Origin of the sequence: Trichocoleus desertorum AS-A10 (genome assembly GCF_039962155.1) — a bacterium.
In the GTDB taxonomy this organism is placed as follows: domain Bacteria; phylum Cyanobacteriota; class Cyanobacteriia; order FACHB-46; family FACHB-46; genus Trichocoleus.
Map to the genome: position 1 here is coordinate 115,343 of NZ_JAMPKN010000008.1, position 57,671 is coordinate 173,013.

Sequence of the window (57,671 nt, forward strand, 5' to 3'; positions counted from 1 at the left end):
GATTGCGATCGCGCGAGCATTGGCCTTGAACCCCAAGTTCATTATTTGCGATGAATCGGTTTCTGCGCTAGACGTATCGGTGCAAGCCCAAGTCCTAAACCTACTCAAAGAGCTGCAAGGTGAATTTGGCCTCACCTACATCTTTATCTCTCATGACTTGAGTGTGGTGAAGTTTATGAGCGATCGCATCATGGTGATGAATCGCGGCAAGATTGAAGAAATTGGCCCAGCGGAGGCGATCTACCGCGAACCGAAACAACCTTATACTCGTCAGTTGATTGCAGCGATTCCAGTCGGTAGCTTAGAACGCATTCGGGAACGTCAAGTCGAGCGAGGCATTGCAGTGGGTTAATCCCGTATGCAGCGTTTCTTGAAGCCAAATTGCTTTTCCAGCCAGCGAGACCCAGACCCAGCGAGACCCAGACCATGAGTGAGACTATATCTGAGCTGATTCAGAACCTCAGCGATCCAGCCGTTGAGGTTCGGGCTGGCGCTGCCAAAATGTTAGGTGAACATGGTGCAACCGCTAAAGCAGCGGTTCCCGCTTTACTCAAGGCTGTTAACGATCGCTCTGCGGCAGTCAGAGACAGTGCGATCGCCTCCCTCAGCAAAATCAACCTTGGCTCCACAGTTTCGGCTCTGATTCAGAATTTGGAGGATGAAGACGATCGGGTGCGAACTAGTGCCGCTAGAGGCATTTCTACGATGGTAGAGCGCTTCGAATTGCCAGCTTCGACCAAACAGCAGGTGTTTCAAGCTCTAGCCCAAGCCGTAAATAACCGTAGTTGGTTTGTTCGTTCTACGGTGATGGCAACGCTGGGTGAGTTAGCTCCGGTGGATGAAGTGCTGCCGATTTTGATCGCGGGCTTAGCCGACGTAGAAGCAGAAGTTCGTCAAGATGCCGCGATCGCGATTCAGTGCTTTGGGGATGAAGCCGAGGCAGCCGTACCTCACCTGATCGATGCCTTTTGGCATGACATTGAGGTTTACGCAGCTTCGGCGCTAGGCAGCATTGGCCCTGGAGCGCAAGCAGCCATCCCGCGTCTTTTAGAGGCGCTTGAGCGAGGGCATGAAGATCTGAGAGCGCGGGCGGCTGAAGCGATTGGAGAAATTGGTTCTGCTGCCGCCGTACCTGCATTAATCGAATTTTTGCAGCAGGAAGATGCAGGTCTCCGCCGAGCAGCGGCTGAAGCGCTTCAAGGTCTTGGACCTGTCGCCACCGCTGCTGTCCCCAACTTGATTGTGGCGTTGGAAGACAAATCGGATGAGGTCAAGGCAATGGCGGCGAAAGCCTTAGGAGAAATTGAATCGGAGAATACGGCGATCGCGGAGCTGCTCATGCCGTTGTTACAGGATGAAGCGGCATCAGTGCGAGCTAGTACAGCTTATGCCCTGCAACTCATGGGCAAGCATGCGGAAGTGGCTGTGCCTGCCTTGATCGAAGCCTTTAGGGATGAAGTGGAACGAGTTAGCCAAAGTGCTGCCAGAGCTTTAGCCGAAATTGCCACCCCCGAAGCTAAGGAAGCGATCGCTCGTTATCGTCAGTGGTCTTAAGTCCTGATTTGGCCTGTGCGTCCAGCGACGTTGACCACGGCTGCTACTAGCTCAGCGGGTTCAATGGGCTTAGGAATATGCATTTGGAACCCGGCTGAGAGTGCCTGGATGCGATCTTCCAACCTGGCATAGGCAGTCAGGGCGATCGCCGGGATAGTACCCCCTTGCTCCAACGCCAGTTCCCTAACTTTACGAATGAGGGCATAGCCATCTTCATGAGGCATGCCAATGTCACTCAGTAAGACATGCGGCTGGAGGCGCTCAATGGCCTCTAATGCTTCACTAGCAGAAGCGACAGACGTAACGCTAGCACCGCATTGCTCTAGCACAGCCGTCACTAATCTGCGTGCATCCACTTCATCATCCACCACTAGCACCTGCAAGCCACTTAGAACAGAAGTACCTGGAAACCCGACCTCATCGCCCGCAGTAGAGCGGAGCCTATCTAAATGCTTCAGTTCTCCGGGAATCATCATTAAAGGCAAGTTCACCTTAAAAGTAGATCCCTGACCGTCGCCTGTGCTTTCCGCATAGACGCTGCCCCCATGCAGCTCCACGAGGGTACGCACAATGGCTAAACCCAAACCCAGCCCGTTTTGCAGTCTCGTAGTAGAACTATCCGACTGACTAAAGCGGTCAAAAATATAAGGTAGAAAATCAGCAGTAATTCCTTGACCTGTATCGCTAACTGTAATTTCTACGTGGGAATTAATACGCTCTAGACAGACTTGAACTTGGCCTCCCCCCGGCGTAAACTTCACGGCGTTAGAGAGCAAATTCCACATCACCTGCTGGAGTCGATCGGAGTCTCCAGAAACCGAGCCTGCGGACGGATCAAGAATAGTCTGAATCCGAATCGCTTTGGCATCAGCAGCAGGACGGACGACATCGATCGCGGCCTCTACTACAGCAGCAAGTTCTACAGGACGAACGTTGAGGCGCAGCTTACCTTGAATGATGCGCGAAATGTCTAGGATATCGTCAATTAGTTGGGCCTGAAGCTTTGCGTTACGCTCAATCGTCTCGATCGCATGTTCTGCCTTAGCTTCGTTGAGCTGGCGCGATCGCAGTAGCCTAGCCCACCCCAGCATGGCATTCAACGGAGTCCGCAACTCATGAGAAAGAATAGAGAGAAACTCATCCTTGGCCCGATTTGCTGCCTCTAGTTGTTCAGTCCGTGCCGAAACCCGCTGCTCAAGTTCGGCATTCAGCGCTTGAATCTGTTTTTCAGCTTGCTCTCGCTCTAAAATTTGCTGTTGCAGAGCCTGGTTTGTTGCCTTGAGTTGGGCTGGGCTGGGCAATGCTAGAGCTTGAGGCACCAAAGGAATGAGTTCGATCGCTGTGTAAACCGACACCATCGCTGTGGCAGCCTTGAGCGTGCCTGAGAGCCAGTAGGTAGGGTGCCACAGCGTCCAAATCTCCATTAAATGCGTGGTACCGCAGGCAATGATAAACGAGCCGAACAGGAGAAAGACCCAGCTAAACGGCAGGTCATCTCGCTTGCGGACAAAGTAAAGCAACGTAATGGGAATTGAATAGTAGGCTAAAGCAATTAGAGCATCAGCTAATAAGTGAAGCCATACCAAACCTGGCTGCCATAAGTAACAATGTCCGTGGGGAATGAAGGGTCCTGAAGAAAATAGGTTATTCAGGAAGGCTGGCATACGATTTTCCTGGGTACCGAGGGCGATTTAAGCTAGTGGGCATGAATTAGGGTTACGCTTGCTAGCAAGTATCTCCTATCAGTATTCCCGATAGTACCCTTGCGCTTAATCGCTATTGGCTCTGCTAATGCAGCAGAATCTATTCCTGGTAAATTTTAATACCTAATGTTTCGCAGTAAGTCCTTCATAGCGGGACTATTGCGAGTTGCGGCTGCCTATGCCACACGCTTGGTTAACCCATTAAGATTTTACGGAGCTTAACCTGCCATTTTTGATTTGCACGACGGGGTGGTTAGACATTCTCACCAGTTGCTCATCGTGAGTGGTCACGATCACTGTAATGCCAATCCCATTGAGCTTCTTCAGGATCTTGATCACCTGCCAAGAATTCTCTGAATCCAAGTTACCTGTTGGCTCATCGGCCAGCAGTAACGGTGGTGTGCTGACAACGGCACGGGCAATGCTCACCCGCTGCTGCTCTCCCCCAGACAGTTCATCAGGGAAGCAGTCGGCTTTGTCTTGCAGACCCACCATCCGGAGCGTGGGCTGCAACCGTCGCTGGATTTCTTTACGGGTATAGCCTTGGGCTTGCAGGACAAAGGCCACATTTTCAGCCACTGTCCGACGAGGAATCAGCTTGTAATCTTGAAAGACAATGCCAATCCGCCGCCGCAGCAGCGACAAGCGATCGCCCCGCAGCTTGGATAAATTGTAGTCATCCACAACTACATCACCCTGGTTCGGACGTTCTGCACCGTAAAGCAGCTTCAAAAACGTAGTTTTGCCAGAACCAGACGGGCCAGTCACAAACAAAAAGCTGCCCCGCTTAACTTCTAAATTCACGCCTAACAAGCCACGACTGCCATTGGGATAAGTTTTCGTGACGCTTTGCAACTGAATGATCGGTTTGGTGGCAGCAGGCTGCGGTGTGGAGTTGCCTGGGGACTGAGTGTCACTGAGCGGTGCCTGGAGGTGGGCATAAACATCGCTGGCTGGGGAACCAGAACTATTAGCAGCAGCCTGGGGAGATTTGCCGTGCAAAACCTGGGGCATAGAGAAAAACAGTGCCTTTGAGCAGCGTGATTGTGACGTAGAGATTATGGTAGCTGTTGGCTGACGGGATGTCTCTGGGTTAAGCGATAAATTAGGGCTCGAATTGCAAATTTTGGTAACGCCAGCATCCGTCGCCACCGCCAAGGTTCTTTATATAGCCGATAAACCCACTCCAAATGGTTGTCTCGCAACCAAGCAGGGGCTCGCACTTTCTCCCCTGCCCAAATGTCGAAGCTACCACCTACCCCAATCCAAACGGCTTCTGGGCAGAGGTGACGATGCTCGGCAATCCACAACTCTTGGCGAGGCACGCCCAAGCCAACAAAGATTAAGCGAGGTTGTAAGGTTTGCAGCATTTGTCGAAACTCTGGCTGAGCTTCGGCGGGAAGAAAACCATTTTGCACTCCCGCGATCGCCAACCCTGGAACTTGCTCTTGCCACCGTTTCGCCGCAGTCTCCGCAACACCAGGAGCACCGCCGTAAAAGAATACAGACCAAGGCTCGGCTGCTTGCCCTGCCCGCTGTAAAAGGGCTTCTGCGAGTTCAATCCCTGGACACCGTTCTATCCGTCGCCCTTGCGATCGCAGGTACAACACTACCCCAGCCCCATCAGGAATCACTAGCTCGGCTTGACGAATGATGTTAGCTAAAGCAGGAGAATCTTCTGCCTGCATGGTCATTTCCGCATTGAGCGTGACGACATGCACTCCTCGTTTTTCTTGCAGCCGAGCGGCAAGCCAACCTGCATAGTCGTTCGATAGGTGAACTGGAAGGCCCAGTACAGGAAATGGTTTGAGTGCTTCAGACATGGACCGCACTTGCACTGCCTCACGCATCTAGTAATGGTTGTTGAGTAGCCCTCTCAGGCGCTAGATTTTACCGCACTCTAGCCCGGAGCGCTACTAAATTGCTGCTGGTTTCGCAGTTTTCGTTTCAACTACCCATTACAGGAGTGCTCGTATCAAATCCTGACAAATTCTTTATAGGGCAACTTTAGTACGGAAAAGCCGAATCAAGACACAGGAGCCTAAGACACTTCTAAGCGATTTACTAGTGCTTACTCTGCTTCATGTTTATGTGCCAGATGCCAATTTAGAAAATGATTAATATCTCCGATCGCATCTTTAATCCGCCAGCGCAACTCAGTTTGGCCACGGAGTTCACGGAGCAGAATGGGTTTGACAAGGTGTTTCTCTAAACGTTGCTTAGTGCATGCAACATATGCAAGTCCTAAACAAGCATTAGCACATACCTTACTATCTGGATGTTCAGCCAGACGTAGACATACATCTTGTGCATACTTCCAATCCGGAAAATTTTCGCCTACTGCTACTGGTAAGACTATAAGCTCTTCTACCGAGCCAAAACTTAGTATTTCCTCGATCTCCTCCCGATTACTAAATATAGGAAGAGGACGATAGGTGCGAGCGGTACATGGTAGCGAATCGGACTCTGGACTACTCGTTAATGCACAAGCGTTTCATGCTGTTTCTGATTCAGCATTGGGGTTATAAAGAACCAATTCGTAATGTTCGACTGTTGGGAAAGGTTGGTAGAAATGATGCAGTAGAGAACACCACTCTTGGTACTCCGGTGATTGTCGGAAACCAACTGTGTGATCTTCTAATGTTTGCCAATGTACAAGCAGAATATATCGATTTACATTTTCAACACAACGTTGCAATTCATGAGAAATATAGCCCGGTATAGAAGCAATGATGGCTGAGGCAGTTTTGAAAGCAATTTCAAACTCTTGACTCAAACCAGGTTTAATATCAAGAATAGCAACTTCTAATATCACAAACTGAGGTTTTTTGTGAGGTAGTAGGCTTTGAACCTGCTTAATTTGTTATATCACCTTTCAAATTATGTAAGCAGCTATCGCTCCACCAATGTGTATTTGGCAAATGATTCAAGCTTTAAAGTTCGCCAAATAAATTGATACAAAAACCAAGAAAAGCGATCGCTTGAATGAAACTTAAATTACAGAAAACAGTTCAAAAATACGATTTCATAGTTTTAGAACTCGCAGCGCTTTAGAGAGCCATCAGCATACATTTCCATTGGGACGAGTTCAAGCTTACCGTTTACTTTTACTTGGGAGTAAACAATTTTAAGAAAAGGAGATTTATTTTGATTGCAGCGACGGGACATACAAAGCACCTCGTAATAGGAGTAAGAAATGAGTAATTTGTCTGCTCCTAGCTTCAATGTATCCATTTGGCCGAGCAGACCACTTCTGCCAAATGATTTGTTTCGTCTCGTTCTTTTTCCCTAACTCTTGTTCTACCGGATTCCTCGTAAAGATACGGACATGACTTCAAATATTCCAATGAAGATATGGTGAAATTACTGGGATCGATCGCACCAGAGGCAGCGATCGCGCTTTTGGTATAAATCGTTCTTAAACCGGGGATAATAAAGGTACTCAGCCTGTAGCTCAGCAGGCTTTGGCAACGCCGCGATCGCATCACTCAAGCGTGGCCGAAAGACTAAAATTGACTTCTACAACTTTAGGCTCAGTTCTCCAAGTAACCGAAACATGGCAACCGCATCCCTTGATTTGCAAGCGCGATTAGATGACTACTACCGCCAAATCAACACCATCATCCTGACGCGCCAAAATCCCATTACAGGGTTGCTACCCGCCAGTACAGCGGTCAATGCTCATGGCGACTACACCGATGCCTGGGTGCGGGATAACGTCTATAGCATTCTGGCCGTGTGGGGGCTGGCACTGGCTTATCGCAAAGTAGACGAAGATCAAGGGCGTACTTACGAACTAGAGCACAGCGTCGTGAAGTTGATGCGCGGCTTGCTGTTTGCCATGATGCGGCAGACTCATAAAGTCGAGAAGTTTAAGGCGACACAATCAGCGCTAGATGCACTCCACGCCAAGTACGACACTCATACTGGCGATACGGTCGTAGGAGATGGGGAATGGGGCCACCTACAGCTCGATGCTACCTCCTTGTTTTTGTTGATCTTGGCCCAGATGACCGCTTCCGGACTGTCTATCGTCTACAGCATTGACGAAGTCAACTTTATCCAAAACTTGGTCTACTACATCGGGCGGGCTTACCGCACCCCAGACTACGGCATTTGGGAACGGGGCAACAAGACCAACCACGGCAATCCAGAGCTAAATGCTAGTTCCATCGGCATGGCGAAGGCAGCGCTGGAGGCGATCAATGGTCTAGATTTGTTTGGCGTGCGGGGTAGCCAAGCGTCAGTCATTCACGTGTTACCCGACGAGATTGCGCGGGCGCGAATTACCCTAGAATCCCTATTGCCACGGGAATCTGGTTCTAAAGAAATTGATGCGGCTTTGTTGAGTGTGATTGGTTTTCCTGCGTTCGCTGTGGAAGATCGCCCGTTGATGGAGCGCACTCGCAACGCCATCATTAAAAAGCTGCAAGGCAAGTACGGCTGTAAGCGTTTCTTGCGAGACGGCCATCAGACAGTTTTGGAAGACACCACCCGCTTGCACTACGAACCTTGGGAGTTGCAGCAATTCGAGCATGTGGAATGTGAGTGGCCGTTATTCTTCACCTATCTGCTGCTGGATGGCTTGTTCCAAGGCGATCGCACTCAAGTAGAAGACTACCAAGCCAAGCTGAAAACATTGCTCGTCGAGCAGGATGGTCTGCACCTGCTGCCAGAGCTGTACTACGTCCCCCAGGAAAGTATTGATGCCGAGCGCCAGAATCCCCAGAGCCAGAAGCGTTTACCCAATGAAAACATCCCTCTGGTTTGGGCACAGAGTCTCTATTTTCTCGGCTGTATGGTCAGCGATGGTTTAATTGCCTTGGGAGATATTGATCCCCTAGGACGGCATCTGTGCGTCGGGCGGCATCGCGAACCGCTGATTCAGATTGCGATGCTGGCTGAGGATGAAGCCATTCAGGAGAAACTCGCGGCCTATGGTATTGCCACCCAAACTCCGAAGCAGGTAGAACCGTTACAAGTTCGCCATGCCACTGAGTTATCGGCAGCGTACACCCAGATTGGTCGCAACGACAAACTTGCTCTGAGTGGTCGGCCTATACGACGGCTCCGCAGTCTCACCACTTGCCGCGTCTTCCGTATTTGTGGCGAAACGATTGCCTTTTTGCCTTCTTGCCTCGATCCGCAACAGTTTTATCTAACACTGGACTACCACTTTCTAGTCGCTCAGATCAAAAGTGAGTTGGCCTATATTCAATCCCATTGGTGTCAACTTGGTAGACCCACTCTCACATTGCTAATCACCAAAGCAATGCTAGAAACAGGTCGCGGAGCGCTTCTGGATTTGATACAAGAGTTGCAGAATGGCTACTGCAATGGCATTGCTGTTCGCTTGGGACGACTGAATCAACTGATCCTGACGGCAGGAGTTGAGCGGATTGATTTTCTGCATAATTTTGAGTTTTCTAGCACTTCAGTTCAAGATGCTTCGCCTGTTTGCTCGTACTTGGCGCTCAATCCAGAGAAGAGCGGCCCCTTGGGTTACACTCAGGAATTTGTCTTGGAATGTGAAACCAACATCGATTTGCTGCTGAGCAGGTTGCGAGAGACGGAAAACATCTACGAGCAAATTGAACTCTTACAAACCTTGGTAAGGTTGCGAGGGTTAGAGTTTGAGACGGGGTTTGAAGGCCCGCAACGCTCGGTGACAGTAGTTGATCTCCTCAATGAGGTCTACACCAAGGCTGGAACGTTGCAATTGTGGGCGGTAGTTCGCCGAGCAGCGGGTTTGCTCAATAAAGTAGATATTGGTTTATCGGATGCGGTGACTGATATTTTGGTGCGGCAAAAGCAAATTACGGTGGGCAAGTCCTACAGTGAGGCTTCTTTAATTACCCGTCCCATGTCTTACACCGAGGTGATTGACAAAATCAAGGAGTTCTGCGGTGAAGACATTCGCGATCGCGTGCTGACTCAAGAAATCTTGATCTACTGCGGGTTGCTGATCCAATCGGAACCACAACTTTTTGATGGTTTGCTGACGCTGCGAGTGGGCTATCTAATCTTATTAATTACCACTGCTTTGTCCCGTGAATTGCAAGTCACCCAAGACGAAGCTTACGAACACTTGATGGAACTCAGCCCCTTCGAGCTAAAAATGCGCCTCCGCCAAGTTTTAGCGGGATACGAAGGTTTGAATCAGACCTTGTTCCAGCAAGAATCGTTGCATGTCAAACAACAACAGGCGATCGAGTGGGTGGTGTTGCCAGAGCAATCCGAATCGGAGTCACCTACTGGTAGTTGGTTACAAAAACGTCAATTGGATGGAGCGCTCAATCGCGTGCCGGAAGACTTTTACTTCAAAGTTTGGCGAATGCTGAAGCACTGCAAAGGCTTGGTAATTGGCGACAAGCTAGAGCGTCGCAACCGCTTGGATAGTCATTTGATTTTGGCGGAGATGACACCTGGAGAACCCAACTTTGCTTTGCGCGTAGAGCACCTGCTAAACAAGATTCCAGCGCCAGAGTACCGCCAAGTGAATATCGAAACCTTAATGGAATTGGCCGCGATCGCAGAACGCAACCCCAACCTACAAATTGAAGAAGCGATCGCACTTGATGTGTTGATCGGTCACGCAGTGCGCCTCGCTTGGCTAGACAAATTTCCCGATCGCGCCGACCAATACCCACAATACAAAGCCTCAGCTTGGCGATCGTTCTATGACACCTCACCCTATCTCTGTGCCAGCTATGTAGTTAAGGCTCTCCAGTTCTTAGCTCAGTTAGGCCAAGCCAACCCGGTCTAGCAGCGTGAGGTGCATTTAAAGCAGTAGGAGTGTAGCAACGAATCACTACACTCCTATACTTCAACCGCTACACATAGAACCGGTTGTTTAACTAGCTGAATTAAACCGTCTCTTCCGTCTTCGAGCGATCGCCTTGCGCTTCTTCTTCTCGATCGGAGTCTCAAAGTGCCGTCGTCGTCTAATATCCGAAAAGATTCCTGCTTTCGAGACCTGACGCTTAAATCGGCGCAGCGCCGACTCAATTCCTTCGTTTTCGCCAACAGTCACCTGGGTCATGCGATTGCCTCCTGAGCTTGACTACTTGCTAGGTGGTTGTGAATCACCCCAGTGCATCTTCAGCAGAGTGAGACAAGGGCTGGCCTCTGCCTCACTCGCTCACAACTCTAAAGTTAAAAGCCTTGCTTTAAGACTGAGGTTTAGTAGCGGCGAGAGAATCCATCTCTGCTGCCACCACCACCGCCACCACCGCCACTTCTGCGGTTACCACCGCCACCGCCGCCGGGGCTTCTCTCTTCACGGGGTTTAGCTTTATTGACCTTAAGATCACGGCCCATCCATTCTGCTCCGTCCAGAGCTTCGATGGCTGCGGTTTCTTCAGCTTCGGTTGACATCTCAACGAAGCCAAAGCCACGCATGCGGCCTGTTTCGCGGTCTACGGGGAGTTGAACTCGCTTTACGGTACCGTATTCCGAGAAGATGTCACTCACATCCTCTTGGGTAACTTCATAAGATAGGTTGCCGATGTAGATTGACATGGAAAACTCCAGAATCAGAAAAAGTGTAGAGATTGAGATTCGGAGAGATGCCTGTCAATCTAAGAACAAACCCGTCAGCCGAAACTTAATGCTCACTAGACACGGTAGCACAGAATCTTTAGCCCTTCCAGGCCATCTCTTGTTCCGTTGACAAAAATGGCAAAGCTCGTTTTCGTTACTGAGTCTAGGTTTTGCTTCTTTAACATTAACTTGTATTAACTTACTTACGATGTTTCAAACTACTCGGCGGCGATTAGCTTTGTGGTACACCACAGTAACTGCTGTACTGCTGCTGCTATTTGCAAGTGGCTTCTATCTTTATGTTCGCAGTACCTTAATTGAGCGGATTGATGACACGCTCAACCATGTTGTAGAAGTGGTGCAGCGATCGCTAGTTCTAGAACCTGTGGACTTCCATAAAGAGGGTGGTCCTTTACGGATCAATATAGAAGCGAGTTTTCGCAACAATGCCGACACGGTCGAAGACGATCATATTGACTTAGAGTGGTTTAGCCCTGAGGGAGACCTGCTTTGGTCTACTCTTTCGGCACCGTTGAATGTAGCTCTGCATCCCAACAGTACTGGTGAAACGGTACATCTCCCATCGCAGCCTAGTGATGGGGTGCAGGAACCCGATCTGCTGCGGCAAGTGACGCAACGAGTCCAAGTAGGGCGGCAAGTGCTGGGGTATTTGCGGGTCAGTCATCCCTGGTTTGAAGTTACGAAACCAATTCGGCAACTAATTTTTGACCTGAGCTTGGGGACTGGCCTGATGGTTGTGGCAGTAGCAGCCATTGGCTGGTTACTGTCTGGGCTAGCAATGCAACCAGTGCAAGCTTCCTACCAACAACTAAAACAATTTACCGCCGACGCTTCCCACGAACTCAGAAACCCGATCGCCACGATTCAGACTAATGTGCAAGTAGCCCTCTCCGACCCCAATCCTGATCCGCAATGGCAGCAACAGCAGTTGAAAGTAGTGGAGCGTCTCACTCGCCGCTTGGGGCGCTTAGTCGACGATTTGCTATTTTTGGCGCGGCAAGACAGTGGCATAGTGCAGCCCCGTTGGACAACGGTAGCGTTGGATGCACTGTTGATTGACGTCGTGGAAGAACAACAAGCGATCGCCTTAGAAAAAGGAGTCAGTTTATCTCTAGATTTAGAGGAACCAGCAGAAAACCCACTAGAGCATCGTCCCCGCAATGGCAGTAAAGGCGAAATTCCTCCCGAACCTTTTACATTACAAGGCGATCGCGATCAGTTGGCCCGACTATTTACCAACTTGGTAAGCAATGCGGTGCAGTACACGCCCGTGGGTGGACAGGTAGAAGTGATGCTACAACAAGTGAAGCGCAATCATATCGTGCAGTTGCAAGTGCAGGTGCGGGATACAGGTATTGGCATTCCGTTGGAGGCGCTGCCGCATATCTTCGATCGCTTCTATCGAGTTGACCCTGCCCGCACCCACGAAAACGCTGAAACTAGCATTGCCAAACCTGCTACTACGGGTTCTGGTCTAGGACTCGCGATCGCGCAAGCTATTGTGGAAAATCATCAAGGCAATATTGTTGTTGAGAGTAAACCTGAGCAAGGAACCACGTTTATCGTCGCTTTGGCTGGTTATAACGCTTCGATCGCCAGAGTTTAAAGCCGTTCCTTGTTATCTAGTAGAGAAGACGAGATTAAAGCCCTAAAAAATAGAGGCTGCCCTTGTGGACAGCCGATTAACAGGAATGAGTCTATAAGACTACTGCTTAACTGCGTTTACTCGGCAATTTCTACCGAGCCATCTGCCAAGATTGTGAGGTTGTCGGGATCAACATAGTGGCACACAGCGTCATTCATGCAAATCAGCGCCCAGCCTGATTGGTCGATTCCAACTAATTTATAGTCTGTATCTTCAACAAAGAACCCCTTGTGGTTACGGGTTCCTGATTCAACTTGAACATTATACTTGTCTGTAATAGACATGGTTTTTCTCCCCGGCATTAAGCTTTTTTAAATTCACTATCGATGTGTTTGGTTCACATCTTCGCTTGATTCCTAAAAGCTTATCACTAGATAGAGAGAGTGATCATTAAGTTATTTAAGAATTTACTAAAAGATAAAGCAGCGTTTGTTACACAATTCAGGGATCATCAAGAATCGACGTTAACCTGTCAAGAACGAGCGATTTAACCAAGTGATTTGAGGGTTCTATGCTCTCTATCTTTAGGTAGAGGAGAAAGCCAAATCTCCTAGAGCTTAAAGGGTTTCAGTCAATTTAAAAGACTAAATTCAGCCAAAATTGCTACAGAAAGTAACGCAGTAATTTATTCAAGAGAGATACCGCTTACAAAACTCAACGTTACTGCTTGAATCAGCTAGGTATTTATTCTCAATTACAAAAGTTTATCTACTTAATTCTTGTTGTTTTAGACCACAAAAGCAGGCTTTCAAATAGCTTGAGGGACGCACTTCAGCCCAAGTAACTGTTGCTTTAGTGTCGCATTGCTGAGCATTGGATCAGTCCTCAAAGACCTGGCTTTGTAACGTAGACTTCATTAGTTTTTGGAGTTGGTTTATAGGCGATCGCTCTAAGTAGCCCACCTCTGAAGGGATGATGCTTAATAAAGTGCGAGTATGAGCAGGCAGAGAGAAAAAGCTTGTTATCTTGCTAGCTATCTCGAACTTGGACTGTGAGGGCAGTGAAGCATGGCATCTGGCTCTGATCGCTTGATTAGGATTGAACTCAGCGTCCAGGCGAACTCTGCCTTGCTGGAAGGATTGGAGGTATGGCAAGACTTAGGACTACTCTCAGAAGAGCAAGTTAAGCAGATCGGCGATCGCTATCTCACCTGTGCCTTACCGGAGCCCATTCCAGTTACCGATGCTTCAGTGAGGGATGCTGAACCTGACTCAGACTTTCTGATTGAACCAGTTGAGCGATCGTCGCGAAGACCCCGGATTAGAACAGGCGCTCGATCCTCTCCAGTTCGCTCTGACAGCGTTGCTAGCTCCACTAGCGTTGGTAGCACGACTATCAGACAAAGCAATTTCTTAGCCGAACGCCTGCAATCATTGATGGCTGAGATTAGTGTCATCTGGCTGCTATTCTTGGGCGTGTTTATGGTGGTGGTTTCGTCGGGAGTGCTAGCTGCGAGCCAGTGGCGCAACTTTCCTCCTACCGGGCAGTACTGCATTTTATTTGCTTATACTTTGGCCTTTTGGGTTGCAGGTTTATGGGCTACGAAACAACCCAACTTACAGCTCACAGCTCGGATGTTGCAGACGGCGACGTTGCTGATCATTCCGGTCAACTTCTGGATGATGGATGGGTTTAAGTTGTGGCAACAACCTGGAGGTGGAGCGATCGCGGTTATTGCAGCCTTTGGTCTGACGGCCTTGCTGCTGCAACTTTTGGGATTCAGACGCAACTCGGTCCACCCTGTAGCTACTTCACGTTGGCTCTTGCTAGATGCTGTGGCCTTGAGCTGGCTGCATTGGGGCTGGGGGTGGTCTGGATTTCCGCTAATCGCCACCTATCTGGGCACAGTCGGTACGGCGTTTGTATTGTTGCAGCAAGACCAAGCTTCGGCAGCTATCACGGCTCAGACAAGCTCAGAAGCGCGATCGCCTGACTCAGAAACCGTTTCCTCTTCAACAGCGGGGCAGACATGGCTAGCTCCTAGCATCATTGCGGTTGCAGCCTCAGCCTTGCTACTGATTGCCAGAGCTGTTTTGGTCGCCCAAGTTCCAATCCATCGACTAGGCTTGGCGGTGGGAATTTGTGGCTGGCTGTTGTGCTGGCTGGCGAGACAAAAACCAGGCAGAATTTTGTGGACTCAGGCAGGCGCAGCTTTATTGCTACTGGGATGGTTAGTCACAGTATCGGTACAACCGCCGTGGCAGGCGATCGCGATTAGTGGCTTGGCCTTGTGGCTGCTTAGCGATCGCTTACGGCGCTTGCCTCAAGTTGCCTTGCTCACCGCTGCTTTTCTAGTAGGGCTGCAAGGTTACTGGTTGCTGTGGTGGTTAATCCCGGTTGACGGGAGGCAAGCTTTTCTAAGTTGGAACGAGCAAATCGCAGGCAGTTCATTTACAGCAGCGAGTTTAGTTGGAGTTGGGTTCTTTCCCTACTTAGCGTTGACGCTAGTAGTAGCGCAGTATTGGCGACAACGGCAACAACCGCAAATAGCTGACTGGAGCGAAGCCTTAGCTTTAGGCTTGGGCATTGCGTTGACTTTGTTTAGTCTGACCAATCCCCTGCTGCGATCGCTCAATCTCGTGCTTTCAACTGTGGCGTTAGCGGTAGTGGTGCGGCAGCGACCTCAAGCTTCTTCTGGGCTAATTTACTTGACCCATGTCACGGGTTTAGCGGCGATCGCTTCTGCACTTGACCTCCGATTTCCCAATTTACCAACTCAGTTTTGGGCGGGAGTGTTGCTGGCGGGAGCGCTATTGGAGTGGAGTTTTACATTGGCTCCTCGTTGGCCTGTCTGGAAACGAAGTGCTTGGTATTTCGGCTTACTCTTAGCCGCGATCAGCTACACACTGTTCGGCAGCCTTTGGTTGAGTGAATCGAGTGCAGTAGGGCGTTTTTGGTTGCTGGCTCCTGCTGCCATGACTGGTTTGGCAACTCGCAGACAGTGGCCTCATATCCGCCAAGCAAGCTGGTTGAGTACGCTGGCGTTAGTGGTCGTGCAACCTTTGACGCTGGGCTTTGCGACTCCTCGCTTAATCGGCTTAGGTGTGGCGACTAGTTTAATGCTGGTAAACACTGATCGCTTGCAGCATTTGGGCGCAGCCATTCTCACCCTGGGTTTCAGTTTAGGTTTAGCTAGTGCGGTGATTTGGCAAGGTTTCTCGACTCAGCTTACATTGCCGATCGCGCTGAACTTGGTGGCGATCGCGACGCTAATCCTTTGGTTGGTCCACGATATTGGCCGTAGACAAACTCAGACTTTAGCCAAAATCTATGCTCAAGCCAGTCATGGTTGGGCGATCGCGCTCAGCATTATCAATCTGCTGATTTTGACTGGTTATGATTTAGCTCTTTACGGTAGGTTCGGCGATCGCTCTGTAGGTTACACCGTCGCGATCGCTTTGACGACGCTGGCGATTGGCTACCGCATTTGGCAGCAAGCGAGCAGTGTAGGGTTTTATGGCTTGGCTTGGGGCATCGAGCTACTCGTGGTTCGGCTGCTATGGTCGCCGGATGTCTCCTTAGTTCCTACCCTGCTGGAACGGTTGGCGATCGCAAATCTGGCTTTGGGATTGATCGCGCAACTAGCCAGTGATTGGTGGGTGAGGCGAACTCAGCAGCTTTATCTCATGAGTTGGCATGTGATTCCGGTAGTTTATGCGGCTTTGGCTCTGATGGGCGCTCACACTACCTTCACGGCTACTACGGGCTTATATAGCTTTGGTGCTGCTCTCATTGGCATTGGCGTGGGCCGACAACAACCTCGACTCGCATTAACCTACCTCTCAATTGTGGGTGTCTCGATCGCGGCCTATGAGTTGCTGATTTATCAACTGATGCAAGCGACAGGCGGCAATGCGGGCGATGGCATCTTATTGCTGGGGGCTTTGGCAGCTGTAATTGCGATCGGCGAGCGCCTGCTGTCCCGGTGGTTGGTACGCTACCTCCGCCTTGACGCGCCCCGAATTCACGCGATCGCTCACTTGCACTGGATTATCAGTAGCGGTCTCATGCTGCTAGCACTGTTCAATTCGCTCAGCTCCACCGGAGAACTGCTGTGGGTAGGGATTACGGCTGTGCTCGCCATCTATGCCCTCCGGGAAGGTCGAGACAGTGAGTCTTGGACTTACACCGGAATTGTCACCAGTTTGTTAGCGATTGGCTATCTGCTTAGTCTGTGGCTATCGGATGCCACTCTAATCGCTTGGGGAGCCGCGATCGCCAGTGCTATGGCTTATGGCATGTACGTTCTACCTTGGCAACGCGGCGGTTGGGCGTTGGAGCCTTGGCAGCAATCAGCCATTCTGCTACCTGGGGTGATCGCGGTTGCCAATGCGGGTGGGGTGAATTTGCAAAGTTTGCTGATTGTGGCAGCTTTTTATGCGTGGGTGGCCAAAACTCGCAATCAAGCACGGCTTAGTTATCTCAGTATCCTGCTGGCAGACTGGGCGATTCTGCGCTTTTTCAGCGATCGTGCCTTAGAGGAACCATTGTGGTATGCCGCCGTTTTGGGTGGGTCGCTGCTCTATGTAGCGCAAGTTGACCCAGCTTTGCGATCGCCCACGGAACGCGAGAAGCGCCATTGGCTGCGGAGTTTAGCCGTGGGTTTGATTTGTTTAACGGCGATCTATCAATCGGAAACTAGTTTAGCGATCGCCTTAGGAACGCTGGGCTTTAGTATTGGGCTGATTTTGGCTGGATTAACTCTGCAAGTCCGGGCCTTTCTCTACGTCGGTACGGCCAGCTTCATGATTCAAGTTTTGCGGCAAGTTTGGCTCCTAATTGACAACTACTCTTTGCTGCTGTGGGCGTTGCTGATTGTTTTGGGTTTAGCTTTAATTTGGATTGCGGCCACCTTTGAGGCGCGGCGCAGCCAAGTTTCGGCTTTGTTGCAGCATTGGGTGACAGCACTCAACGAATGGCAGTAACCCTGTAGCTGTGAGAAGCCAAGACCAAGCTAATCTAGAAGACTAGGATATTCAGTGGAACTGTAATGACTGCTGCAACAGATTCACCAGGCGAACTAGTCGTATACGATCGCCCGACGGTAGTAGAAACCAATAACCTTCGCAAAGTCTATCGCACTGGGTTCTGGTTCAATCAGCGCGTGGAATCCTTAAAAGGCTGCTCCCTTACCGTCTATCAGGGAGAAACCTTTGGCTTGTTGGGGCCAAATGGCGCAGGCAAAACCACTCTGCTTAAAACCTTGTTGGGCATTGTTCGCCCCACTTCTGGTAAGGCTTTTTTATTAGAGCGGCCCTTGGGCGATCGCTTGGTGAAGCAAAAAGTCGGTTACCTGCCAGAAAACGCCTACTACTACGACTACCTGACGGGCTGGGAGTTCTTGCAGTTTGTCGCGGGCCTCTTCCAAATTCCGCGCTCAGTGCAGCGGCAACGAATTCCGCAATTGCTCGAACTCGTCGGTTTGTCGCAAAAAACGACGCGCAAAAAACCACTACGGCAATATTCCAAGGGTATGTTGCAACGCATTGGTATGGCCCAAGCCTTGATTAACGACCCAGATGTAGTGTTTCTCGATGAACCGATGTCTGGGCTAGACCCGATGGGGCGTTACCAAATTCGAGAAATTATTCTGTCGCTGAAAGAGCAAGGCAAAACGATTTTTTTCAACAGTCACGTTTTGTCGGATGTGGAGCAAATTTGCGATCGCGTCGCCATCTTGGCTGAGGGCGAGTTAATCTGTGTCGGCTCCTTGAATGAGCTGTTGGGTACGGCTGACACTTACTACGTCAAGGGTAAAGGTGGCAGCTTGGATGTACTGAAGAAGCGCATGCTCAATCTAGAGTTTGAAGACGGATTTTGGGAAGGGAACCTGCGGGGCGATCCTTACGATTTCTTAGCCAGCCTCAGCCTCATGGGCGCGCAAATCATCACGGTCAGCTTAGCTCGGCCTACTTTAGAAGAGTTCTTTATGGAGCAGTTGCGCCAGCGCAATATTCAATCCACTCATTAAACCTAGCCGAGTCAGCCTGTAGCAAGATGCCGAGTCGGTTTCTGGCTTCTATCTCTTAACAAGAGACCTACTTTATCGAGAAGCTAAATAAGCAACTATGGCTGACCTCTTAGAAACTGCTACCCAGGCTGGATCGTTTACTCAACTCTTGAGTGCGCTCAAAGCGGCTAATTTAAACGACGTACTGAGAAACCCTGGCCCCATAACGGTTTTGGCACCCACCGATGAAGCCTTTGCCAAGCTACCGGAAGGCACCATCGATGGGTTATTGCAAGAACCGTTGAAGCTAAAGCGGCTCTTGACTTACCACGTAATCTCTGGCGATGTCCGCTCGGATGACTTGGCTCAGATCGATGAAGCTCCCACAATGGAAGGCTCGATTGTAGCGGTAGGGCAAGAGGGGGGCTTGAAGGTAAATGATGCCAATGTCCTGAAAACCGACATCTTGGCTGATAACGGCGTCATCCATGTGATTGATACGGTGCTGATGCCGACTTTGGCGATGGCGGAGTAGCCTTTCCAATAATGCTGTGGGTGTTTAGGTCACTGGCTCACTGAGTGCTCATCAGATTGCGACCTAACCCCCAGCCCCTTTCCTCAGAGGGAAGGGTAGCCATATTCAAAGTTCCTCTCTGACGCGGAGAGGGCTTTGGGGAAAGGTTTCGATTGCGTAAGATTTATGGTTTCAGGAAGTTTAAGGTTGAGTAGGCAGGTGAACGGTAAAAGTCGTCCAGCCATCTGCGCTCTCCACTTGCAAAACTCCCTGTAACTGCTCTACTAGCTTCTGCACTAGCGCTAGGCCTAAGCCTGTACCCCCCTGTTGCCAAGGATCGGCGTGAGGGACTCGGTAGAACTTCTCAAAAACTCGACCTAGTTGAGCGGCAGGAATGTTGGCTTGATTGCGAACCCTTAAAGCAATGACAGGCTGGGGAGTTGGGGCGATCGCTAAAGACTCAGATTCACACCAAGTACTCAGAATAATCTGATGACCTGCCGGGGTGTATTTGCAAGCGTTGTTGATTAACTCAGCTAAGACGCGCCCTAAGTTGGCATGGTCCGAAATCAGCGGTGGTAAATCGGCGGGCACATCCATGTGCAGGATTTGTTGGCGTTCTTGGATGCGGGAGCGAAACGGTTCAATCACGCTCGGTAACCAATCGGGTAGCAGAATCGTTTCTTCTAAGGCAATGCCATCAGCTTGTGACTCTAAGCGCTGGAGATCGAGCAGATCATTGATTAGCTCAATTTCCCGCGTACACTCCATTTGCAAAATTTCGAGATAGCGCTGCCGCCGCTCTATGCTCGGCGCAATCTTTAGCATTTGAATCGCCATCTTCATGTTGGAGACAGGGGTTCGCAATTCGTGGGAAACCGTGCTTAAAAAGTCATCCTTGAGTTGGTTCAGCCCTTCTAAAGCCTGGACTTGGGCTTGAGCAGCTTGATACAGCCGAGCTTGCCGCATAGCGATCGCACATTGGTTGGCAACCTGCTGCACAATCCGCACTTCTGACTCGTCAAAACAGGCTTGGGCAGATTTGCACAAATGCAGGCTCCCCAAAACCTCGTGATCATCGCTGATGGGGTAACTGAAAATTGCTTCCGGTTCCCCATTGGTTTGGGAGCGGGAATAGATGGGGCAAAATTGCACGCCTTGACCTTGTAGCAACTGCTCATATACATCGGGATACTCGGCGATCGGCACTACCTGACCTGAGTAAGTATGTGGGACTGCTGTAAATTCATAGGCGATCGCAGAAGTTTGTTGTGCTAAGTCATGCAGAGCGGTTTCACAGCGCTTCACTTGTAGTCCTAAACCGAGTTCCTGAACCGCAGTTTGCAAAATCTGCCCTTCATCCAGGCTGTCTCGCACTTTGTCTGTAATGCGCTTGAGTAACGACTCAAAACTCAAGGCTCGTTGCAGTTGTTGGGTGCGCTCTTGCACCTGTTGCTCTAGATTGGCATTCAGTTGCTGCACCTGTTGGTACAGTTCCGACTGCTGAATGGCTAAGGCGAGTTGATCGGCGATCGCACAACCTAAATCCACTTCCGAGTCTTGCCAGGTGTGAGGCGAGTCTCTTTGCGATAAAGTCAAGCTGCCCCAGAGACTACCTTGATACTGCAAAGGAATCAGCAACCAGGCACCTGGAAACTCTTCTGCTAGAGAGCTGTTGATCGGATCATTGAGCACCTGAGTATTGTCAATTCGTACCACTTCTAGTTGCTTCAGGCGAGCTGCCAAGGGGTTATCCGCATCCGGAATCTCCATTCCTACACCCGTAGGCACCAAACCAAGCTGCTGCTCGTACTCAGCGACATTCAGCCAAATTTGCCGCTGCGGTACATACTGCAAAATCGAAACATAATCAATTTGCAGCATCTGACCAATTTCTTGGGCTGCGGTCGCAAAGATACAATCGATGTCGAGAGAGTTACGAACTGCTTGAGTAAAACGATTTAAGGCTCGCTCCCGTTGCACCTGATACTGCGTTTGTTGGTAGAGCTGCTGAAGCTGCGTTTCTGCTTGTTTGCGCTCGGTAATGTCATTCAAGAAAGCAAGAGCACATCTTTCCCCGTCTATCTCCAAAACATCTACAGAGACTAAAGCATCTCGCATCTCACCCGACTTCTTGGCATATTTAGCTTCTAAGCTGCGGACCAAGCCTTGACGGTTTATCAATTCGATTAGCCTTTTTCTATCTTCCGCACTGGGCCAGATAGCCAGTTCTAAAACCGTATGATTAATCAGTTCTTCACGGCTATAGCCCACCAAGTCTACAAAGCTATTATTTACGTCAATAAAACGTCCCTCAGTGATGGTAGAAATGCTAATTGCGATAGGACTCGCTTGAAATATTTTTGAAAGCTTTTCCTCTGATTGACAAATTAGGAACTGCGCGTCTTGATTATTAGAACTTATGTCATTATTTGAAGGAGCCGGCAGCGCTTTTGTGAGGCTCGAAAGCTCATCCAGTGATGTTTTTAGAATGGCTGCTTGATCGGCAGAGAGTTGCTCAGCGAATTGAGCTAAGGAGGAAATTCGTTCCTGAATTGTCTCCATCCGTTGCTCAAAACTATGCAATTCCACACCGAACTCCTAGTACTTTTTAATCTTTAAGCTAACTTAATTCGTGCATCAATTGAGTGCAGATCATCTAATGCAACTTTTTCGTGAATAGCAAAATGAGGCAACCGGAACCCCAGCTGCCCCTCGCTTAACATTAGCTCTCAAACTGGCTTAAATATCATCCCTATAGGGAGATGATGTTCAATCAAGGAACGTTGGTTGAATGTCTTCTTGCCAGCAGTTGAACCAGAATTTCATCTGTTTGATCACGAAGCTACTTTATGACAAAGCTGCAGTCAGAATACAGCCTGTGCGAGCAGGAATGGTCAAGCTCAACTGGGAAGGATTCTCTTCACCCCACTCTAGTTGAGCGGAACCGTAGAGAATCTCACTGGGACGCGATCGCAATCCTGTCTCATCCCAACTAATATGGGCCTTCCCGGAAGCGGTTCCCACATTTACAGCGACAATCACCTCTTCGCCACCCAGAACTCTGGCAAAGACATAGACGGTGGTTTCCGCAAACAACACCTGATAGGCTCCCGTTCGTAAAGCTGCGTAGCGGTTCCGCAAATCAATCAGGTAGCGATGGTAGCTGAGAACATCTTGCTCCCACTTGTCTTCCATGGGGAAAGCTCGTCGTGAATCCGGATCAAGTGCTCCTGGCAGCCCCACTTCATCGCCGTAGTAGATACTAGGAGCGCCTGGATACGTCATCAGGAGAATCGTGGCTAGCTCTACACTGGAGCGATCGCCCCCCGCAATCGAGAGCAAACGAGCCGTATCGTGGCTGGCCAACAAATTCAACTGAGTCAACTGAATTTCCCAGGGATATAGCGCTAACACTTCCTGAATTTTCTCAGCGTATTCCTTGGCAAACAGCGGTGGATAAGGATGATATGAGCGGCCTTGCACCTGTTCCATCACCACGCGATCGCCCGCCGCAAATGCGATCGTAGGAGCAGCAAACAGATAATTCATCACGCCATCAAACTGGGTGCCATCTAGCCACTCGCGGGAATCTTCCCAGACTTCCCCCACAATGTAGGCTTCTGGATTAATTGCTTTGACGCGATCGCGAAACTCTTGCCAAAATCCGGGCGCTTTCACCTCAAAAGGCACATCCAAGCGCCAGCCATCAATGCCAAATTTGATCCAATATTCCGCCACCTCCATGATGTACTCGCGCACTTCTGGATTGTCGTGGTTGAACACGGGCAAAGCTCGGTTATTATCCCATCCTTCGTAATTCGCTGGGTACTCCCCGTTATAGGGGGACACAGGCCAATCGTGAATCTTGAACCAATCCACCCAAGGAGAATGCGGCCCGTTTTCTAGCACATCGTGAAAGAAGAAAAAGCCTCGACTCGCGTGGTTAAATACACCATCTAGCACCACGCGAATATCGCGCTGGTGAGCCGCTTCTAGCAGATCCCGAAAGGCTGCATTTCCCCCCAGCATCGGGTCCACTTGGTAGTAATCGTGGGTGTGATAGCGGTGATTACTCGCAGATTGAAAAATAGGGGTGAAGTAGATAGCATTAATCCCCAGATCTTTGAGATAGTCTAACTTCTCTATTACCCCCCACAAGTCACCACCTTTGTAGCCTTGCAGCGTTGGCATCTCGTCCCAGGCTTCCCAACTGGCATTTTTTAACAATTTTTTGTGTGGATGGTGGCTTTTGGCAAAGCGATCGGGGAAAATTTGGTAGAAAACTGCGTGCTTGACCCAGTCTGGCGTATAAATCTGCATAAGTAGCTCTCTAAGCCTCCACTGACAAGGTACAGGCACAAGCCATTTCGCAATTCTTTCCCCTGGTAGAAAGTCAGCGATTAATTGTGATTCGATGACGAAAACTTGACTCCTAGCCTTGTTGATATAACTCAGACCAATCTAGAGGTTCCTTATCCCCCGACTGGAACCAGATATCTTTAGGTGATTTGTTATGAAGCTCAAAATCCTGCAAAATACCGTTTTCAAATTACAAACTGCTCAGGCGTCCGATCTACCCGCTGACCAAAAAGAAGAAATCACCGCTGGACAATTACTCGATCTACACTCCTACAAAGTTGAAGGCAAGCTCATCAAAGTTTCCTTTAAAGATGTTGAGTTCAAAGGGCGCAATACTTGGTACGCCTTTGCCGATCATGTCCGCTTGGTGACTTCTCAAGAAGACGTGGTCGCCACACAACAACAGCTTTCACCCCCGACACCGGGCGAACTACCCCGCCAACACCGCATTAAAGACTTTCCTTATCTGGCCCAAACTGATAATCGCTACAATCCAGGCGGCTCCTGCAATGTCACCAGCGTAGCAATGTGTCTTTCTTTTTTTGGTGCTAAACCCACTAGGGAAGCCCAACTCGAAGATGAGTACTACGATTTCTTGATTGAGCAAGGTCGCTCCAGACACGATCCCTACGACTTGAAGTGGTTAGTGGAGCAAAAAGGCTATAAAGATGACTTCCGCGAAACTGCTTCGATTCAAGATGTGAAGAAGTGGATTGCTCAAGACAAACCCGTGATTGTGCACGGTTACTTCACTCGCTTTGGTCACATCATTGTTCTGGTGGGCTACAACGCTGAAGGTTTTATTGTTCACGATCCCTACGGTGAGTATTGGGATAGCGGTTATGAGATGAATACTGATTGGGATAAAACTAAAGGCAAAGGATTGGTTTATTCCTACAGCTTAATTGAGCGCACCTGCTCCCCCGAAGGCCCAGGCAATATGTGGTGCCACTTTATTTCTAAGTAGCTCTTGTTTGTGACGAAAGGCGATCGCTTTCCTAGGTTTGAAGAGGGAGGGCGATCGCCTAGTCAAGTTTACAAAGCCAACTTTTGGCAAGGCAATCAAGAAAATATTTTAGCAAGTCACAACCAATCATTTTTTATGGCGAAACGTTTGATTGAATTTCCCTTAGAAGGCGGCGGTTATGTTCTGGTTGAAGTTGCAGAATCAGAAGCATCCGACAGTGTAGGGCGAATTGGGCGAGAAGATGAGCTTTTGCAGAAGTCGCAACAAACCTTTGAGGCGGCTCTAGATGGAATTAAACCAATTGCTAGCACGCTAATCAATAAACTTCGGAGTCTCAATCAACCTGCAGATGAAGTTCAGGTCAAATTTGGATTAAAAATGAGTGCAGAAGCAGGCGCAGTGATTGCATCAGCCAGCATTGAGGGTAACTATGAAATTACATTGAAATGGAGTCAAAACCAGTAACCAATGGTTGCACCTCTTCAATATGCAATCGTCCGAATTCGCAAATCAAGTGGAGCGATCGTTGGAGCAGGGTTCCTGGTTCACGAAAAATATGTTTTGACTTGCGCTCACGTCATTGCACAAGCCCTAGGCATTGCGGAATCAACGCCTCAAAGCCCTTCAGAATCTGTTCACCTCGACTTTCCACTCATCGATCCTGCTGTGCAACTGACAGCACAGGTGGTTCTTTGGCGACCCGCTCCAGTTAAGGGCGCTTCCAACCAAGGCCACGAGGATATTGCTGCTCTAGAACTTAACAGCTTTCCACCTCCCGCCGCAAAACCTGCACGGCTATTGCTAGAAGATGATCTGTGGGATCATCCCTTCCAGGCATTTGGATTTCCCGCAGGTCATGATGATGGGTTGTGGTCCACAGGAGTTCTGAGGGCAAAGCAAGGTACCGGATGGGTACAAGTTGAGGATACAAAATCGCCAGGTGGACGGCTAGAGTCAGGCTATAGTGGAACACCTATATGGGATGAAAAACTTAACGGTGTTGTCGGAATGGCAGTTGCTGCTGACTTGAAGCGAACTGAGGCCAAAATCGGTTTCATCATTCCAACAAGATTGATGGCAACTACCTGGACAGCTTTAGCAGAATTGACAATTCCTCCGTTAATTTTGGCGAGCAAAAAACCCAACCGTTCTCTTCAATGGATACTCGCAAGTTTATTTGGTTTGGCTGCCTTAGGAGCAAGCACTCTATTAATTCCTCAAGTTCGTGATCGCTTGGGCTTAGGAGAAGCAGCCTGTTTTAGGGAAGCAGAGAGAAAAGGGGAAAAGGCGATCGCTGTTGTTGGTAAGTTCTACAACGAACCAGGAACACCTATTATGACACCCTTGCTTGAGGATCGAATTCTTTATCGGCTTAACAATAAGCCAGTACCTAGATCGAGAGTTTGTCCAATCACTAACAGAATTAGATCAAGAACCGAAGCCGAAGTATTAGGGACTCAACAGAGGGCAGCAATTGTTGTTTGGGGAACCCGTAGTGGAGCAACTTTAGAAGCTAGTGTGTCTTTAATAAAACCAAAATCTACCAGCAGACTACCATTATCTGCTGATACAGCTAAGGACTTTGACGATAGAACCAAAGATTGGCCAGATTTAATCTTAATTCTGACGATTTCTAAGTTGAGTCGCCTTGCCAAAGAAGAAGGACACATCAGTGAAGCTATTGACATGCTTTATCAGACTTTGATTGAGGCAGAAAATAGATTGCCTGACTCTCAAAACTTACTGACGATGAAAGTTTTCTCCAGTGCCTACTATCAACTAGGAGATTTGTATTCTCCAATCGAAAAGCTTAGTTGTCCTAGCAGCGAAGATAACTGTGAAAATGCTTTAGCAATGTACAAAGCATCTTTCCGCTGGAATCCAACAAAATATCAGGCACTAATGAGTCAAGGAGTTCTTTTAAATCAATTAGGTAGACTTACTGAGGCCGAGCAAGTGTATACGCAAGTAATCACTTCTATACCTGAACATCAAAACGAGCAAAAGATTATTGCTTACGCGAGCAGGGCAGAAGTATATCTTAGAGAAAGAAACTATATAAAAGCAATCACCGATTGGCAATCTACTCTTCAGCAGGAGCCTAGAAATACGTTTTTTTTACGTCGCTTAGGGCTAGCTCAATTACGGGCTGAAAAGATACAGGAGTCCAAAGAAACCTATGAGAAAATTAACCGCTACTTGAATGATAATAAAGCAAAAAAATCTGAAGTAATTGAAGAACTGAAAAGACTTGCAAAAGAACAACCTAAACTGGCTTCTAGCATCAATACTGTAGCTTCTATTATTCAGTAGGAATATTTGTCAAATCATCCGGATTGCATTCAACTTTCTTGCCGAGCCTAATATACCAACCTTTGTCTTCTCCATTTTCAATGAGTTTCAAGTAGTATTTGTTATTTCCGCCATCAACGCAAGGATATTGAACGCCAGTATCAGAACTTGTTCTAAAGCTAATCGTAGTTCCCGCCAATCTAGCTCCCTCTCTAGTTTCACTATTCAGTCTTTCAGATAGCTTATGAATATACTCCATCGGAAGAAGTGAAGGCTTATTGGCTGATTGCAACTTCTCCGATTCGGTTTTTTCTAGTTGATGCGGATTGTCCTCTTTCTGTTGATTTTTTTGGCCCCACTCAAGCACATAAGTCTCTCCTAATCCTTCGTCACTCTCTTCAAAACAATGAAATTCAAGGCGCAATCCAACAAGCTCATCTGCGAAATATCCACAAGCTACTAGTTCATTTTTTATTGCTACCTTGGCAATCTCTAGTAGTTGGTCAAGCCCAAGCCTTCCAACCTTACCTTCAGACAAATTCAACAATTCCTTAACTGACTCCTGTTCTGTTAGAGGCTGTTCTAGGTCAATTATCATTGACTGTTTTCTCAAGGGTTTCCCTCTAATTTCTATCACTGTGTTTGTTCAACATCATAATCTAATCACTTTGGTGTAGGAATGATTAGAGGCTTTAGTAATTTTTTACTTTTAGGTTATACAAATTAATGCTTTATTTCTTCTTAAAAGAAGTGATTATAGCGATCGCCTTCCTCACTCCATAAGATAAGTGCGATCGCCCTCCCTCACCCCTTAATCTCCCCTTAAGCTAAACCTCCTCTGCCTTTGGGCGGATCGACAAAACTCTCTGTTATCTTCCGATCCCCTCTTGCAAACTGCCACACTCAGACCGACACTTATCTTGGGAGTTGACTGGCAGTTTAGAGGTCTTTTGTGAAAAGAGTATTATCGATTATTCTCGGTGGGGGAGCCGGAACCCGCCTTTATCCATTGACCAAGCCTCGTGCGAAGCCTGCGGTGCCCCTCGCAGGCAAATACCGTTTAATTGACATTCCTGTTAGTAATTGCATTAATTCTGAAATATTCAAGATTTACGTTCTAACTCAGTTCAACTCAGCCTCCCTCAACCGCCACATTGCCCGCGCTTACAACTTTGCTGGCTTTACTGAAGGATTTGTTGAGGTACTTGCGGCGCAACAAACCCCCGAAAACCCCAACTGGTTCCAAGGTACGGCTGACGCAGTTCGTCAGTACATGTGGTTGTTCGAAGAGTGGGAGGTTGATGAGTACTTGATTCTCTCCGGAGATCACCTGTACCGCATGGACTACCGCCAGTTTGTGCAGCGCCACCGGGATACAGGAGCCGACATCACGATCTCAGTCGTGCCAATGGATGAGCGACGAGCGTCTGACTTTGGCTTGATGAAGATTGATGCTTCTGGGCGAGTTGTAGACTTTAGCGAGAAGCCTAAAGGTGAAGCGCTGAAACAGATGCAGGTAGATACCAGCATTCTAGGGTTGGATGCCAAGCAAGCTCAAGAACGGCCTTATATTGCCTCTATGGGCATTTATGTCTTTAAGCGCGATGTCTTGATGAACCTGCTGAAGCAGTCACCCGATCGCACTGACTTTGGTAAGGAGATCATTCCAGCTTCCGCCGCAGACCACAACGTCCAAGCTTATTTGTTCGATGACTATTGGGAAGACATCGGAACGATTGAAGCTTTCTACGAAGCTAATTTGTCGCTAACCCAACAACCGCAGCCACGCTTTAGCTTCTACGACGAGCAAGCACCGATCTACACTCGTGCCCGTTACTTGCCTCCTAGCAAGCTCCTAGATTGCCACGTCACCGAGTCAATCATTGGGGAAGGGTGCATTCTGAAAAACTGCCAGATCCAACACTCTGTCTTGGGTGTGCGATCGCGCGTAGAATCTGGATGCGTCATCGACAACGCCCTGTTAATGGGTGCTGACTTCTATCAACCCTTTGCTGAGCGCAATACCAACTGTGAAACTCGTACAGTACCAATGGGGATTGGAGCCAACACCACCATTCGACGGGCGATCATCGACAAAAATGCCCACATCGGTTGTGATGTGCAAATCATCAACAAAGATCGGATAGAAGAAGCTGAGCGCGAGGACCTAGGGTTCTATATCCGCAATGGCATCATCGTAGTGATGAAAAATGCCGTGATTCCGGATGGAACCATCATCTAGGCAAGAAGCTAGAGGTGTGGAGTTAGGAGATGATGACTCTTTAACTCCACATCCCACGCCAAATACTACTCGCCTAATTATCTTGATGGGGCTGCCAGGAAGCGGCAAAACAACCCTGGCTCAATATTTACTCACGGCTAGCCCGGAGCGTCGGTTAATTTCTACTGATGCAATCCGGGCTCAATTGTTTGGAGATGAAGCCGTGCAGGGACCGTGGTGGCAGATATGGCGCGAAGTTCAACATCAGCTACAGCAAGGCATTAAGGACATTTCCCAAGGCCAAATTCCTGATGCAATTTACGATGCTACGAATACGGCTCGCAAGCAACGGCGACGGGTGTTAACGTTGGCGCGATCGCTGAGCTTTCAGGAGATTGTCGGTTTTTGGCTAGATTTGCCTTTGGAAGTGTGCTTAGCCAGAAATCGTCAGCGCGATCGCGTGGTTCCAGAAGCTGTAATGTTGCGCATGCACCGACAACTTTTAGGCGCACCTCCAGCACTAGAGGAAGGATTCACGAGCTTGATTCGTCAGTCTTGGCATCAGTAAAACAGGCAATGGCGGAAATTGCGATCGCATCTCGCGCAAGAACCGAACTCTGCGCTAACGCCACCTCTGATACCTTAAATCTAGTTGAAAAGCCCACAGTAAGGGACTAGATATTGAGAGGTTTTGAGAGGTTAGAGTTATGGCACTCATTCGTTGGGAACCCTTCCGTGAAGTTGACACCCTACAGCGGGAAATGAATCGGTTATTCGATAGCCTCGCTCCCGAAGTCAACCAAACTGCCTTTGTTCCTGCCGCAGAAATGCAGGAAACCTCAGAAGCCATTCAGCTAAAAATTGAAGTACCTGGGATTGCAGCCAAAGACCTGGACGTGCAAGTAACCGCAGAAGCGATCTCAGTTAGTGGAGAGCGTAAAGCTACTGTCCCCAGCGAAGAGAGAGCCGTCTTTCGTTCCGAGTTTCGTTACGGGCGTTTCCAACGAGTCATTCCCCTCCCCACTCGGGTTCAGAATACCCAAGTGCAGGCTGAGTTCAAAAATGGCATTTTGCATCTCCACCTACCCAAGGCTGAAGAAGAACGCAACAAGGTCGTTAAGGTGAATCTAGCAGGGTAATTGGAGTGGCGATCGCTACTGCTTAGATGCCTGATCAAATCAGGTGCTTGGTAAGCTAATTGCTTAAATCTGCACTTAATTCGGTAATAGTTCAGGGGAGGGCGTGAGTCAGCATCGCTCTGCCCTGAATCTATGTATAAGCTATGGGAGTTTAGCTTTGCCCCTTACCGCATCCAGATTGCGGCGCGGCTAAAGCAGACGATCATAGATATAAAGACATAAACTGAAACTATTAGAGGAGGTAGGTGGATGGCTGCAACCGACTATAAAGATTACTACGCTGTCTTGGGAGTGAATAAAACCGCCACTGCCGACGACATCAAAAAAGCATTTCGTAAACTAGCCCGCAAGTACCATCCAGACGTTAATCCAGGCAACCAAGACGCGGAAGCGCGTTTTAAGGAAGTCAACGAAGCCTACGAAGTGCTATCTGACCCAGAGAAACGCCAGAAGTACGACCAGTTTGGCCAGTACTGGAAACAAGCGGGTGGCGGGTGGCCAGGTGGTGGAAGTAGCCCTAATGTTGACTTTGGCAACTTCGACTTTAGCCAATACGGCAGCTTTGATGACTTTATCAACGAGCTGTTAGGTCGCTTTGGTAGCCCTGGTGCTGGCCCTAGCCCTGGAACGGGACGACAAACCTATAATTATCGCACCACTCCGGGTGGCCCAGGCTTTGGGGACTTCGGCGGCTTTGGGGGTTTTGGCGACACTGCTACCGCTCCAACTCAAGACAGTGAGGCCGCGATCGCTCTCACTCTGAGAGAAGCCTTCCAAGGTGTGCAGAAACGCCTCAATTTAGGCAACGAAGTGATTGATGTCCGCATTCCTCCAGGGGCAAAACCCGGTAGCCGCATCCGCGTCAAAGGCAAAGGGCCAGCGAGTCCCTATAACCAACAACGCGGCGATCTCTATCTGGTCGTTAACATTCAACCCCATCCCTTCTTTCAGTTTGAGGGCGACAATCTAGTCTGCGAGGTGCCGATTGCGCCGGATGAAGCAGTGTTAGGGGCACAGATTGAAATCCCTACTCCCGATGGCAGCGTCACCATGAATGTGCCTGCTGGCGTGCGGGCAGGGCAATCTCTACGCTTACGAGGCAAAGGCTGGCCCAATCCCAAGGGTGGACGCAGTGATCAAATCGTCAAGATTGCGATCGCCTCCCCCAAGGAACTCAGTCCCCAAGAGCGTGAGTACTACGAAAAAATTCGAGCCATCCGCAGCTTCAATCCCCGCAGCCACATCCAAAGCATGCAGCTCTAGAGCACCGCCAATAACTCCTCTACACTGGCGTTGTGCGATAAAAACGAGAACATATGTCGGAAGCGCAGGTTGCCTTGAGTGTCCAAAACAAACTGCGCTGGAAGGGGTGCGCCTAGAGCTTGCCCCACTCGGTAAGCGCGAAATATTTGGCAGCTAGGATCACTAAGAAGTGGCATCTTTAGGCCCAAATCGCGCACCACAATTTGGCTTTGGCGCTCATCAGTACTGGTAATCATCAAAACTTCCGCACCGCGACTCGTAAACTTCTCGTAGTTCTCGTTCAGCGCCTTGATGTGAGGGAAGCAAAAAGGACAGTACTGCTTTTCGGTAAAGATGCGCGTAAAAGCTAAAATTACGGGTTGCTTTCCCCGGTAAGCCGCTAATTTAATCCGCTGACCCTGAGTGATATCTGGTAACTCAAAATCAGGAGTTTGCTGGCCTAACTCCAAGGAACTCGTTGCTGGAATCGGGAAAAAGTTGTTGAAAAAGCGCTGATTCAGCAGGCCGCTAAAGTCTGTTGAGGTTAGCATCGCTAGCTATAACTGATGTCTGTGAAGTAAGGTTCGGAACTACGGTCAATCATAAAAAAGGGTGAGCATTGCCCACCCTATCAACAAATTACAACTAATCGCTAATCGCTAATTGCTAGCAACTATACCGCTGCGAAGTAATTCTTGGACTTCACAGGGTCAGGATTCATGGTGGCATCACCAGGCTTCCAACCCGCAGGGCAGACTTCATCGGGGTGAGACTGCACGTACTGAATCGCCTGCAAGGTCCGCAGAGTTTCATCCACACTACGACCGAAAGACAGGTTGTTAATGGTGGAGTGCTGGATCACGCCATCTTTGTCGATGATGAAGAGACCGCGTAGTGCCACGCCTGCTTCAGGGTCGAGCACGTTGTAAGCAGCGCTGATTTCTTTCTTGATGTCGGAAACAAGAGGATAGTTGAGGTCACCCACTCCACCTTGTTTGCGATCGCTTTGGGTCCAAGCGAGGTGAGAGAATTCACTGTCTACAGACACGCCTAGAATCTCAGTCCCAATTTGCTTAAATTCGTCGAAGCGATCGCTGAAAGCAGTAATCTCAGTGGGGCAAACGAAGGTAAAGTCTAGGGGATAGAAGAACAAGACAACATATTTGCCTCGGTAGTCAGACAGCTTGATGGTCTTGAACTCTTGATCGACCACAGCCGTTGCAGTGAAGTCGGGGGCAGGGCGACCAACCCGGAGGCAACCTTCGGTATTGTAGGTCAAGGTCATGGACTTGATTCTCCTTGAAGAGTCTACAGGTCTACATTTGCTGAGTCATAGGCAAGCAGTGAGCAACTCACTTTGTCCTATGCAGGCAACGACTGATTATTTAAGAACTGTTACGCAATATATCATAGTCATAACGATTTTGAGTAGAGCCTATGGCAGGTTTGCCACAACCTTGGGAGCGCTAAGTAAGGCTTGTTTGACATAATATTGAGTCTGCTTCTGCTTCACAGCCTGTTTTGATGCCACCTCAAACTGCTCCATCTATCTCTCCCCGTCCCTTCTTAAAATGGGCAGGCGGAAAGAGTCAACTCATTTCTCAGTATCAGCCTTACTTTCCTCAAGAGTTTGTCACTTACTACGAACCTTTTTTAGGAGGGGGGGCCGTTTTCTTTCACCTCTTACCAAAGCAAGCGATTCTTACAGATATTAATCCAGAATTAGTGAATGTTTATTGCCGCGTTCGAAACCAAGTTGAACCTTTGATCCTGCGTCTGCAAGAGCATCAGAAACAGCATTCCCACGACTACTATTACCAAGTAAGAGCTGAAAAGCCTGCAACTGATTTGGAGCGGGCAGCTCGCCTAATCTATTTGAACAAAACTTGCTTCAATGGCTTATATCGAGAAAATTCCAAAGGGAATTTTAATGTACCCATTGGACGCTACAAAAATCCTGGAATTTGCAATGCAGAGTTACTGCGATCAGCATCGCTAGCCTTACGCTCGGCTACGATTTCAATCAAACCTTTTGAGGCAGTTTTAGATTGCGCTAATCGTGAGGATTTCATCTATTTTGATCCGCCCTATTATCCTCTTAGTTCGACAAGTAACTTCACTGCTTACAGTCGCTACACCTTTGATCAAGAGCATCAAATAAGACTGAGAGATGTATTTGCAAAGCTGGCAAGCCGAGGTGTGAAGGTGATGCTTTCTAATTCAGATTGTGAGTTTATTCGAGAGCTATACGCAGGCTTTAATATCAACGCGATCACCGCTGCTCGATCGATTAACTCTAAAGCAAGCAAGCGAGGAAAAATCACAGAGGTTTTGGTGACTTCCTATTAATTCATAGAGTAATTGAGCGAAGAAAAAGAAAATTTGGTTTTCTTAATATCCAGAAGGCAACACCCAATCGCCTTCTGGATTTTTCAACTGAATTAGTTTACGGATATATCAGAATTTTGTAGGTTTCTGGTCCCGGTGAAACGGCTTGTTCGACAGCTTGAGATAGATCCTCTAGGGGATAGCGATCGCTAATCAATGCTTCGACATCAATGCGACGATTAAACACAATATCCGCAGCCAAATTCTGTACCCGGAAAGAAGAGCTGTAACTCCCCATCAAGTCAATTTCCCGGCGATAGAGAATATTGGGATTAATGGGAATTTCAACCTCATCGGGAAACTCTGCGAAGAACAAGATTTTGCCACCTTTGCGCGTGCAATCTAGCGCTTGGAAGAAGGCTTTGTCGCTGGGCACCGCGAGCAAACTCACATCCACGCCCATACCTTGGGTTAATTCCTGAACCTTCTGAGCAATTTCAGGATCGCGGGCATCAAAAGCGGCATCGGCTCCCACACTCAGAGCTTTTTCAATCCGAGCAGGAATTAGATCTGTGGCGATCGCTCTAGCACCGAAGTACTTCACCAGCATGATAAACATTAGCCCAATCGGCCCTGCTCCAGTGATCAGCACGGTTTGACCGGGGGCAATTTGGGCTTTTTTAACGGCTTTGAGGCAGCAGTTGGTCGGCTCTACAAAGCTGGCTTGCTCAAAACTAATGTCGTTAGGGATGGGAATCAAGCCACCGTTTCGGACAATGTGCCCCGGCACTTTGACATATTCGGCAAAACCGCCACCGCTGGGAGCAAACCCTGCTGTTGTCGTGACGTTCTTGTAAACATCGCACATAGAGAAATTGTCATTGAGGCAATAGTTGCAATGCATACAGGGAATGTGGTGCATTACGACGACGCGATCGCCCACTTGCCAATTTTTGACTTCAGCCCCGATAGCCGCGATCGTGCCAGCAGTTTCATGACCAAAAATTCTAGGTGGTTCGTAGAGAGGATAGAGAATTTTTTTAATGTCAGATTGGCATAGCCCCACAACTTTGACTTGCACGAGCACTTCATCTGCGCCTAATTCAGGCACAGGCAGTTCCTCGTAACTTAGCTGCTTCACCCCACGAAACACTTGTGCTTTCATACTCCCCTCTAATGCTGCTAATCTGCCGCTAAAGTGCCGAAATTAGGTTTTTGCAGACCCAATGATCATAAACTTTACCAAGACTCGTTATGCGCCACGCCGCCAAAGTCAATTCCATGCCACTCACCTTAGAAGAATTAACCGCTGATGTTTTAGTTGTGGGTGGAGGCACAGGCGGCACAGTTGCAGCCATACAGTCGGCCCGACGAGGGGCCAAAACCGTTTTGGTCAGTGAGTTTCCTTGGTTGGGTGGCATGCTGACCAGTGCAGGAGTTTGTGCCCCAGATGGCAATGAGCTGGCTGCGTTTCAAACCGGAATTTGGGGAGCTTTCCTCCGAGAATTACAAAAACGGCAACCGGGTGGCTTAGATCATGGCTGGGTCAGCTTCTTTACCTATAACCCTCGCATTGGTGCCCAGATTTTTGCCGATTGGGTGCGATCGCTGCCTAACTTGCAGTGGATTAGCGGTCAAACACCTGTAGAAGTTTTACGCCAAGGCGATCGCATCACCGGAGTCTGCTTTTCAGATTTTATCGTCAAAGCCCAAGTCACATTAGATGCTACTGAGCTAGGGGATTTGTTAGTTTTAGCCGAAGTGCCTTACCGTTGGGGTTGGGAACTGCAGTCTGCATGGCAAGAGCCGAGTGCCCCCGCCGCTACAAATGCTCTGACTCAACTCTGCCCTGTGCAGTCGCCTACTTGGGTAGTGATTCTGCAAGACTTTGGTGCGGGCAATCATGCTCCAGCGATCGCTCCTCCACCCAATTACGATCCAGCCCAATTTGCTGGTGCTTGGGAAGGTTATAGCCCAGAGCAGTTTCTCAACTACGGTCGCTTACCTGGCGATCGCTTCATGCTCAACTGGCCCCAGTGCGGCAATGATTACGGCCTAGGTGTGGATCGTTTGGTTCAATCGCCGCAAGCGCAACAGGAGTTTTTGCAAGAAGCTCGCTGGCATACTCAAGGTTTTGCTCATTTTATCCAAACGCAACTTGGCGATCGCTACGGTTTAGCCGCTGATATTTTTCCCGACCTACCTGGAAATTTGGGAGGTGGAGCTTACGCCCTGCATCCCTACTATCGCGAAGCTCGCCGCCTCCAAGGACTGGTGACTGTACGCGAGCAAGATATTTTGCCTGTGCCTGGAGGCCAAGTAGCTGCTTTACCTGTAGATGAGCAAGGCCAAGTCACGGCGATCGCGATCGGCAACTATGCGAATGATCACCACTACCCAACGCATATCAACGGCCAAGCTTTACCGAGCGTCAACCTTAAGCCCAAGTCAATTCGCTGGGGCGGACGCTGGACAGGAACTCCTTTCACCATTCCTTACGGTTCCTTGATACCGCTAGCAGCGGATGGCTTATTGGTTTGTGAAAAGAATATTTCTGTCTCTCACATGGCCAATGGTGCCACCCGTTTGCAGCCTACAGTGATGAATATTGGTCAAGCCGCAGGCATGGCTGCTGCATTGTGTGTAGAGCACAACTGTCAACCCAGAGAACTCAAAGTGCGATCGCTGCAAACTGCTTTACTGGAAGAGCCTACTGCTCCTGCTGCGATCGTTCCTCTCTTCAATTCGCTACCTGAACATCCTGACTGGTTCTATTGGCAGTCTCATTATTTACAAAATCATGAACAATACCTGAGCAACGGCAATTATGCAGATGCTAGAACTGCAAAATCTATACTTAGCGTCCAGAACCTGAGTAGCAGCGTTCAAAGCGTGCACCAGAAATTTTCCGGAACTTTCAATAGATATGGTGACCAAGATTACAGGTTCCTTTCGTCCCATCCTTGTTCACTGGTGAATGAGGAATGGAGTTTAGTAACTCTACAGCCTATAGTCAACCAAAGCCTGGAGTCATGCTCAAATAATTGTAAACTCACTATTCTGGGAAGATTAAATCCATCAGGAAAATGGATTTTGATTGAAAGAATTCAGTCGGTTTGATTGGCTTTACCCTCAATTCCTAACTTTGGATAAGTGATGACTAATTTCGTGGCTGATGAAAACGAACCAATTCTAGTTGAATTTGCTAACCAGCCAGGGATGGAGGAGGTTGGGATTAGTTTAACCTCTGGAACTGAATTAGCTAAGCAATCTGCACTGGCTATTAATAATGCTATGAATACGATACGGAATATGGCTTACCATGTTGTTGCTACTATGAAATCTCTGCCTGAACAGCCTACTCAAATAGAAGTCCAGTTTGGAATTAAGCTAAATTTAGAGGGGAGTGCAGTTGTAGCTAAAGCTTCTGGGGAATCAACAATTACAGTTAAGCTCAGTTGGAATCAGCAGACAAAGAGTGATCAATAACATGATGTCTAGAGTCCAAAATCTGCTGCTTTTTACAGTACAGATTCGCTCCCTAGCTACTGATAAAGTTGTCGGTACAGGAATTGTTGTTTCAAGAGACGGAAGAATCATAACCTGTCTCCATGTACTTGAAATGGCAGGAATAAATCCAAAAGAAGCTACTGACAAAGAGGTTTCTATATGCTTTCCGAAGAGTAGATACAGACAGATGCAAACATGTAAGGCAACAGTGCTTGCATACTTTCCAGACTACGATGAGGACATTGCAGTACTAAGAATCAAGAGCCCACCTTCTCTTTCACCTGAGCAAGTTGCAATTCTAGGTACCGCTGAGTTGTCCTCTGGTAATCCCTTTCGCAGCTATGGCTTTAGGCAGCTTGGCGAATCTCCAAGCGGATATGCTGATGGAGAAATTATGGGTCCAGTGCTGCCATTTTTAGGCAAAAATGCTCTGGTTGATCCGATAGAACTAAGAACAAGAGATATTCGCCCTGGTATGAGTGGGGCAGCAGTTTTGGACATCAAACGTAACCTAGTTATCGGTTTAGTAGCTAAACGCTGGAATCCAGGTGATAAATGTACAGACGATAACATTGCTTGGGCAGTAGACAATTATGTTCTTACTTTTCATCCAGTTCATTTAACTGTTTTGGAAGATGATAATGAACGATCCAACGGCGAATAATTTCAATCGTCTTTCATTACACACAGAACCTTTAAGTCTAACGTCGGGTCCTCAGCCTAAGGTAGATGCTGAGGCAGTTAAAAATGTTGTAAGCCATGGCTTACCGTTTAACCTAGAACGAGCTCCCTCTCCTTTAAACGAATGGGTAGGACGCCAAGACCTACTGGAAGAAATTAGCTCTGATTGGTTGCATCCAGAACACTTAGTTACAGGCTTGATTGGGTTTGGTGGAGAGGGAAAAAGCTCGCTAGCACGTCAATGGATTGAGTACTTACTAAGAAATTCAGCTCTACCCAAACCTGACGGTATATTTTGGTGGAGTTTCTATGAAAGAAATAATGTTGATGAGTTCCTTGAAGAAGCTTTAACTTATTTAAGCAATGGAAAATTAGATGTAAATACGCTCCCATCAGCCAGCTCTCGAGCTAACTTCCTAGCCTCTCTAATTAGAGCAGGTCGGTACTTATTCGTTTTAGATGGATTGGAAGTAGTTCAGTGTAACTCAGGGGATGAGTATGGCCTAATAAAAAGTAATGATTTATGGGAGTTCTTAAACTACTTTGCTGCTGGAAATCATGAATCTTTTTGCCTGATTACTAGTCGTATTCCTATATTCGATTTGATTCAGTACATCACATATAAAAACAGTAATGTGGATCGGCTTAGTGAAGTTGATGGACGAGAGTTACTTAGAAAAATCGGAGTGACGGGAACAGATGGGCAGTTGAATAAGATTGTTAATACATGGGATGGTCATGCTCTCACTTTAAGCCTTCTAAGTTCTTACCTTACTGAATATTATGAGGGTAAAGCAAATTTTCTAGATCGCGTTCCTTTGCCAACAGAAGCTGAATCAAAGTATGACCGAATTAATAGAATTCTACGACGTTATGAACAATTCTTGGCTAAAGATGAGCAAGAATTCATGCAAACGTTTAGTGCTTTTCGCTTACCTGTTCCAGAATCAGCACTAAACCAAGTTTTTCAAGTTGATTCGGCAGTAGTGACCAATCTAATTAAGTACCGAATCTTACGTTATAACTCTCATGAAAGTTATTACACAACACATCCACTAATCCGCTCTTATTATCTAAATCAGTTAAATAGTGATCCTACAAAGGCTAAAAATGTTCATCGACAAATTAAAGAGTTTTACTTAAAAACTGCCGGCCAAGTTCCTAAAAATCCTACCTTAGAAAATTTCGTTCCTTTTATTGAAGCTGTTCATCACTTATGTCAAGCTCAGGAATATGATGAAGCAGATAGTATTAGGCTTAAGAAAATAGAAAGAGGTGAACAGTACGTCCTGACGGAAACCCTAGGGGCTGAGGAAACAAACTTACAGTTAATGATGGAGTTTTTTCCCGAAGGCAACACCTTGAAAGACCCACAGGTGAGTAAATCTAGCTCAAAAAGTGGAATATTAAATGAGCTTGGCTTATGCTGGACAAAATTAGGACAATTAAGCTTAGCAAAATCAGTATATGAGAGAAGCCTTAAAATTGATTTAGATTATTGTGATTGGAGTAATGCAGTTATTAAGTATGAAAACTTAACAGAGCTTTATATATACCTAGGTGAGCTACTGAATGCAGAAGATGCTATTCACAATGCCCTATTCATAGCTCGCCAGCACAACGATAAGCTTGGTATACGCACGTCTCTCGTATGGCAAGCATGGTTGAATTGTTTACTAGGAAGACACACCCTCGCAGAACAGGCTTTTCAGGCAGCAGAAGTATTAGAGAAGCTGATCAATCCAGAAGTTAAATATCTTTTCAGGTTGCGTGGAATCTACCATGCCACCTATCTTCGACGGGCAGGCAACCTGGATTACGCACAAAGAATTTTAGAAGCAAACTTAGCTATTTGTGAGCACAATCATTGGTCTGAATACATAAGTCGTAGTCATTGCGCATTAGGTGATTTATATATTGATAAAGGGAATTATACTGCTGCCTATCAGCACTACGATCAGGCATTAAAAATTGCACGTAATATTTGTAAGCTGGATACCTTAATTGAAGTGTTACTAGCTCAAGGGCGTTGGGCAACGAAAACAAATAATTTTGAAGCAGCTTTTAGTATTCTATGTGAGGCATTGAGTTATGTTGAAGCTGGTGGCTATAAGTTGTATGAGGCAGACACATTTATTTCCTTAGCTTGGCTACATCTTTCTATAGGAGATTTACATACAGCCAAGACAGAGGCAGAGCGAGCTAATCAAATAAGTATAACTACTAATTACTACTGGGGGAAAATAAATGCAAAAGAAGCTCTATTAGCCTCATTTAATAATCTCTAATCTATTAGCATCTAGAATAATTACTCAATTATTTGTTCAAGATTAAGAAGATAAAAATATAGTCCGTACAAATTCAGTTGTCAGCGCTGTCCTGATATCGGGGTAGGAGGGACGTAGTAAGTAGTGGACACTTTGTTGGACACTGGCTTATGCGTTCGTACAACTTTATTGCTTTAATTGGCTTGTTACTGACTTACCCTGTCGCTTGCCCTCAGCTTTTTGAAACTCATGCACTTGAACTATCGCAGAATAGTACATTAAAGCAGTCCCTGCTTAGCTCATCCCGTTACAACTTTAAGAGTAGTGTACACAGAGACGGTGAAAAGCAAAGACTAGCTAATAGAGGCAGTGGCCGTCGAGAACTGTCTAATAGAGGCAGCGGACGTCGGGAACTAGCTAATAGAGGCAGCGGACGTCGAGAAGATACAGGAAGAAACTTTGTGCCTGTGGTTTGATGAGCAACCCATGACGTGCGGTATAAATCATAACTTGCTTCAGGTCAATGCCGAATCTGAAGCAATCTTTTCTTTAACGGTCTTCTTCGGACTGGTCATACGGTCTTGGTCCCAAAGAGGCTTATCAATTCCTAGTTTCTACAGGAACGATTCCTACAACTCTTAGAGCTTTGCTTCAAGAGATAAATAACTAAGTTTTTCGACAATTAAGGTAGTATTCTTGCTTCTAGACCTTAGTTGCAGAATTCTACGGCTGAATCTGCTTCCTTTTTCATTTAATAATTCCTATTCAAAGAATTTGCTAGTGCCTAGGCTAGTAGCATACTCTAAGCTTAGATGTATCAAACTAACAATAGTGAGTGAATAGATATTAGGAGGGGCAGGTGAAATTATCAGTAACCGCCTCACCTTTTATACATTGCATGTATTTTTTTCGTTAGCTCCTACAGAGCATGGCTCCCGCTATGAACAATGACTTGAATTTAGATCTGCTTAAACGGCTTAGCCCCAGCGCTATGGATCAGATCATGCTGTATTTGGCATTTAGTGCCATGCGTACTAGCGGACATCGGCACGGGGCCTTTCTAGATGCGGCTGCAACTGCTGCCAAGTGCGCTATTTACATGACCTATTTGGAGCAAGGACAGAACCTGCGTATGACAGGTCACTTGCACCACATTGAGCCAAAACGGGTCAAAGTAATTGTTGAGGAAGTCAGACAAGCCCTAACGGAAGGCAAACTCCTAAAAATGCTGGGGTCTCAGGAACCTCGGTATCTGATTCAGTTTCCCTACGTTTGGCTAGAGCAATATCCTTGGCAGCCTGGGCGATCGCGCATTCCTGGGACAAGCCTCACCTCCGAAGAAAAGCGCCAGATTGAGCAGAAACTACCCGACAATTTGCCAGACGCTCAACTGATCAATTCCTTTCAATTCATGGACTTGATCGAGTTTCTGCATACGCGATCGCAAGAAGACCTCACCGCAGATCGTCAGATGCCTTTAAGTGAGGCATTGGCAGAACACATTAAACGCCGTTTAATTTACTCTGGCACTGTCACACGCATTGAGTCGCCCTGGGGCATGCCCTTTTATGCGTTGACCCGTTCTTCCTACTCCCCCGCCGATGATGAGGAGCGTACCTACATCATGGTGGAGGACACAGCTCGCTATTTTCGCTTGATGAAAGATTGGGCTGATCAGCAACCTCGTGTCATGCGAGTGCTTGAAGAACTCGATATTCCTACCGAAAAAGTGGATCAAGCACTGGAAGAACTAGATGAAGTCATCCGGGCTTGGGCCGATCGCTACCATAAGGTAGGCGGACAATCCATGATTCTGCAAATGGTACTCGGTCCCCGCGAGGAAGAAGGCTCCTCTTGGTAGTTTCCTTTTTATCAAGTTAAAAATCGGGATGACTGGATTCGAACCAGCGGCCCCTTCGTCCCGAACGAAGTGCGCTACCAAGCTGCGCTACATCCCGTCGTAGTCTCAACTAACCAAGTTTAGCCTATCACAGCACAAACATATTGTGATGCGCCGCTACTTGTTAAGATTAAGCATACATAACTTCAGCAATCAAAACTCAGCGTGGTTGTTAAGCCAGAGTGGTTACGGGTAAAAGCTCCCCAGTGGGAGCGAGTTGGTAGTGTCAAAGAAATCCTCCGGGATTTAGCACTAAATACGGTGTGTGAGGAAGCGTCTTGCCCCAACATCGGTGAGTGCTTTAATCATGGCACAGCAACGTTTTTGATCATGGGACCAGCTTGTACAAGGGCTTGTCCTTACTGCGATATTGATTTTGAGAAAAAGCCCAAACCACTCGATCCCACTGAACCCGATCGCTTGGCTGAGGCAGTGCAGCGATTGCGCTTGAATCACGTTGTGATCACCTCTGTAAACCGAGATGATTTACCTGATGGCGGTGCATCTCAGTTTGTCCGATGTATTCAGGCAATTCGAGAAACTTCTCCCAGCACTACCATCGAAGTTTTGATTCCAGATCTGTGTGGCAATTGGCAGGCACTAGCAACCATCTTGCAAGCACAACCAGAGGTGTTGAACCACAATACAGAAACCGTACCTCGGCTTTATCGGCGGGTGCGTCCTCAAGGCCAGTACGAGCGCAGTTTGGAACTTCTCAAGCGATCGCGAGAACTCGCCCCTTGGGTTTACACCAAGTCTGGCATCATGGTGGGCTTGGGAGAAACCGACGCGGAAGTGCGGGCAGCCATGCAGGATCTGCGAACTGTAGACTGTGACATCCTGACAATTGGGCAGTATCTACAGCCCAGCCAAAAACACTTAGGCGTGACCAACTTTGTGCCGCCAGAGCAATTTGAGGCTTGGCGACAATTTGGCGAATCTATTGGCTTTTTGCAGGTCGTGTCCTCTCCCTTAACCCGCAGTTCTTACCATGCGGAGCAAGTGAGGGTATTAATGGAACGCTACCCCCGTACCATTGATGCGCTCTCTGCTAATTCCTCACCACTAGCTTGAGCAAAGGGTTGTGCAAACTGTAACGCTGGCAGTACTTGGGGCAGGTGCGTGGGGTTCAGCTTTGGCAAATTTAGCAGCCAAAAATGGTCACTCTGTGCGCCTATGGTCACGCCATCAGGCTCAAAGCTTGAGAGAGGTAGTAGAAGGTGCTGATCTGATTGTGTCTGCAATTTCCATGCAGGGCGTGAGAGCCGTGGTTGAACAGATGCAATCCTTAGCGATCGCCAAGCCAGCGATTTTGATCACCGCAACCAAGGGGCTAGATCCAACTACCACACTCACTCCTTCCCAAATTTGGCAAGCTGCTTTTCCAGACCATCCGGTTGTGGTGCTGTCTGGACCCAACTTATCCAAAGAAATCGAAGCAGGTTTGCCTGCGGCCACTGTGGTTGCCAGTGAAAAAATGGTAGCGGCTGAGGTTGTGCAAGCGGTCTTCTCGTCTGGAATCTTTCGGGTTTATACGAATCCTGATCCCCTAGGCGTCGAATTAGGTGGCACGCTCAAAAATATTATTGCGATCGCAGTTGGAGTATGCGATGGTCTGCAATTAGGCACCAATGCCAAGGCCGCCCTTGTAACTCGTGGTCTAACAGAAATTATTCGGATTGGTACGCACTGGGGCGCAAAAACAGAAACCTTCTATGGTCTCTCTGGCTTAGGGGACCTGCTGGCAACTTGTAATAGTGTCCTAAGCCGCAACTATCGTGTTGGTTATGGTTTAGCTCAGGGTCGAACGCTCTCAGAAGTACTAGCGACATTGGAAGGAACCGCTGAGGGAATCAACACCACTCAAGTATTAATCCAAGTCGCTCGGCAGCACAATATTTCTATACCTATTTCCCATCAAGTGTATCGCTTGCTAGAAGGTGAGATTACTCCGCAACAAGCAACCGCAGCCCTAATGCTGAGAGACACTAAGCCTGAGAATAACGTTCTCAGGTTCTAAGCTAAGTTGACAGAAACATCATTAGGTTGACAAAACCTACATCAAAGCTTGTTGAAGCGTAGACCTGTTTGCAGATCTGGTGAAACTTAGCAAGTGATCAGGAAATCCTATGTAGGGTGATGTAGATTAACTTAGCATCGGACCTGAGTCACTCGTGGATGCCTATTCTCTCCTTATAGTTTGGATAGACGAGCTAAACAGGTTAACTGCATCTACCAAAAAGTAGATCTAAAGTTGGTGCAAGTAACAAGATGGGTGCCTACTGTAGACCTAATTGAAGCATGAAGCTAGCCCTTGAGCCGTTAAAGCTCGAATGCTACCCAGAAAGCCTGGCTGTTCAATTCGCCGCTGATGGTCGTGACCCAAGTTATGTCAGAAAAACTTGACCTAACTTAACCCTGGAACTCTCAGCCGCGTTCTGAAGTCTGACATGACGGGAACAATAGCAGCGAGACCTAGCTAGCAAGCCCCATAATTACCCGGAGCGACTGAGACGATCACTATGCCAGCAACATCTTTTTACGCTGATGCAGAATATGACGATCAACTGAACGCTACTAGCTTTCGGTTGAACAATGAAGACATCGAGCCAAGTGCCGATGATCTCGTTGACTTAGACATGGGGTATGCCGATCCAGCTAATGGTTTACGTAAAAGTGTGAGCCGCCGCACCACTGATCTAGTGCGCTTGTATCTCCAGGAAATTGGTCGGGTTCGCTTATTGGGGCGAGATGAAGAAGTTTCAGAAGCGCAGCGGGTACAGCGCTACATGCGATTGCTAGAGTTACGCAACGAAGTAGCAGCCGCAGGGGATGAACCAATTAAGCGTTATGTTGATTTGATTGAAGCCCATGACTGTCTAGCATCTCAGCTAGGTCATCGGCCTTCTCTAGAGCGATGGGCTACCCAAGCAGGCGTTACTGTCGCAGACCTAAAGCCAATTTTAGCCCAAGGGAAGCGTCGCTGGGCAGAGGTTGTAGCCTTAGAAGTAGCGGAATTGGAGCAGATTCAAACAGAAGGTCTGCGAGCCAAGGAACACATGATCAAAGCGAACTTGCGCTTGGTCGTATCTGTCGCGAAGAAGTACCAGAATCGAGGCCTAGAGCTGCTTGATTTGATTCAAGAAGGCACCCTCGGCTTAGAGCGAGCGGTAGAAAAGTTTGACCCAACCAAAGGTTATCGCTTTAGCACCTATGCTTACTGGTGGATTCGCCAAGGAATTACCCGGGCGATCGCAACTCAGAGCCGCACGATTCGCCTACCAGTTCACATCACTGAAAAGCTGAACAAGATCAAAAAAGCTCAGCGCAAGATTTCTCAAGAAAAGGGTCGGACGGCCACTATTGAAGACATTGCTACTGAGCTTGAAATGACGGCTCCGCAAGTTAGAGAAGTATTACTGCGAGTCCCCCGCTCTGTTTCTCTAGAAACCAAAGTAGGCAAAGAGAAAGATACAGAACTAGGAGATTTGCTGGAAACCGAAGATGTATCCCCTGAAGAAATTTTGATGCGGGAAGCCCTACGTCGAGACCTTCAGCAATTGCTTACAGACTTGACTAGCCGTGAGCGTGACGTGATCTTAATGCGCTTTGGTTTAGGCGACGGTCATCCCTATTCCTTGGCTGAAATTGGCCGAGCTTTAGACTTGTCGCGGGAGCGCGTCCGTCAGATTGAAGCGAAAGCTTTGCAAAAACTGCGTCAGCCTAAGCGTCGTAACCGAGTACGAGACTATCTAGAATCCCTTAGCTAACAACTGCTAGCGAAAGCTTGGAGAGACTTTTGTTTGCCAATTGCTCTTCAGGTTTTTGAGTAAGTTCTAAATAGTAGTAGGTTCGTACTAGGTACCTAATTAAATATTATTGTCAACAAGGCGATTCTCTTGATAATCACCTTGTTGATTGTGTATCATTCTCAATAAAGAGACTTTATTGGGAAGTTTACTTATGTCTCTCTACACAACGTCTTCACTAAAGGCTGAACTCAATGAGCGAGGCTGGCGTCTTACACCCCAACGAGAGACAATTTTGCAGGTATTTCAGAACCTTCCCAAAGGGAATCATCTGAGTGCCGAAGATCTATATAACGAACTACAAACAGATGGAGAACGGATTAGCCTATCTACCATCTACCGAACTCTGAAGTTAATGGCTCGGATGGGAATTCTGCGTGAGCTAGAGTTAGCAGAAGGCCACAAGCATTATGAAATCAATCAGCCTTACCCTTATTACCATCACCATCTGATTTGCGTACGTTGCAATAAGACGATTGAGTTTAAGAGTGACTCGATCCTAAAAATTGGCACAAAAACCGCTCAAAAAGAGGGCTATCATTTGCTGGATTGCCAGTTGTCGATTCATGCGATCTGCCCAACCTGTCAGCGTTCACTAATGCCTGCTTAAAAGCAGAGCTAGGTTACTAAACTTGCGCATCGGGGCAAGCGCTAGAAGCGCCCGTTCCGGACATCGCGATCGCTCACTCCATAAAACCGCTGGGCTGCTGCGATCGCTCTTTGGGTCGTAGGTCCCATACTGCCATCTAAGGCACCAGGATAAAAGCCTCTAGCCTTGAGTCGTCGCTGCAGCTCTAAAACACTAAACTTTTGGGCAGGACGCGCATTCTCCCCAAGGTAACCACCTTGCCCAAGGCCTGAGTTAGGGCTACGAGCCGTATCAAAACTAGAGGATCGACCTAAGCTAGCCCAAGTGCCAGAACCAACCACACCATCCCCCGTTAAATTACGATCGCGCTGAAATTGAATTACGGCTTGCTCAGTTGCTGGACCAAAGACCCCATCTATCGGCTCAAAATAGTAGCCTAATGTGTTTAGACGTCTTTGCAAATCTTCAACAGTAGCACCGCGATCGCCTAAGGACACAGTTGCCTGATCAACAGCGCTATTGTAGAACTCTGAACCAAAATTGCTCGGTTCGCTGCTGTAGTAGGAAGTGGCTGAAACTGAACTTGAGCTGAGTTGAGCACAATTCAGGGCTCTAGCTGTTGTAGAACCAACCACACCATCTGCTGTTAAGCCGCTGTCTTGCTGAAATTGCACAACTGCTGCTTCAGTTTTAGACCCAAAATAACCAAATGTGCTGGTGTCTAAGTAGTTTTGCTCGACCAGACATCTTTGCAACACTTCTACTTCTGGGCCTTCGTCTTCACGTTGTAGCGGCAACGCTAACACATGGTCAGCTAGGGTGAGCACTGCCAAACCAGCAATCACAGTGAGCAGTCGGATTAAAAACCCACTCGAAAGTTTTGCCCAATTTAGATCGCTGAACAGTTCTAAGGTTTTGGCAGCGGGAAATAATTCAACCCTTGGAGGTGCTTCGTAGCTTGAGACAAGGTGAAGATAAGCGAGGTTTTCCATAATTTTCCCGCGATGCACTGAAAAGCTGAGAAAAATCCAAAGTTCTCAGGCTCTAGGTCTGAGAAACTTTTCCAATATCTTATGCGATTTGGTTACTGGTGTTCAGTATTTTTACAGGGATTTTATAGTTGCTACATAACTTAATTCGAGCGCTCTGTGTTACCTGCTTTTACCCAGCCCGCGCGATCGCTGTTTTCCAGGCGAACTCGTTGCCATTGCTTATCAGAGCTTTCCTCTAGCACCACAACTCGGCTGTTAAATTCGATACCACCAATCTGGTTGGAATCGCGGCCAGGGCCATCTCGCAAAATTAAGCCAATCGGTTGCACGACACGAGCTTGATAAGCCCCTGGTTCTAAAACTGGAGCTGAGGCAGTGCTGGACACCTGAGAAGATTGAGTATTCCCAGCAGGCTTGGAAACTGTAGCGGCTTTATTAGTGAGCGGCTTGTCATTAGCAAACGCTGGTCTGGGGGGAGGAGCGGTGAGTTTAGTGACAAGATACCGAGCAGCCACCACTCCTCCTAGTCCCAAGAGGGCGATCGCCAGCGCAAAACCCAGCAGAAATTTTATTAGGTTTATCAGGCCAGACCACTTCATGGCTAAAACCAAATCAGACTGTATTCTACATTGCTGCTCCCAAATTTATCTGGATTTGGATGAGGAATTCCGACAAATCCTAAAATGCAAGTTCGCTTTAGTCAGGAGACTGTATGGAGCGAGAGACCCGGCTACTTAAGCCACCATGCCGAGAAGCTAAACGCGCTTTGCCAGCCGCCGCCCAATCCTGAAGAAATTGAATTTGCTCCCGTGCTGTTTGAGCCAAAGGAACCATTTGACTAGCCGCCTCCAGAATATCGTCAGTCGTAAAGTCCCGATTTTGGCTAAACCCGATATGCATTGCCTCTATGATGGTTTGCTCAATCTCTGCGCCTGAGAAGTCAGGAGTTTCATAGGCGAGGCGCTCCAAGTCGTAACTCTTTAGATTGTGAGATCTTAAACGAGACAAATGCACCGAGAAAATAGCTCGACGTTCTTCTTGACTGGGCAAGCCGACGAAGAAGATTTCGTCAAATCGGCCCTTACGCAACATTTCAGGTGGCAACGCCTGGACGTTATTGGCAGTTGCAACCACAAAAACAGGAGAAGACTTTTCTGCTAGCCAGGTAATGAAAGTGCCGAAGACGCGGCTAGTCGTCCCAGCGTCTCCTTTACTGTCAAATCCTGAAAAAGCTTTGTCAATTTCGTCAATCCACAGCACACAGGGAGCTAGCGCTTCAGCCAGCTGAATCATTTGCCGAGTTCGAGATTCTGATTCACCCACCAAACCAGCAAATAGTCGTCCTACATCTAGTCTCAGTAAGGGCAAATGCCAGTGGTGAGCGATCGCTTTAGCGGTTAAGGACTTACCAGTTCCCTGAATTCCAGCCAATAGCATACCTCTAGGATGCGGTAAACCATACTGTCGGGCTCGCTCAGAAAAAGCACCCCCCCGTCTCAATAACCAATCTTTGAGGTTATCTAAACCACCAATGTCTGAAATTCTTTCGGTAGCAGGGTAAAAATCTAAGATTTGCGTCTGGCGGATGGTCTGCCGTTTCTCTTCTAGGATCAAATCCACATCATCTGGTTGCAGTTCACGATGTGTGGCGATCGCTCGAGCCAACACCCGCCGAATTCGTTCGATGGAAAGACCTTGACAAGAGCGCACCAAATCATCTAGCGTTCGGCCTTCGAGAGATTGGCCTGTTGACACCAGCAGGCGCTCAATCTCAACCTGGATATCCTCAGGAGCAGGCAATGGAAACTCTAAAACAGTGATAACCTCGCTCAGCTCATCTGGAATGGTGATCTGCGACGCAACGAGAACGACATTCTTAGGCTGAGATTTGAGCAATCGAGCCAAATTCCGCAGTTTACGCGAAACAGAAACATCTTCTACAAAGCGATGAAAGTCACGCAAGATGAAGATAGCAGGAGCAGTTGCAGGTAGTTTTTCGACAAATTCTAGGGCTTGTAGAGGATTGCGCTTACCGAAGCCTGCATCATTAGCGTTGCCCTGATAGCCATCGACAAAATCCCAGATGTAAACTGCGCGATTACCTTGGTGCTTAGCAGACTGCGCGATCGCCGCTTCTACCCGCTCTTCTTCACGGGTTGGAATATAGATCAAGGGGTAGCGAGCTCGTAGCAGTAGCTCGAACTCATTGCTAAAGTTCATAAAACCATCCAACTCAGAACAGTGGGATCAAGAAGGTAGCTGTTTTCTCAAGGCCTCTAAAGAAGCCCAACGACTATCCGTTCCTGAAGAAGAGAGTGAGTCGGATAACTTAATGCCAGTACAAGCTGGGTCACATAGCTGCCGCTGAGGAATCGCCAAACATAGCTGCTCGTAGAGCCATTTAGCAGCATCGAAGTTGCCTTGAGGCGATAAGCTTTCTACTAAATCTTCTAGACCCACTTCGCGGTCTAAAATAATTGCATCTGCATCACCAGCCGACTCATCCAACCAGATAAGCTCGGAAGCATCCACAGCCAACCGATGATTGTAGTTTTGCAAGCAACGATGACAAGCCAAAGTAATAATGGTTTCGGCCTGCACTGAGACTTCTAAATAATTGCCGCGATGAGTGACCTTGAGCTGTCCCTGAACAGGAGTCAAAGTTTCCAGATCGGGAAGAAACTCTTTAAACTCAAGAACTTCTGTCTGCTCAGGAGCCCTCGTTAACTGAGGGATGTAAATGGCGTCCATACAGATTCTGTGCCAGTCAAAAAGTTGAGATGTTACTCTACCCTAGCAATTTATAGCTGTGAATTTAGCTGCGATGGTAGATTAGACAGCTCAGTTAGCTAGGTTCTGTCTGCGTCTGCTTCACCACTAAGCGCCGATCAGGTTCTCGGCCTCGACTATAGGTTTCCAAGTCAGGATACACCTTTAGGAAAGTGTGAATCTGCCGTCGCTCGGCTGAAGAGAGCGCTTTCATCTCCACCTCTTGACCCGTCTGGCGAACTTGGTCCGCTGCCTGCTCTGCCAAAGATTGCAGCTCAGCTTGACGGCGGGCGCGATATCCTGCTAACTCAATCGTGTAGGCTTTTTGCTGATCCTCAGCTTGGCCTAGGTTGAGAATAGTATTAGCAAGATATTGGAGCGCGTCCAAGACGGCCCCATTAGGCCCCGTCAGTTGTTGAATTTGTTCCGGAGTCAGGCCTGTTTCATCAATGGTCAGCCAATAGCTAGCCCTATCTTCTAGGGTTGCTTCAGTACCAGACTGTGTTGAGGTAGGGTCATGGGCCGCTTGCTCAGCGACTTGCACATCTGCTGGTAGATCCACCAAGCTCAATAATTCCTGAAGCCACTCTCGACCTTGTTGCACGCGATGACCGTCCTCCGGAAAGTAAATATGCCGATTACTCCAGTTAGGCCTTTTTCTTAGCCCGTCCTGGTTCAAAAGGAAGGGCTTCTCTGTCTGTACCACTACCACCAGAGGTTTTGGCCTCTTCATCCACAATCTTCTGCAAGTTTTCGGGTAGAGGCTCCCGTGACAGAATAAAGGTTTGGAAGGTTTGGAAGATGTTAGCTAGCAGCATGTACATCAAAACACCAGCTGGAAGCGGGAAGAACAAGAACATCCCAGAGAAGATAATTGGCGTAATCTTGTTGACCGTTGCCTGTTGGGGATTGGAATTAGGTCCTTGACCCGACAAGATTTGGTTGATGTACAAGCTGATACCAAAGAAGAGCACCATGCCAACGATGTCCCAATGGATCGTGCCATCGTCATCAAAGGCTCCAACTCGACCTAAGGCATCAATGAACAGAAATCCTTTGTCTGCTGCCAAGCCTGGGACGACACCCTGAACGCTCACTTCTCCTGGCTGGAGGGCTTCTAAGTTGCCACTCTCATCAATGCGAACTCGATCTTCGCCTTTGGTGATTTTCCAGCTAGGTTGGATTTTGGTTTCAGGATGCTCTTCTAATAGCGTACCTAGAGGCTTGCCATCTACGGTTTGAAACTCAATTTTGGTTTTTTCTCCAACGGCTAACCGGTTACCACCTGGCAGGAGGGCAACAACAGGTGCGTGGACCTTGTCAGCGATAAAGATGTTCTGGGGAGAAGTTGCAAACGCTTGAGGCTGAACCTGAGTAATCTGCTCCTGAGGTAGGATTTGCAGATTGACACTGTAGTTAGCATCTGAGAACGGTGAACCACGCAGCGTTGCAAAGAGGGCAAATAGCACCGGCATTTGCAGCAAAACAGGAAAGCAGCCTGCCAGCGGATTGCCAAACTCTTTGTAAATTTTGCTCATTTCCTCCTGCTGCTTAGCAGGATCGTCTTTGTGACGCTCTTGAATTTCCTTGACCCGCTTCTGCATAACGGGTTGGGTGACGCGCATCCGACGCATACTCCGGATCGAGCCAGCGCTGAGAGGATAAAGGGCAAAGCGAATTACTAGTGTCAGAGCCACGATGGCTAGACCGTAACTAGGCACAATCCCGTAGAAAAAGTCCAGGATTGGCAGCATGACATTGTTGGAGAGAAATCCTACACCGAAGTCCATTCGCTCTAAGTCAACCTACGTGCTCTGAATGTTCTAATCTAATCTATCTGATATTAATTCAGCCTGGAGAGGCATTGACATAAATAAAGCCCTTAAAGGGCTGAAGGTAGCAAGTCTTGGCGATCGCAAACTTAGTTACTGAATGCTTAGAAAGCCGCTCTGTCGCTCTCTATCGCTGCATTCAGGGAGTTAGGATTTAGCGCCCACTGCACCGCTTGCTTGCTGAGCCCTTGTAGAGAGCTTGTCGTTGATGTAGTCGTAGACCTCTCTAAAGTTAGGCACCGAGCGCAGCTCTAGACGGCTGCCATCTTTTAAGGTGATGACCATATCACCCCAAGCACCCAGTCCACGAGGTACAGTGACGATCTTGGCAATTTCGGAGTAGATGATGTCGGAGCGATCGCGTCCCATCCAACCACCAGTGACAGAAATGCGACGATTGGTAATGCGATAACGAACCCACAGGGCACGAACAATGGCCCCAACGCTTAGGGGGATACAAATAATGGTGAATCCTAACAAAAGGTTGATGATCAGATCGCCAATGTGAGGACCGCCCTCGTAGTATGATTCCTCGTTAGTCGCCATTACCTTAAAACCTCAGCATCTGCCAACAACTGCTCTAATTCTCGCAGAATTTGATGATAATCGCACTGAACGGCAGGGGGACGCACCACAACTACTAGCTGCCAGCCCAGAGGTAGCTGGGGCAAAAACCGTCGTAGAGCAGCCCGAATTTGTCGCTTTAGGCGATTGCGAACTACAGCACGTTTACTGACTTTTTGACTAACAGAAATACCAATCTGAGTTGGTAGTGCTGGAGAGTGGCTGGAATGGTTGAGATGACCTTGTTTGTTTAAGGCTCGTAAGGTTATGTTCGCCGTCGAGCGACGAATTCCACCTTGATAAACGGCACTAAAGTCTTGTCGCCGTTTAAGCCGATTTGACTGGGGCAGGGACACTTCAGTCTTCGAGCCACTCCGTTGATTGCAATAAGTACTGCCTAGACTGCAAGACGTTGACGGCCTTTTTGTCTGCGGGCCTTGATGACTCGCTGGCCATTCTTAGTACGCATGCGGGCCCGGAACCCGGAAGTTCTTTTTCTTTTGCGAGAGGTACCACCCAAAGTCCGCTGAGTCATAGTTCAAGTTGCTCCAAACGTGCCAATCGATTAAGCGTGAAAAAAGCCACAGTCTATCATCGTACCATCGATTTCGCACTGATTAGCTAACGCTGAGTTCCCAAGTGCCCAAGTAGCGTAACAGCGGCACATCACCGGGAGACAGAATCTGACAGTTGAAGTAAAAGATGCCAGGATTGGAAGGGTTTTTAACGTTGGAGAACACTAATTCAACAGCGCTGTTGGCGGGAATGGGTTCTTCGGGAATCAGTTCAATGACTCGGTTCTCTTTATTCCAATTCACTTCTTGGAGGGGAACACTCTTACCTTTGACCCGAATCTCCATATCGTCTTTATCGAACTTACCTTTGTAGTAGTTGGGGTAAGTAATGCTGAATTGAGCTACTGCTAATTTCATTTTCTTAGCTGGAACTCGGAGTCGATAGCGATCCCAACCGTTGGTATGCCCCCCAAAGTCTAAGCGGTAACTGAGCCGATATTCTGGCTTAACACCACTAAAAATGGTCAATCCAGGTAAGCTTTGAGCCAATGTAATGGCAGGAATTGAACCCAATAAGCAACCTGCGATCGCAAGAGTTGAGAAAGCGCCTCGTGCCATCAATTTCTTAGAGAACATAAGCTTTGTGCGTGGACAATAGGGTTGAGTGATTCAGTTGCAAAACTTCATCAATATTGACTTTACCAGGATTGATGAAGTTCCAACTGGGCTGAGTGACGCCGAGCCAAGGGAAAAAGTGCCATTAACCCAAGCTAGGCTCATCCACTGAGAAAAATCACTAATACAGCTTTATATCTGGCTGCTCAGGTTTTAGGTTACTGCACTACCTAATCAAATCAGGACGACCCTCAGAAGCACTTAATTTGCTTTCAGGATTTAGAGGGCCTGGTTTTACTAAGTAATGTCTTCAAAGTTGTGTCTTTAAATATTGAAATCTATTAAAACAAGTTAAAGATACCAATCTGATTTTGGGGATCAACATACTATGCAAAATACACCTCTACGCTTACCTGGGAATTTCTTGAATTGTTTGTTCTAAGTCAAGTAAATTTACAAGCTAACCGCATCCGTTATCACTGCTCAGGACAGTATGGCCGAGTTAGCCAAGATGAAGTAGAGCTTGTCTTTCGACAACGTGCGATCGCTGGCTTGAAAGGGAAAATAATAGCAGGAGTGCTATTGAAACCAGCATCACACTCGGAGGTTAAAGTTTGACATTAGTTATGGTAGAAATGTCGCTCTTAACCCAAAACTAAGTTGACGAGTCTGCTGTTTGAGGTTTTGAAACCTGAAGATTTGCTGCCATGACGACAAGGCTCAGCCTGAAAAAAGCTTCTCAGCCACTTAGTAATAGATCCGGCTAGCCTTTACTAAACAGGCTAGGTGCTGTGCTGAAAAAGCTGACAGAGCTTTATTGTCGTTAGTATCAGCAGTAAAGCAGATGTGAAGAGTAGCTGATGTGTGTTTTACCAGCAAAAGTAAGCGATCGCCCCCTTTTTGTTTTTGCTTTGCTGGCGATGAATTGATGGGTTGGAGTTTTTACTGCTTAAGTTTCACAATTACCTTTTAATAAATCGAGGCCCAGCTCCAGGCTGAGGTCAGGTAGCAGTCGAAATTTCACGACATTAATTGCCATTTCAAAGAGTGACGAGTCATTGATATTGATTACGAAGGAGAGTTCATGAAAATAGCGGTTGCTAAAGAAAGTGAAGTCGGTGAGCGTCGGGTTGCTCTGATCCCAGATACGGTGGCTCGTTTAGTGAAGCAGGGAATAGAAGTCTTGGTAGAAGCGGGTGCTGGGGAACGAGCTTGTTTCTCGGATGCTACCTACGAAGCCGCCGGAGCCAAAATTGTGAGCGATACAGCGACTCTCTGGGGAGAAGCTGACGTGCTGCTGAAAGTGTCGCCCCTCCAAGAGCGAGGAGATGGTCAGCATGAAGCCGATTTGTTGCACGAAGGCCAAGTGGTAATTGGCTTCCTCGATCCCTTAGGCACTCCAACTTTGGCTCAGCGTTTGGCAGAGCGCAAGATTACTGCTTTCAGTATGGAGATGATTCCACGCACCACGCGAGCGCAAAGTATGGATGCTTTGTCGTCTCAAGCCAGTGTTGCAGGTTATAAAGCTGTGCTAATTGCGGCGGCAGCAATGCCTAAATACTTCCCGATGTTGACGACAGCAGCGGGCACAATTCCACCTGCCAAGGTCTTCATCATGGGGGCGGGCGTGGCAGGTCTGCAAGCGATCGCCACTGCTCGCCGCCTCGGTGCTGTAGTAGAAGCGTTTGATATTCGTCCTGCGGTCAAGGAAGAAGTGCAAAGCTTGGGCGCAAAATTTATCGAGGTGCCAATCGAAGAAGATACCGTGGCAGCGGGTGGATATGCCAAGGAAATTTCTGAGGCCGCTAAACAGCGATCGCGCGAAGTAGTAGCTGAGCATGTCAAGACCGCTGATGCTGTGATCACCACGGCTCAAGTTCCGGGCAGAAAAGCACCTCTGCTCGTCACTGAAGAAATGGTAGCTCAAATGAAACCAGGCTCGGTGATCGTCGATTTAGCGGCGGAGCAAGGCGGCAACTGTGCCTGTACTAAGCCAGGAAAGGACGTACTGGTCAATGGTGTGACTGTAATTGGCCCCATCAACCTGCCTTCCTCGGTTCCCATCCATGCTAGCCAAATGTACGCCAAGAACGTTTTGACCTTGGTGCAGTATTTAGTGAAAGACCAGGCACTGAATCTGAACTTTGCTGATGACATTATTGATGCGGCTTGCATTACCCATGCGGGAGAAATCCGCAACCAACGGATTAAAGATGCCTTGGCCGCAAACAACGAACAAGTAATGGAAAGGAGCCACTAAAGCAATGGCAGCAGGATTAATTGCCGGACTCGTCGTTTTTGTCCTTGCCTCTTTTATCGGGGTGGAAGTGATCAACAAAGTGCCACCCACGCTCCACACACCACTGATGTCTGGCTCTAATGCCATCTCAGGCATTGCTGTGATTGGTGCCTTACTAGTGGCTGGCCCCAGAGACTCCAATCTCAGCGTCATTTTGGGCTTGATTGCCATCGTTCTCGCAACCATCAACGTCGTCGGTGGCTTTCTAGTCACAGACCGGATGCTGCAAATGTTTAAGAAAAAAGAGGTGAAGGCATGAGCATCTTTGGTCCTACTGGTATTGAACTAAGCTACTTAATTGCCTCTTCTCTATTCATCATTGGTTTGAAGCGTCTAGGGTCACCCGCTACAGCTCGGCAAGGCAACACGATCGCGGCGGTTGGGATGTTAATCGCCGTCGTCGTTACCTTGCTCGATCGCAATGTGCTCAACTACGAAATGATTTTGTTGGGCATTGCTGCTGGCTCTGTGATTGGGGCGATCGCGGCCCAAAGAGTCGCCATGACCGAAATGCCCCAGATGGTGGGTCTGCTCAATGGGTTAGGTGGTGCTGCCTCAGCTCTAGTTGCTGTTGCTGAGTTTTGGCGGCTGCTTGGCTCTGCTGCCACAGTGCCTCTAGAAGCCACTATCACCACAATCCTAGGAGTGCTGATTGGGGGTGTAACCCTTACAGGTAGTTTGGTCGCATTCGCTAAACTGCAAGGCATTATGCCCGGTGCCCCTATTACCTTCGGGTTCCAACAACCCTTCAACCTATCGCTCTTACTTGTCTTCTTGGCTGGCAGTGCTTACCTAATAGTTGAGCCTCATAATGTCCCCGTCTTTTTGGGATTAGTCGGCATTTCCTTGCTTTTGGGGGTGCTATTTGTGATCCCGATTGGGGGAGCAGATACGCCAGTCGTCATTTCGCTACTGAACTCTTACTCTGGCTTGGCGGCTAGTGCAGCAGGGTTCATCCTGGGTAACAACATGCTGATCATCGCGGGTGCTTTGGTCGGTGCCTCTGGGATCATTTTGACCCAGATTATGTGTAAGGCGATGAACCGGTCGCTCACTAATGTGTTGTTCAGTGCTTTTGGCAGTGGTGCTGCTGCAACTGCAGCCGAAGGCGCTCAGGGCGACAAAGTGATTCACTCCATCGACCCAGAAGAAGGTGCAATGATGCTGGGCTATGCTCGCTCAGTGGTGATTGTACCGGGATATGGCATGGCAGTTGCTCAAGCTCAACACTCAGTCCGAGAACTGGCTGACCAATTGGAAAGACTGAATGTGACTGTGAAGTACGCCATCCATCCGGTAGCGGGTCGGATGCCTGGTCACATGAACGTGTTGCTAGCTGAAGCGAATGTGCCCTACCCCCAGCTCTGCGACATGGAAGACATTAACCCAGACCTCGATCGCACGGATGTCGCCTTGGTAATTGGAGCCAACGATGTCGTGAATCCAGCGGCACGGGATAATGCTAGCAGCCCGATCTACGGTATGCCCATCTTAGAAGTAGACAAGGCACTACACACAATTGTGATTAAGCGGGGAATGAGCACGGGCTTTGCGGGAGTCGATAACGATTTGTTCTACAAAGACAAAACGATGATGATGTTTGGCGGTGCTAAAGAAGTGGTAGACAAGTTAGTTTCGGAAGTGAAGCAACTCTAGATCAGAGACTTTAAACGTAAGAAGAGGGGTACAGCACTTGTATCCCTCTTTTTTATAGACGTTTTGGGCGATCGCTTGAGCAATGATGAAGATAGGAGTCAAAAGCCAGAACTCAGAGTTCGGAGGAACCGCAAAACCTGACTCTAACGGTTTTGATTCTTGACTTTAACCGTTAATCAAACTAATCAAACTC

Annotated in this window: 51 protein-coding genes and 1 tRNA gene (2 of these 52 running past the window's edge); 27 read left to right on the forward strand and 25 right to left on the reverse strand. The window is 48.1% G+C overall.

Going from position 1 to position 57,671, the window contains the following annotated elements; all coding sequences use genetic code 11:
* Positions 1-352: the 3' portion of an ABC transporter ATP-binding protein gene (locus tag NDA01_RS13370; RefSeq protein ID WP_348228316.1), read on the forward strand. Its footprint begins 1,565 nt before the window's first position; the window shows 352 of its 1,917 coding nt (coding positions 1,566-1,917); the start codon falls outside the window, past its left edge; the stop codon is at positions 350-352.
* A 74-nt stretch (positions 353-426) separates the two neighbouring features.
* Positions 427-1,554, forward strand: coding sequence for a HEAT repeat domain-containing protein (locus NDA01_RS13375; RefSeq protein WP_348228317.1), 1,128 nt, complete (start codon positions 427-429; stop codon positions 1,552-1,554).
* Here the strand turns inward: NDA01_RS13375 and NDA01_RS13380 are convergent.
* From NDA01_RS13380 to NDA01_RS13395, 4 genes are all read right to left on the reverse strand, one after another.
* The gene (locus NDA01_RS13380) at positions 1,551-3,218 is read right to left on the reverse strand and encodes a hybrid sensor histidine kinase/response regulator (RefSeq protein ID WP_348228318.1); all 1,668 of its coding nucleotides are present in this window, start codon (positions 3,216-3,218) and stop codon (positions 1,551-1,553) included. The two genes, NDA01_RS13375 and NDA01_RS13380, sit on opposite strands and share 4 nt — an antisense overlap.
* Before the next feature lie 240 nt (positions 3,219-3,458).
* Positions 3,459-4,271 (reverse strand): cell division ATP-binding protein FtsE, encoded by an 813-nt coding sequence (gene ftsE, locus NDA01_RS13385; protein WP_348228319.1) that lies wholly within the window; start codon positions 4,269-4,271, stop codon positions 3,459-3,461.
* A 44-nt stretch (positions 4,272-4,315) separates the two neighbouring features.
* Positions 4,316-5,080 carry a WecB/TagA/CpsF family glycosyltransferase gene (locus NDA01_RS13390; RefSeq protein WP_348228320.1) on the reverse strand — a complete coding sequence of 255 codons (765 nt, stop codon included), beginning with the start codon at positions 5,078-5,080 and terminating at the stop codon, positions 4,316-4,318.
* Positions 5,081-5,751: 671 nt separating this feature from the next.
* Positions 5,752-6,072, reverse strand: a complete 321-nt coding sequence (locus NDA01_RS13395; protein WP_348228321.1) for an antibiotic biosynthesis monooxygenase family protein — start codon at positions 6,070-6,072, stop codon at positions 5,752-5,754.
* 741 nt (positions 6,073-6,813) lie between these two features.
* On the opposite strand from NDA01_RS13395, the gene NDA01_RS13400 reads away from it, so the two are divergent.
* A complete protein-coding gene (locus NDA01_RS13400) occupies positions 6,814-10,023 on the forward strand; it encodes a glycoside hydrolase family 15 protein (protein ID WP_348228322.1) in 3,210 nt (1,069 codons plus the stop codon).
* An 87-nt stretch (positions 10,024-10,110) separates the two neighbouring features.
* Here the strand turns inward: NDA01_RS13400 and rpsU are convergent, their stop codons facing one another.
* Complete coding sequence (gene rpsU / locus NDA01_RS13405; RefSeq protein ID WP_190433231.1) at positions 10,111-10,299, reverse strand: 30S ribosomal protein S21; 189 nt, start codon at positions 10,297-10,299, stop codon at positions 10,111-10,113.
* Positions 10,300-10,439: 140 nt separating this feature from the next.
* Positions 10,440-10,778, reverse strand: coding sequence for an RNA-binding regulator (rbp, locus tag NDA01_RS13410; RefSeq protein WP_190433233.1), 339 nt, complete (start codon positions 10,776-10,778; stop codon positions 10,440-10,442).
* 229 nt (positions 10,779-11,007) lie between these two features.
* Here rbp and NDA01_RS13415 point away from each other — a divergent pair, with 229 nt between their 5' ends.
* Positions 11,008-12,426: a sensor histidine kinase gene (locus tag NDA01_RS13415; protein ID WP_348228323.1), complete on the forward strand. Its 1,419-nt coding sequence runs from the start codon at positions 11,008-11,010 to the stop codon at positions 12,424-12,426.
* 116 nt (positions 12,427-12,542) lie between these two features.
* On the opposite strand, the gene NDA01_RS13420 is transcribed toward NDA01_RS13415, so the two are convergent.
* The gene (locus NDA01_RS13420; RefSeq protein ID WP_190433236.1) at positions 12,543-12,749 is read right to left on the reverse strand and encodes a hypothetical protein; all 207 of its coding nucleotides are present in this window, start codon (positions 12,747-12,749) and stop codon (positions 12,543-12,545) included.
* Positions 12,750-13,472: 723 nt separating this feature from the next.
* Here NDA01_RS13420 and NDA01_RS13425 point away from each other — a divergent pair.
* From NDA01_RS13425 to NDA01_RS13435, 3 genes are all read left to right on the forward strand, one after another.
* A complete protein-coding gene (locus NDA01_RS13425; protein ID WP_348228324.1) occupies positions 13,473-17,390 on the forward strand; it encodes a hypothetical protein in 3,918 nt (1,305 codons plus the stop codon).
* A 65-nt stretch (positions 17,391-17,455) separates the two neighbouring features.
* Positions 17,456-18,436 (forward strand): ABC transporter ATP-binding protein, encoded by a 981-nt coding sequence (locus tag NDA01_RS13430; RefSeq protein ID WP_190433240.1) that lies wholly within the window; start codon positions 17,456-17,458, stop codon positions 18,434-18,436.
* Positions 18,437-18,533: 97 nt separating this feature from the next.
* Entirely contained in the window at positions 18,534-18,950 is a 417-nt protein-coding gene (locus NDA01_RS13435) for a fasciclin domain-containing protein (protein ID WP_348228325.1), read from the forward strand.
* 180 nt (positions 18,951-19,130) lie between these two features.
* Here the strand turns inward: NDA01_RS13435 and NDA01_RS13440 are convergent, their stop codons facing one another.
* Both NDA01_RS13440 and NDA01_RS13445 read right to left on the reverse strand, forming a co-directional pair.
* A complete protein-coding gene (locus tag NDA01_RS13440; protein WP_348228326.1) occupies positions 19,131-21,521 on the reverse strand; it encodes a sensor histidine kinase in 2,391 nt (796 codons plus the stop codon).
* A 258-nt stretch (positions 21,522-21,779) separates the two neighbouring features.
* Positions 21,780-23,252 carry a glycoside hydrolase family 13 protein gene (locus NDA01_RS13445; protein WP_348228327.1) on the reverse strand — a complete coding sequence of 491 codons (1,473 nt, stop codon included), beginning with the start codon at positions 23,250-23,252 and terminating at the stop codon, positions 21,780-21,782.
* 193 nt (positions 23,253-23,445) lie between these two features.
* Here NDA01_RS13445 and NDA01_RS13450 point away from each other — a divergent pair, with 193 nt between their 5' ends.
* Genes NDA01_RS13450 through NDA01_RS13460 form a run of 3 tightly spaced genes read left to right on the forward strand, consistent with a single transcriptional unit; the run spans position 23,446 to position 26,571 of the window.
* Positions 23,446-24,258, forward strand: coding sequence for a C39 family peptidase (locus NDA01_RS13450; RefSeq protein WP_348228328.1), 813 nt, complete (start codon positions 23,446-23,448; stop codon positions 24,256-24,258).
* A gap of 9 nt (positions 24,259-24,267) precedes the next feature.
* On the forward strand, positions 24,268-24,723 hold the full coding sequence (locus tag NDA01_RS13455; RefSeq protein WP_348228384.1) for a CU044_2847 family protein: 456 nt from the start codon (positions 24,268-24,270) through the stop codon (positions 24,721-24,723).
* A gap of 3 nt (positions 24,724-24,726) precedes the next feature.
* Entirely contained in the window at positions 24,727-26,571 is a 1,845-nt protein-coding gene (locus tag NDA01_RS13460) for a tetratricopeptide repeat-containing S1 family peptidase (RefSeq protein WP_348228329.1), read from the forward strand.
* Here the strand turns inward: NDA01_RS13460 and NDA01_RS13465 are convergent.
* On the reverse strand, positions 26,561-27,148 hold the full coding sequence (locus tag NDA01_RS13465; RefSeq protein ID WP_348228330.1) for a hypothetical protein: 588 nt from the start codon (positions 27,146-27,148) through the stop codon (positions 26,561-26,563). The two genes, NDA01_RS13460 and NDA01_RS13465, sit on opposite strands and share 11 nt — an antisense overlap.
* A gap of 354 nt (positions 27,149-27,502) precedes the next feature.
* Here NDA01_RS13465 and NDA01_RS13470 point away from each other — a divergent pair, with 354 nt between their 5' ends.
* From NDA01_RS13470 to NDA01_RS13485, 4 genes are all read left to right on the forward strand, one after another.
* On the forward strand, positions 27,503-28,792 hold the full coding sequence (locus NDA01_RS13470; protein ID WP_348228331.1) for a glucose-1-phosphate adenylyltransferase: 1,290 nt from the start codon (positions 27,503-27,505) through the stop codon (positions 28,790-28,792).
* The gene (locus tag NDA01_RS13475; RefSeq protein ID WP_348228332.1) at positions 28,776-29,339 is read left to right on the forward strand and encodes an AAA family ATPase; all 564 of its coding nucleotides are present in this window, start codon (positions 28,776-28,778) and stop codon (positions 29,337-29,339) included. The genes NDA01_RS13470 and NDA01_RS13475 overlap by 17 nt, the downstream gene beginning before the upstream one ends.
* A gap of 139 nt (positions 29,340-29,478) precedes the next feature.
* Complete coding sequence (locus NDA01_RS13480) at positions 29,479-29,910, forward strand: Hsp20/alpha crystallin family protein (RefSeq protein WP_348228333.1); 432 nt, start codon at positions 29,479-29,481, stop codon at positions 29,908-29,910.
* A gap of 249 nt (positions 29,911-30,159) precedes the next feature.
* Positions 30,160-31,173: a DnaJ C-terminal domain-containing protein gene (locus NDA01_RS13485; protein WP_348228334.1), complete on the forward strand. Its 1,014-nt coding sequence runs from the start codon at positions 30,160-30,162 to the stop codon at positions 31,171-31,173.
* On the opposite strand, the gene NDA01_RS13490 is transcribed toward NDA01_RS13485, so the two are convergent.
* Together NDA01_RS13490 and NDA01_RS13495 are read right to left on the reverse strand one after the other, a co-directional pair.
* The gene (locus NDA01_RS13490) at positions 31,170-31,703 is read right to left on the reverse strand and encodes a peroxiredoxin family protein (RefSeq protein WP_348228335.1); all 534 of its coding nucleotides are present in this window, start codon (positions 31,701-31,703) and stop codon (positions 31,170-31,172) included. The two genes, NDA01_RS13485 and NDA01_RS13490, sit on opposite strands and share 4 nt — an antisense overlap.
* A 122-nt stretch (positions 31,704-31,825) precedes the next feature.
* Positions 31,826-32,437, reverse strand: coding sequence for a peroxiredoxin (locus NDA01_RS13495; RefSeq protein WP_190433268.1), 612 nt, complete (start codon positions 32,435-32,437; stop codon positions 31,826-31,828).
* Between the two features lie 239 nt (positions 32,438-32,676).
* On the opposite strand from NDA01_RS13495, the gene NDA01_RS13500 reads away from it, so the two are divergent.
* Complete coding sequence (locus NDA01_RS13500) at positions 32,677-33,501, forward strand: DNA adenine methylase (RefSeq protein ID WP_348228336.1); 825 nt, start codon at positions 32,677-32,679, stop codon at positions 33,499-33,501.
* Positions 33,502-33,598: 97 nt separating this feature from the next.
* Here NDA01_RS13500 and NDA01_RS13505 read toward each other — a convergent pair whose 3' ends face one another.
* Complete coding sequence (locus NDA01_RS13505) at positions 33,599-34,645, reverse strand: zinc-dependent dehydrogenase (RefSeq protein ID WP_348228337.1); 1,047 nt, start codon at positions 34,643-34,645, stop codon at positions 33,599-33,601.
* Between the two features lie 116 nt (positions 34,646-34,761).
* Between NDA01_RS13505 and NDA01_RS13510 the strand changes: the two genes are divergently transcribed.
* The 5 genes from NDA01_RS13510 to hetR all read left to right on the forward strand — a co-directional run bounded on the left by NDA01_RS13510 (position 34,762) and on the right by hetR (position 41,799).
* Complete coding sequence (locus NDA01_RS13510; RefSeq protein ID WP_348228338.1) at positions 34,762-36,600, forward strand: FAD-dependent oxidoreductase; 1,839 nt, start codon at positions 34,762-34,764, stop codon at positions 36,598-36,600.
* A gap of 36 nt (positions 36,601-36,636) precedes the next feature.
* Complete coding sequence (locus tag NDA01_RS13515; RefSeq protein WP_348228339.1) at positions 36,637-36,969, forward strand: CU044_2847 family protein; 333 nt, start codon at positions 36,637-36,639, stop codon at positions 36,967-36,969.
* A 1-nt stretch (position 36,970) separates the two neighbouring features.
* Positions 36,971-37,654 (forward strand): S1 family peptidase, encoded by a 684-nt coding sequence (locus tag NDA01_RS13520; protein WP_348228340.1) that lies wholly within the window; start codon positions 36,971-36,973, stop codon positions 37,652-37,654.
* Positions 37,632-39,959: a tetratricopeptide repeat protein gene (locus tag NDA01_RS13525; RefSeq protein ID WP_348228341.1), complete on the forward strand. Its 2,328-nt coding sequence runs from the start codon at positions 37,632-37,634 to the stop codon at positions 39,957-39,959. The genes NDA01_RS13520 and NDA01_RS13525 overlap by 23 nt, the downstream gene beginning before the upstream one ends.
* 907 nt (positions 39,960-40,866) lie before the next feature.
* Positions 40,867-41,799, forward strand: a complete 933-nt coding sequence (gene hetR, locus NDA01_RS13530; RefSeq protein ID WP_431193399.1) for a heterocyst differentiation master regulator HetR — start codon at positions 40,867-40,869, stop codon at positions 41,797-41,799.
* 23 nt (positions 41,800-41,822) lie between these two features.
* Here hetR and NDA01_RS13535 read toward each other — a convergent pair.
* A tRNA-Pro gene (locus NDA01_RS13535) sits at positions 41,823-41,896 on the reverse strand.
* Positions 41,897-42,003: 107 nt separating this feature from the next.
* Here NDA01_RS13535 and lipA point away from each other — a divergent pair.
* The 4 genes from lipA (at position 42,004) to NDA01_RS13555 (ending at position 46,257) form a co-directional block, all read left to right on the forward strand.
* The gene (gene lipA / locus NDA01_RS13540; protein ID WP_348228342.1) at positions 42,004-42,912 is read left to right on the forward strand and encodes a lipoyl synthase; all 909 of its coding nucleotides are present in this window, start codon (positions 42,004-42,006) and stop codon (positions 42,910-42,912) included.
* 10 nt (positions 42,913-42,922) lie between these two features.
* Complete coding sequence (locus NDA01_RS13545; protein WP_348228343.1) at positions 42,923-43,858, forward strand: NAD(P)H-dependent glycerol-3-phosphate dehydrogenase; 936 nt, start codon at positions 42,923-42,925, stop codon at positions 43,856-43,858.
* A 502-nt stretch (positions 43,859-44,360) separates the two neighbouring features.
* Positions 44,361-45,608: an RNA polymerase sigma factor SigC gene (gene sigC / locus NDA01_RS13550; protein WP_348228344.1), complete on the forward strand. Its 1,248-nt coding sequence runs from the start codon at positions 44,361-44,363 to the stop codon at positions 45,606-45,608.
* A gap of 193 nt (positions 45,609-45,801) precedes the next feature.
* A complete protein-coding gene (locus tag NDA01_RS13555; protein ID WP_190433285.1) occupies positions 45,802-46,257 on the forward strand; it encodes a Fur family transcriptional regulator in 456 nt (151 codons plus the stop codon).
* A 41-nt stretch (positions 46,258-46,298) separates the two neighbouring features.
* On the opposite strand, the gene NDA01_RS13560 is transcribed toward NDA01_RS13555, so the two are convergent.
* From NDA01_RS13560 to NDA01_RS13605, 10 genes are all read right to left on the reverse strand, one after another.
* Positions 46,299-47,228 (reverse strand): peptidoglycan-binding domain-containing protein, encoded by a 930-nt coding sequence (locus NDA01_RS13560; RefSeq protein ID WP_348228345.1) that lies wholly within the window; start codon positions 47,226-47,228, stop codon positions 46,299-46,301.
* A 140-nt stretch (positions 47,229-47,368) separates the two neighbouring features.
* Positions 47,369-47,827 carry an SH3 domain-containing protein gene (locus tag NDA01_RS13565; RefSeq protein ID WP_348228346.1) on the reverse strand — a complete coding sequence of 153 codons (459 nt, stop codon included), beginning with the start codon at positions 47,825-47,827 and terminating at the stop codon, positions 47,369-47,371.
* Between the two features lie 97 nt (positions 47,828-47,924).
* On the reverse strand, positions 47,925-49,448 hold the full coding sequence (locus tag NDA01_RS13570) for an AAA family ATPase (RefSeq protein ID WP_348228347.1): 1,524 nt from the start codon (positions 49,446-49,448) through the stop codon (positions 47,925-47,927).
* Between the two features lie 27 nt (positions 49,449-49,475).
* Positions 49,476-49,979: a YceD family protein gene (locus NDA01_RS13575; protein ID WP_190433292.1), complete on the reverse strand. Its 504-nt coding sequence runs from the start codon at positions 49,977-49,979 to the stop codon at positions 49,476-49,478.
* 94 nt (positions 49,980-50,073) lie between these two features.
* Positions 50,074-50,601 (reverse strand): Jag family protein, encoded by a 528-nt coding sequence (locus tag NDA01_RS13580; RefSeq protein ID WP_313930135.1) that lies wholly within the window; start codon positions 50,599-50,601, stop codon positions 50,074-50,076.
* Between the two features lie 43 nt (positions 50,602-50,644).
* On the reverse strand, positions 50,645-51,787 hold the full coding sequence (gene yidC / locus NDA01_RS13585; protein WP_190553640.1) for a membrane protein insertase YidC: 1,143 nt from the start codon (positions 51,785-51,787) through the stop codon (positions 50,645-50,647).
* Positions 51,788-51,976: 189 nt separating this feature from the next.
* A complete protein-coding gene (locus NDA01_RS13590) occupies positions 51,977-52,375 on the reverse strand; it encodes a PH domain-containing protein (protein ID WP_348228348.1) in 399 nt (132 codons plus the stop codon).
* Complete coding sequence (rnpA, locus tag NDA01_RS13595; protein ID WP_190553642.1) at positions 52,375-52,749, reverse strand: ribonuclease P protein component; 375 nt, start codon at positions 52,747-52,749, stop codon at positions 52,375-52,377. Before rnpA ends, NDA01_RS13590 begins: the two co-directional genes overlap by 1 nt.
* Before the next feature lie 41 nt (positions 52,750-52,790).
* Positions 52,791-52,928, reverse strand: coding sequence for a 50S ribosomal protein L34 (gene rpmH / locus NDA01_RS13600; RefSeq protein WP_190433302.1), 138 nt, complete (start codon positions 52,926-52,928; stop codon positions 52,791-52,793).
* An 82-nt stretch (positions 52,929-53,010) separates the two neighbouring features.
* Positions 53,011-53,544: a DUF2808 domain-containing protein gene (locus NDA01_RS13605; RefSeq protein WP_190553643.1), complete on the reverse strand. Its 534-nt coding sequence runs from the start codon at positions 53,542-53,544 to the stop codon at positions 53,011-53,013.
* Positions 53,545-54,607: 1,063 nt separating this feature from the next.
* Here NDA01_RS13605 and NDA01_RS13610 point away from each other — a divergent pair.
* From NDA01_RS13610 to NDA01_RS13620, 3 genes are read left to right on the forward strand one after another with little or no spacing between them, the layout of a single operon-like run.
* Positions 54,608-55,783: a Re/Si-specific NAD(P)(+) transhydrogenase subunit alpha gene (locus NDA01_RS13610; RefSeq protein ID WP_190560027.1), complete on the forward strand. Its 1,176-nt coding sequence runs from the start codon at positions 54,608-54,610 to the stop codon at positions 55,781-55,783.
* Positions 55,784-55,787: 4 nt separating this feature from the next.
* Complete coding sequence (locus NDA01_RS13615) at positions 55,788-56,081, forward strand: NAD(P) transhydrogenase subunit alpha part 2 (protein WP_190433308.1); 294 nt, start codon at positions 55,788-55,790, stop codon at positions 56,079-56,081.
* The gene (locus NDA01_RS13620; protein WP_348228349.1) at positions 56,078-57,478 is read left to right on the forward strand and encodes an NAD(P)(+) transhydrogenase (Re/Si-specific) subunit beta; all 1,401 of its coding nucleotides are present in this window, start codon (positions 56,078-56,080) and stop codon (positions 57,476-57,478) included. Before NDA01_RS13615 ends, NDA01_RS13620 begins: the two co-directional genes overlap by 4 nt.
* Before the next feature lie 181 nt (positions 57,479-57,659).
* On the opposite strand, the gene NDA01_RS13625 is transcribed toward NDA01_RS13620, so the two are convergent.
* Positions 57,660-57,671: the 3' end of a glycoside hydrolase 100 family protein gene (locus NDA01_RS13625; RefSeq protein WP_348228350.1), read on the reverse strand. Its footprint extends 1,404 nt past the window's final position; only the last 12 of its 1,416 coding nucleotides appear in the window; its start codon lies beyond the right edge, outside the window — the gene reads right to left on this strand; the stop codon is at positions 57,660-57,662.

Coding starts and splice junctions, on each gene's coding strand:
- NDA01_RS13375 (WP_348228317.1), top strand. CDS start 427: ATGAGTGAGACTATATCTGAGCTGATTCAGAACCTCAGCGATCCAGCC.
- NDA01_RS13435 (WP_348228325.1), top strand. CDS start 18,534: ATGGCTGACCTCTTAGAAACTGCTACCCAGGCTGGATCGTTTACTCAA.
- NDA01_RS13490 (WP_348228335.1), bottom strand. CDS start 31,703: ATGCTAACCTCAACAGACTTTAGCGGCCTGCTGAATCAGCGCTTTTTC.
- NDA01_RS13555 (WP_190433285.1), top strand. CDS start 45,802: ATGTCTCTCTACACAACGTCTTCACTAAAGGCTGAACTCAATGAGCGA.
- NDA01_RS13505 (WP_348228337.1), bottom strand. CDS start 34,645: ATGAAAGCACAAGTGTTTCGTGGGGTGAAGCAGCTAAGTTACGAGGAA.
- NDA01_RS13570 (WP_348228347.1), bottom strand. CDS start 49,448: ATGAACTTTAGCAATGAGTTCGAGCTACTGCTACGAGCTCGCTACCCC.
- NDA01_RS13610 (WP_190560027.1), top strand. CDS start 54,608: ATGAAAATAGCGGTTGCTAAAGAAAGTGAAGTCGGTGAGCGTCGGGTT.
- NDA01_RS13575 (WP_190433292.1), bottom strand. CDS start 49,979: ATGGACGCCATTTACATCCCTCAGTTAACGAGGGCTCCTGAGCAGACA.
- hetR (WP_431193399.1), top strand. CDS start 40,867: ATGGCTCCCGCTATGAACAATGACTTGAATTTAGATCTGCTTAAACGG.
- NDA01_RS13420 (WP_190433236.1), bottom strand. CDS start 12,749: ATGTCTATTACAGACAAGTATAATGTTCAAGTTGAATCAGGAACCCGT.
- NDA01_RS13465 (WP_348228330.1), bottom strand. CDS start 27,148: ATGATAATTGACCTAGAACAGCCTCTAACAGAACAGGAGTCAGTTAAG.
- NDA01_RS13480 (WP_348228333.1), top strand. CDS start 29,479: ATGGCACTCATTCGTTGGGAACCCTTCCGTGAAGTTGACACCCTACAG.
- NDA01_RS13560 (WP_348228345.1), bottom strand. CDS start 47,228: ATGGAAAACCTCGCTTATCTTCACCTTGTCTCAAGCTACGAAGCACCT.
- NDA01_RS13590 (WP_348228348.1), bottom strand. CDS start 52,375: ATGGCGACTAACGAGGAATCATACTACGAGGGCGGTCCTCACATTGGC.
- NDA01_RS13510 (WP_348228338.1), top strand. CDS start 34,762: ATGCCACTCACCTTAGAAGAATTAACCGCTGATGTTTTAGTTGTGGGT.
- NDA01_RS13565 (WP_348228346.1), bottom strand. CDS start 47,827: ATGAAGTGGTCTGGCCTGATAAACCTAATAAAATTTCTGCTGGGTTTT.
- NDA01_RS13515 (WP_348228339.1), top strand. CDS start 36,637: ATGACTAATTTCGTGGCTGATGAAAACGAACCAATTCTAGTTGAATTT.
- NDA01_RS13615 (WP_190433308.1), top strand. CDS start 55,788: ATGGCAGCAGGATTAATTGCCGGACTCGTCGTTTTTGTCCTTGCCTCT.
- NDA01_RS13500 (WP_348228336.1), top strand. CDS start 32,677: ATGCCACCTCAAACTGCTCCATCTATCTCTCCCCGTCCCTTCTTAAAA.
- NDA01_RS13485 (WP_348228334.1), top strand. CDS start 30,160: ATGGCTGCAACCGACTATAAAGATTACTACGCTGTCTTGGGAGTGAAT.
- NDA01_RS13430 (WP_190433240.1), top strand. CDS start 17,456: ATGACTGCTGCAACAGATTCACCAGGCGAACTAGTCGTATACGATCGC.
- NDA01_RS13425 (WP_348228324.1), top strand. CDS start 13,473: ATGGCATCTGGCTCTGATCGCTTGATTAGGATTGAACTCAGCGTCCAG.
- yidC (WP_190553640.1), bottom strand. CDS start 51,787: ATGGACTTCGGTGTAGGATTTCTCTCCAACAATGTCATGCTGCCAATC.
- NDA01_RS13620 (WP_348228349.1), top strand. CDS start 56,078: ATGAGCATCTTTGGTCCTACTGGTATTGAACTAAGCTACTTAATTGCC.
- NDA01_RS13450 (WP_348228328.1), top strand. CDS start 23,446: ATGAAGCTCAAAATCCTGCAAAATACCGTTTTCAAATTACAAACTGCT.
- rpmH (WP_190433302.1), bottom strand. CDS start 52,928: ATGACTCAGCGGACTTTGGGTGGTACCTCTCGCAAAAGAAAAAGAACT.
- sigC (WP_348228344.1), top strand. CDS start 44,361: ATGCCAGCAACATCTTTTTACGCTGATGCAGAATATGACGATCAACTG.
- NDA01_RS13415 (WP_348228323.1), top strand. CDS start 11,008: ATGTTTCAAACTACTCGGCGGCGATTAGCTTTGTGGTACACCACAGTA.
- NDA01_RS13520 (WP_348228340.1), top strand. CDS start 36,971: ATGATGTCTAGAGTCCAAAATCTGCTGCTTTTTACAGTACAGATTCGC.
- NDA01_RS13380 (WP_348228318.1), bottom strand. CDS start 3,218: ATGCCAGCCTTCCTGAATAACCTATTTTCTTCAGGACCCTTCATTCCC.
- NDA01_RS13495 (WP_190433268.1), bottom strand. CDS start 32,437: ATGACCTTGACCTACAATACCGAAGGTTGCCTCCGGGTTGGTCGCCCT.
- NDA01_RS13400 (WP_348228322.1), top strand. CDS start 6,814: ATGGCAACCGCATCCCTTGATTTGCAAGCGCGATTAGATGACTACTAC.
- NDA01_RS13605 (WP_190553643.1), bottom strand. CDS start 53,544: ATGTTCTCTAAGAAATTGATGGCACGAGGCGCTTTCTCAACTCTTGCG.
- ftsE (WP_348228319.1), bottom strand. CDS start 4,271: ATGCCCCAGGTTTTGCACGGCAAATCTCCCCAGGCTGCTGCTAATAGT.
- rpsU (WP_190433231.1), bottom strand. CDS start 10,299: ATGACCCAGGTGACTGTTGGCGAAAACGAAGGAATTGAGTCGGCGCTG.
- rbp (WP_190433233.1), bottom strand. CDS start 10,778: ATGTCAATCTACATCGGCAACCTATCTTATGAAGTTACCCAAGAGGAT.
- NDA01_RS13445 (WP_348228327.1), bottom strand. CDS start 23,252: ATGCAGATTTATACGCCAGACTGGGTCAAGCACGCAGTTTTCTACCAA.
- NDA01_RS13525 (WP_348228341.1), top strand. CDS start 37,632: ATGAACGATCCAACGGCGAATAATTTCAATCGTCTTTCATTACACACA.
- NDA01_RS13460 (WP_348228329.1), top strand. CDS start 24,727: ATGGTTGCACCTCTTCAATATGCAATCGTCCGAATTCGCAAATCAAGT.
- NDA01_RS13475 (WP_348228332.1), top strand. CDS start 28,776: ATGGAACCATCATCTAGGCAAGAAGCTAGAGGTGTGGAGTTAGGAGAT.
- NDA01_RS13390 (WP_348228320.1), bottom strand. CDS start 5,080: ATGTCTGAAGCACTCAAACCATTTCCTGTACTGGGCCTTCCAGTTCAC.